This is a genomic window from Hymenobacter sediminis, assembly GCF_003231285.1.
GTDB classification, from domain to species: domain Bacteria; phylum Bacteroidota; class Bacteroidia; order Cytophagales; family Hymenobacteraceae; genus Hymenobacter; species Hymenobacter sediminis.
The window spans coordinates 57,672-115,342 of record NZ_QKNS01000002.1 but is presented as its reverse complement, the minus strand read 5'-3'; the positions used below and the strand labels follow the sequence as shown (position 1 = coordinate 115,342).

Genomic DNA, 57,671 nt, shown 5'->3' with positions numbered 1-57,671 from the left:
TGCTACTACCTCCATCCGCTTCACGGTACAGGGGGCCGAACTCATCGGCGACAACCCGGTGCCAGCGGAAGCCGGTATTGCCGCCGTGCTAGTGCGGGCGGGCACGAAGCCAGGCAAAGTACAGATAACCGCCGAAGCCGCTGGGATGCCAAACAGTACGCTCACCCTGACGGCCCGCTAACCACCAAGCTGCTTTTTAACCGCTTCAGGAAGCAGAGTTTCGTCTAGCTGATTTTTGTTTCTGCTTCTTCCTACCCTACTGCCATTCCTGTATAAAGAAGCTTCTGTGCTTTATAGGTCTTCTGGTCACGGCATTTATTGGCCTGTAGTACGGGCGCAAACACCAGTTTTTGCCAAAGGCGCAGATGTGAACTGAATGACAGAAACGGAAGCTGCGGGCGGGCTAGAGCATCTGCCAGCTCTATGCCTCATATTCTGGGAGGCCGAGCGCAATACAACAGTGCCAGCCTCAGCCGATTAGGTTAGTTGGAAGTGCCGGACATCACCGTCATGAATAGGCAGGCAGCAATCGGGCTGCTCTAACAGTTGGCAACATCTGGGCTCTTAATAATATGGAGTTGATTCGACCACAGTGACAGCTACCTCAACAGTTGCTCTGGCGGCTGCTACGGCTCAGGTATTTTTAAAACCGTACACGGATCAACTTACGCTGGAATACTCCCTGGAGCAGCCAGCCACGGAAGAGGCAGGACTGTGCATCCTCACGGGGCGATATATGCACATTCTCAGTCTTCCTAGCCCATCCGACCCCAGCAAGCGCCGCCTAGTATCCCCCTGATTCGCTTGCGCCGCGACTAGTAATCATCTACGCATAAAGTGGTGAAGCTGTAAACATACTCTTGGCGCCTATTTACTGGCCTAGTCAAGAGTACACCCTGCATACCCAGCCCGCCAGCGCCTACCTCGTTAGGATAATTATAGGCTAATAGACCATTACTACTTACAATATGATAACAGAGTAAGATTGCTTAAGTACAGATATTTCCTTTTCCAAATTCCAATAAAGTAGGAAGCTAATCAGCCTACTTCTTTGAAGTTAAAAGGCGGGGAATAAAGAATAATAGTCCAAAAAAGTGACTGGTCACCCACACCCTTTCTTCTTTCTACAACTCTTACACGAAGCATGCGTCCTAGTCAACCTTTACCATAGATTCCACCACCTGTACAAGGACCAAAAAGGCAAGATTAGGTTGATTAAATATTTGTATTTTTTCAACATAATTCAATCCGTCCATCCTACTAAAAAGGCTATAATTCTCGCAGCTATACATCTCTGGATTCTCTGTGCAGCCACCCTAGCATTAGACTTCGCTCGGTTGTCACCTACCATGCGTTAGGATAACTTATCCTATTCTTAGCCTATTTATCACGATGCCCATTAATTAGAAATATTCGGATTTTTAATTGATACTATATTGACATATCCTGCATATCAGCTCGTTGCCTCATCGAGTTTGAAAGCTATTTGGCCCCTATGAGTTCATCAGCTTTTACAAGGCTACATGCTACACAAATTGATATTTTGCGAATAAAATCATCATTCACCAACTAAGCTCTTATCGAAATACAAGATTTATAGTAATCTATTTCAGTTTTGAGTCTCTCCAACATCATGCAAATACAGCATTATAACTTTTCGTCATTTTGTGAGCTTTAGGTCTGTACTGACGAGCTTTTTAGCGCCTTGTTGACCACCAATCGTCGAGAAAAAAAATGTGGTTTCGCAAAGGCTCTACGAATCAAATCAGAATTGCAAAATCACAAGGTAGTCGGCGTAACTTTTCCCAAGTACAGAATCGGGTCATACACCTAATTATTGTGATTCTCAGACTAGCTAAATCAGCATTGTTTTTCTGGATCAAGGCCGTTTAACTTGCATAGAGACTTAACAGTTTGGTGACATTGTATGCCGGACGGTGAAGCTAAAAATGAAGTTTTCACTGCCTTATCCGTCTGGTTTTACCTGGCGGGGTCGCCAAGAATTCCCACTCCGGTTAGCCCGGAAAAATCCATTTCAACCCCTAACAATTTTTCAATGAAATACCCCTATCTGGCGAAACTGGCGCTGCCCCTGCTCGTTGCAGGCGTTGGTGTTAGCAGCGCACACGCGCAGGGCATCGGGACAGTGAGCGGCCGCGTACTGGATGAGACAGGTGAAGGTATGCCTGGTGTTACAGTCCTGATTGAGGGCACTACCCTGGGTGGATCCACCAACTCCGATGGTACCTTCTCAATCCAGAACGTGCCATCCGGACCTCACACTTTGGTGCTGTCGTTTGTAGGCTACACTACCAAACGTCAGTCCATCAATGTAACGGCCGGGCAGAACACGGCAGTTGCTGGTCTGAGCATGTCGGAGAATACAACGCTGCTAAATGAGGCCGTAGTAATTGGCTATGGCACCCAGCGCCGTCAGGACCTGACAGGAGCCGTAGAGCAGATTTCAGAAAAGCAGTTTGTAAAAGGCCAAGTTACAAACCCAGAGCAACTGGTACAGGGTAAGGTTGCAGGCGTACAAATCACTACAGGCGGTGGTGCACCCGGCGCGAACTCCCAAATCCTCATCCGTGGTGGTTCGTCGCTTACTGCTTCCAACAGCCCCCTGATTATTATTGATGGTGTGCCTGTTGACAATACTGGCCTAGCTGGAGCTAGCAACCCGTTATCGCTGATCAATCCTAATGACATTGAAAGCATTACGGTGCTGAAAGATGCCTCTTCGACAGCTATTTATGGGGTGCGCGCTTCAAACGGTGTTATCTTGGTAACTACTAAAAAGGGGGTTCAGGGTGATACGTTCCATGTAAATGTATCGACGCAACAATCCTTAGCTACAGTAGCCAAGTATGCCGATGTTCTTAATGCCGATGAGTTTCGTTCGTTAGTCCAGTCCAAGGGTACGGCTAGCCAGCTAGCTACTCTGGGCACAGCCAATACTGACTGGCAAAAGGAGATTTATCGCAAGGCTTATACTACTGACAATAACGTAAGCATCAGTGGCGCTGCTGGCCCGGTTCCTTACCGCATTTCCGGCGGCTACCTTTCGCAGGAAGGCTTGCTAAAAAATAACGACCTGAAGCGCTTCAGCGGGGCCCTCAGCCTGACACCTGTACTGCTAAATGGCAACCTGCGCGTTACTATGAATGTGAAGGGGTCTTGGATTGACAACAACTTCTCCAACCAAAACGCAGTTGGTGCAGCTGTTAGCTTCGATCCTACCCAACCTGTGCAGGTAAACGGTACGGAGGGCAACCCTTTTGGGCTCTCTGGCACCCAACTTGGTGCGTATGGTGGCTACACCGAGTTTAATAATAAAGACGACCAAGGGGTAATCAGCCTTAACACGCTCTCCCCGCGCAACCCGGTAGGTCTAATAAATCAGCGGCGCGACCGGAGCACGGTGAAACGGAGCATCGGCAATATCCAGCTTGACTACAAGCTGCCCTTCATAACAGGTTTGAGTGCTAACCTGAATCTGGGCTATGATATTCAGCGTGGCGATGGCACTATTTTCGTACCTGCCACGGCTGCTTCGGATTTCAACCGCCAGGGTATCAACAATAACTACTCGCAGGATCTCAACAATACTCTGCTGGAAGCGTACGCCAAGTACGAGCGTACGCTCGGACCGGGCCGGGCGGAATTACTAGCGGGTTACTCCTACCAGAAGTTCCAAAATCGTACCTACGTATTCGATAACTTCCGGGCTGATCGGAGCATATTCGAACCAGTTTCGCTCAGCTATTCGGGCGAAAATACCTACCTGAACACCAACATCCTGTTGGGTTTCTATGGCCGTTTGAATTACAACATCGCCGATAAGTACCTCTTTACAGGCACATTCCGGGCCGATGGCACATCGCGTTTCAGCCCTGACCATTTTGGCTTCTTCCCGTCAGCTGCATTTGCATGGCGCATCAAAGGCGAGGACTTCCTAAAGAACTCTGACGCTATTTCAGAGTTGAAGCTGCGCTTGGGCTACGGTCAGACTGGTCAGCAGGACCTGGGCGACAATTACTACCCCTTCTTGGCTAACCTAAGCTATAGCTCGCTTACGGCCCAGTACCAGTTCGGCGACCAGTTCTACCGCACGCTTCGCTCTGACCAGTACAACCCAAACATCACTTGGGAAACTACCACTACCTATAACGCAGGTATTGACTATGGTTTCTTCGGAGGGCGTTTTTACGGTTCGGTTGATGTGTACAAGCGCGATACCCGTGACCTGCTCAACTCCATTACAGTCTCAGCTCTGGCTGGCCTCTCAAACCGGGGCACCTTTAACGTAGGTTCCCTCACGAACAAAGGTGTTGAGGTAATTGCCAACGTGGATGCTGTAAAAGGTGACCAGTTCAATATTACTGTGAACGGTAACCTGACTTATAACCAAAACCGTCTGACCAAGCTTACCACTTCCAGCGCAGCTAATGACGTAGGACAGCTGACCGGTAACAATATCGCCGGAGGTGTAGGTAACCAAGTACAGATTAATACTGTGGGCTACTCGGCTCAGTCGTTCTATGTGAACCAGCAGGTGTACGACTCGAACGGCAAGCCAATTGAAGGAGTATACGTTGACCGTAATGGAGACGGTGTAATTAACAGCTCGGACCGCTACCGCTATAAGTCGGCTCGTCCGAACTACATTATTGGCGGAGGTGCTAACATTTCCTATCGCGGGGCCAACCTGGCTTTCACTCTGCGCTCTAACCTGGGGAACTACGTGTACAACAACCGTCGCTCAGAGTCCTTCTACGATATCAGCACTAACGGCTTTGTAGTGAACCGTAACCGAGAGGTTCTAAATTCAGGTTTCAGCAATGCCCAGTACTTCTCTGACTACTTTATAGAGAATGGCTCTTTCCTAAGAATGGAGAACGTAACGCTCGGTTATAACTTCGGCGAGATGGTCCGCAAGGGTACGAACTTAAGCTTATCCTTTGCGGTTCAGAACTTGTTCCTAATCACTAAATACAAGGGCATTGACCCAGAAGTAATTGGTGGTATTGACAATACCATTTATCCCCGTCCCCGCACCTTTACTGTTGGGCTTAACCTCGGCATTTAATCATTCCCACCCCTAGTAGTATGTATAACAAATTCACTCGCACTCTGGGAATGCTGGCACTTGCTGGCGGGTTACTCTCCCTTCCCACCTCGTGTGTAAATGACCTTGATCAGATTCCCGACTACTCTGCTAACGCTGAGGTAGTATACCGTGACCCAGCCAAAATCCAGCAGGTACTAGCTCGCCTGTATGCAACATTCGCTGTGAGCGGCCAGACCGGTCCCGCTGGCAACCCTGATATTCAAGGAATTGACGAAGGTTTTTCTAACTATCTGCGCCAGTACTGGCAACTACAGGAGATTACCACTGATGAAGCCGTTTTGGGTTGGAACGACGGTAACCTTCCTAACGTGAATACTCTCCAATGGAACGCCGATAACGAATTCGTGCGGGCTACTTACGACCGTATCTATTACGAAATAGCACTTTGCAACGAGTTTATCCGGCAAACTTCGGACGCTCGCCTTTCTGAGCGCGGTATCACCGGCGATCAGGCCAGCACAGTGCGCACTTACCGGGCCGAAGCTCGGTTACTCCGTGCGTTGTGCTACTGGCATGCTATTGACCTGTTCGGTGGTGGTCCGTTTGCTACGGAAGAGGCTGCTATTGGAACCAACCCTGTGTATAAAAACCGCACGGAATTATTTAGCTATGTAGAGTCGGAACTGAAGGCGCTGGAATCAGAAGGAAATTTGCTGGCTCCCCGGGCATCATACGCTCGTGCTGATCAAGGTGTATTATGGACGCTGCTTACTAAGCTGTATCTAAATGCCGAGGTATACAATAAAAAGGATACTGATGCAAACGGTGCCAAATACGTAACCAGCGCCGTTACCTATGCCAATAAAGTACTGAAGGCCGGGTACGCATTAAGCCCAAGCTATACCAACCTGTTCTTGGCTGACAATGACAAGACAGCTGCTCGTGATGAGATTATCTTCCCTATTGCCTTCGACGGAACCCGCACGAAGGGATTCGGTGGTATGACCTTCCTGGTTCATGCAGCGGTAGGTCGGGCTGTATCGCCGGCTAGCGCTGGTATTAACGGGGGTTGGGCTGGTACTCGTGCTAAGCAGAACCTACCGGCTTTATTTACTTCCACGGCTAATACCAACGATAGCCGTAAAGATCTTTTCTTCACCCGGGCACAAAACCCGAATGTTGATACACTCGCCGTATTTAGCAGCGGTACTCTGGTAACCAAATTCCGCAATGTCACTTCTACTGGTGTAGCTGGATCTGATACGGAGGGTAATTTCCCTGACACCGACTTCCCCATGTTTCGTTTAGCGGACGTGAAATTGATGTACGCCGAAGCACTGCTGCGTGGGGGCACTGGTGGTACAGAAGGTACAGCTCTTGAACAAATTAATGCTGTACGAGCCCGTTCTGGCGCTGCCCCTCTTAGTACTCTAGCGCTAACCGATATCCTAGATGAGCGGGGTCGTGAGCTGTTTTGGGAGGGTCACCGTCGTACTGATTTGATCCGCTTTGGTCGCTACACTGCTAATTATAACTGGCCTTTTAAAGGCGGCATACGGGCCGGCCGCGACGTAGAAGCTACGCGCACAATCTTCCCCATTCCTACTACTGACATCGTGGCCAACCCGAATTTGGTTGGTCATCAGAACCCTGGTTATTAAGTAAAATTTTCCATCCCCATCCTGACAACTGTTAGGATGGGGATGGAAATCTTCTTCTCCACTAATTCCCATCTTCACATGAATAACCTGTTTACCAAATTAGCAGGCCTCGGATTGGTTGCTACAGTCCTGCTATCCTCGTGCGAGAAGGACGAGGATAAAGTAGTCGTATCACCGGGTACATCATCTGCTCTTACAGCTAGCTCTTCTTCTGCGGTATTAACTCAGGCAGATGCTGCTAAGACTGCAATGACATACTCATGGAGCCCCACCTCCTATGGCTATCAGGCTGCTGTAACATACACGTTGCAATTTGATAAAAAGGGGGGCGACTTTAGCGCTCCAGTTGAAGTAGTAGCTGGCAATGCTACCAGCAAGGCGCTTACTGGCGCGGAGTTAAATAACGTGCTGCTGCAATTAAAATTGACGCCAGGTGTTGCCAGCGAAATAAGTGTCCGGCTGAAGTCAAGTATTGGACCAGCGGCTAACATGGCCTATTCTGCTGCCAGTGCACTTATGGTTACCCCGTACTCTGACTTTGTAGTTTATCCGCAGATCTTTGTGCCGGGTGACTATCAAGGTTGGGCACCGGATAAGGCCCCTTACCTGGCCTCTGCTAGCAGTAACCAGAAATACGAAGGATATATCAACCTACCAGCGGCTACTGCTACATTTAAGTTCACGCCGGCCCGCAACTGGGATAATGATTACGGCGACGATGGATCGAACACGGGTAAACTAGCAGCTAAAGGCAAGGATATTACAATTACTGGTGCTGGCTATTATCGTTTCAATGTAGATATAGCTTCTATGAAGTATACCTACACCAAAACAGCGTGGGCTGTAATAGGCTCGGCGACGCCTGGTGGCTGGAACACCGAAACCCCTATGACCTATGATGCAACTAAAGGCACCTGGTCAGTGACCCTGCCTTTGGTTGCAGGTGACTTTAAATTCCGCGCCAATAACGCTTATGATATTGATATGGGTGACAATGAGCCTGATGGCAAGCCTGATTACAAAGGCAAAGATATCAAAGGCCCAGGCGCAGGCACTTATACAATTGTTCTCGACCTAAGCAAAGGTGAAGGCAATTATTCATACAGTGTAAATAAATAACTCTTCCCTGCCCATTTAAATACGAAGCCCTATCTGAAGTTCAGATAGGGCTTCGTATTTAAATGGGCAGGGAAGAGTTATCTTTTAGCTCTTTTTTAGAAATGCTTAATTGGCATAAGTATTTTTTTCTGCCAAAATCTTTTCCGTGTTTCGCTGACACTATCCACAAATTTGGGACTGGGCCGCTCAAATCAGCTCTTTCAGCCCTAACTTTTCTTCACCTTTCCAACCGGATATGATTCTTATTGCCGACGGCGGCTCGACCAAGAGCAGTTGGTGCCAGCTTGATGAGGCTGGTAACCGCGTGTACTTCAACACTGAAGGGTACAACCCCGATTTTATCAACACCGAAGGCGTAGTCGCTTCGCTTGAGAAGAATCTGCCCGATACCCTACCCCGCCAGCAGGTTACAGAGGTGCATTACTACGGCGCTGGCGTTTCTTCCGCGAAGAAAGCTGAAATACTGGCCAAAGCCATGCGCCAGGTGTTTCCTCAGGCCCGGGTGGTAGTAGACCACGATTTGCTGGCCTCAGCCCGGGCACTGCTGGGCCGCAAGCCTGGCTTCGCGGCCATCCTGGGTACCGGTACTAACTCTTGCCTTTATGACGGCGAAAAAATCACTTATAACGTCGATTCACTCGGCTATTTCCTAGGTGATGAAGGTAGCGGCTCATTCATTGGTAAGCGCCTGCTGCGCGACTACCTGCGTGACCTCCTACCCGATGGTTTGCAGGAAATCTTCCAGCAAGAGTTCAAGCTAACCCGTGATGACATTCTGGACCGGCTCTACAACCAGCCGCTGCCCAACCGCTTTCTGGCCAGCTTCGCCAAGTTCACCTACGACCACAATAACATCAGCTACTGCCGCGAGATTGTGCTCCAGGGCTTTGAGTCGTTCTTCGCCAACATTGTGCGGCACTACCCCAACTACCAGGACTACACCTTCAACTGCATTGGTTCGGTAGGTTACAACTTCCGCGACGCTCTGAGCCAAGTAGCCCGCGACAATGGCATGGAGGTCGGTAAAATCATCCGTTCCCCTATTGATGATCTGGTAGCCTTCCACGAGGAGGAACTGAAAAAATAGCCTACCCCTCATCAGGCCACAAACCCTGGCCAGCCCACAAAAAAGCCTTCCTGTATGCAGGAAGGCTTTTTTTGTAGCCAATGATAAGATGAGGCCGAAGTAGTTACTTCTGCACTACCAGCCGCACAGCTTGCTGCTGCTCACCGGTGGTTAGCTGCACTAGGTACACACCGTTCGCTAGGTTGCCAAGGGGTAGGTCCAGTTGGTGAGCACCGGCTCCCTGGCGAGTAGCTGGCACAGTTTGCACGGTAGCACCCAGCAGGTTGGTAATGGTTACCTGCACGGTGCTGGTTTGCGGCAGCGAGTAGCGCAACTGGGCTACCTGGGTGGCCGGGTTGGGCTGGGCCACCAGTTGCAGTACGGCTGCGTCGCGCAGGCGCTTGGTGGACAGCACGGCACCAGCGGGCACGGCAATCTTGCGCGAGGTGTATACGGCGTACTGACCGGGAGCCAGGGTAAGCGGCGCCGCTGGGTCGGTTACGGTTAGAGTTTCGCCGGTGAGGTAGTTGTACCAAGTGCCAGCGGCCTGGAAATTGGGCACCACGGTAGCCGACTGCACATCGAAGTTGCCCACGATGGTTACGTTCAGGCGTGGATCGGTGAGGTGCATGGTCTTCACGGGGCCGTTGAGGCTTTGGGTGAAGCTGGCTGGGTCCTCGAAGGCGGGTTCCTGGGTTTTCAGGGCAATCAGGCTGCGATACACGTCGTAGAGGCGGCGGCGCGGGCTCTGCTTGCTGTAGTACTGCGGGTCGTAGTCCCAGAGGGCAGGCTTGTTGCTTAGCTTGCAGTCGTCTTTAGGATACGGCTGAGGTATAGTGCCATCGGGGCAGGAGAAAATAGACTTGTCGTAGCCTAGCTCCCCAAACTGCCAGATCATTTTCGGGCCGGGCACGGGTAGAAAGAACGCGGCAGCCATTTCCTGACGGGCCAGGGCAGTAGACAGGTTTTTCACGCTGTAGGAACCTGCAGCATTGCCGAAGGCCAGGTTTTTGTACATCAGGCGCTCCTCGTCGTGGCTTTCCATATAGGTCACCAGGTTGGGCTGGCTCCAGCCGCGGCCGCCCTGGCTGGTGCTGCCGTAGTAGCCGTAGCTGAAGTTCGACTTGCCGCCTTCGTTGTAGCCCATGGTGGCCTCATTGTAGTTGTCGGTCATCTTGCCCCACAGCATCAGGCCCATGTCCGACAGGGCTTTTTCCTCGTCGTTAGAGCCCAGGTGTTCCAGAATGGCGTAGGAAGTTGGGTCCACGCTCACCTGGAAATCGTGGTAGTCTTTCCAGATATCCACCCGCGACTGATCGTAGGCCGACCAGGGACCGGCGTCGGTGGTTATCTTCTGGGTAAAGCCTTTGCTCAGATCGAAGCGGTAGCCGTCGATGTTGTATTCTTTCAGCCAGTGCTCCATCACGCGCTTGCTAAAATAGCGGGTGTAGGGGCTTTCGTGGTTGAAATCGTAGCCTACGTTGAAGGGGTGGGTGGCGTCGCGGTTAAACCAGGGGCTGTTGGCGGCGGGCTTGCCGTCGTTGAAGTACAGCTGTACCATGGGGCTCTGGCCGAACGACTGGTTGAGCACCATGTCAACTACCACCGCAATGCCGCGCTTGTGGCACTCATCGATAAAGCGCTTCAGGTCGTTTTTGGTGCCGTAGTATTTATCCGGAGCAAAGTAGAACGACACATTGTACCCCCAGCTTTCGTTGCCTTCAAACTCGGTGGGGGGTAGCAGCTCAATCACATTTACGCCCAAGCGCTGAAGATAAGCCAAGGTATCGGTGAGGTGCTTGTAGTCGTGCTTACCGATAAAGTCGCGGGGTAGCAGCTCATATACCACCATATCGGCGCGCTTGGGCCGCTGGAAGTTGGTGGTCTGCCAAGTATACGCTGGGGCATTGCCTTGCAGCACCGAAACGATGCCCGTGGTTTTGCCGACGGGGTAAGGCTTCAGGTTGGGGTAGGTTTCGGCCGAAATGTACTTGTCGTTGTCGGGGTCGAGCACTTTCTCGGTGAAGGGGTCGGCCACGCGCTGGGTTTCGTTTACCAGAAACTGGTAGGCGTACTCCTGGTTAGGGTCCAGACCGTCAATCTGCACCCACCACCGATCGTCGGCAGCGCGGTTGGCCGTGGTCGTATCCGTGCGCTTGAGCTGGTAAGCAGGTCCGGGCTGCCAGTTGTTGAAGTCGCCGATAACGTACACCGATTTTTTCAGCGGAGCCGTCAGGGTCAGCACCGCCGAGGTACCGCCGTTGAGGTAGGTAATGCCGTCCTTTTTGGTACTAGCGGGCAGCGGAGCAACAGTCAAGGGCACGCGCGCTAACACCACCAGCGTACTAGAAACCGTAGCGGAGCCGCTGGTGGCGGTAAGCACCAGTTCGTTGCGGCCAGCTTGGGTGATGGGCACATTAGCCGTGAGGGTTTTGGCATTAACCTCCCGTGCTACCTGAGTGCCGTTGACTGTAAGCGTGAGGGTAGCCGCTGCCGAAGCCTCGCCTTTCACGCTAAGGGTAGTACCGCTGTTCACAAATACCGGGTTACCACCCGTGGCTGACGGGCTGGTAAATACCACCGACAGCGCGGCCTGGGCCACGTCCACCAGAATATCGGCGTTGTTGTCGCCCTTGCCCTGGGGGTTGCCGTTGGCTCCGCGAAACACCATAGCCAGCTTCTGAATTACCTCCGCATCCGTGAGGCCAGGATAGTAGGTGCGCGGCGTGAAGGTGATGCTGTACTTGTTGTTGCCCAGCGCGGTCATTTTCTCGGCGGGCGTGGGTACGTTGAAATTCGTGCCTTTTACGTGCTTCCAGTCGGAGTTGGAAGTGCTTTGGTTGGTGATGACACCGGTCCAGATATACACGTCGCCGGTGTAGTTGGCTAATGCTTTATTGCCCTGGCTGGCATCGAAGATAAGGGTAACTGGCTCCGTGTCGCGGAAGAAGGTCGGCTGGGTCGTGACGACCTGCGCCTGCAAAACCGGCATTCCAGCCAGCAGAGCCACCAGACTTAGTAAAAGTCGAAGTGTTTTCATGAAAAATGGGGTTGGGAATTTGGGAAAAGAAAGGACGGTACCAATGCCCTGTTGACACAAACTAAACTATAGCGTCATCCAACAGCGCAAAGGGGCATTAAAGGTAGAGGAATATCTGAAACCCCGCCAAGTCAATAGCGCCTTTTGTTGTAGCTTTGGCGTCCTTGTCCTTTGGCTGTTTTTTCCACGCTGCTATGCTCTTTCCATTCTTCTGCCTGCCGTCTGCCCAAGGGTTTCGGCGCTGGGTGGGGGTAGCAGCCTGCAGCTTACTGCTAAGCGCACCAGCCGAGGCTCAGGTCTCCCTGGCCGCCCCCGATTCGGGATGGGTTGATGCCCCGACCGGGGGTAAGGAATTTAAACAAAGCAGCCCGGTGCAATCCCGTCCTGACACCAGCCGCCTGAGCCAACGCTTACCAGTATTGGCCGGCGGCCTGGCTGTTTCGTATTCTGCCACTCTCTATCTGCTCAGCAAAAGCTGGTACACCGGCGAGCGGACCCGCCTGCATTGGTTTAATGACCTGCCGGAGTGGAAGCAGATGGACAAAGCCGGACACTTCTGGGGCGCTTTTCACGAAAGCCGCGGGGCCGTGGATATGCTGCGTTGGGCCGGCGTGCCCGACCGTAAAGCCCTCTGGTATGGTGGCTTCGTGGGATTCCTGCTGCAAAGCCCCATCGAGCTCCTGGACGGCCGCGACCCACAGTACGGCGCTTCCGCCACCGATTTGGCCGCCAATTTCCTAGGTTCCGTAGGCTTAGTTGGGCAGCAGCTGGCCTGGAACGAGGTACGCATCATGCCTAAATACTCCTTCCATAAAACTCGCTACGCCGGCCTGCGCCCCAATGTGCTAGGCAAAAGCCTCGGCGAGCAATATCTGAAGGACTATAATGGGCAGACCTACTGGCTGTGCGTGGATATAGGAGCCTGGCTGCCGGCCGCTTCCCGCTGGCCGCGCTGGCTGCAGCCGGCCGTGGGCTACGGAGCTCAGCAGATGGTGTACAACGACCAGGATGCCAATGCCGCCCTAGGCCTCTCCCCCTACCGCCAGTACTACCTCTCTCTTGATGTGGATCTGCGCCACATTCCTACCCGCTCTAAGCTGCTAAAGCGCGTGTTCTACGTAGCCAGCATTTTCCATTTGCCGGCTCCTGCGCTGGAGTGGAACAGCCGCCGGGGGTTGGTGGCACACGGGCTATACTACTAACCCCAATGGAAGGCCGGGGTAGTAAACCGGCAGGTGCCCAGTACTCGTAAAGCGCAATCGGTGCGGGCTCGTTTTGCCGGTTACCTTTGTTACTACTATTCCACCCGCATTTTCTTTCTGATCATATGAACGTAGGAGATAGAGTGCGCCTGCTTACCGGGCGCGAAGAAGGCATTATCACCCGCTTGCTCAGCGATGAGCTAGTAGAGGTAGCCATTGATAACGATTTCACCATTCCGGTGCTGCGCCGCGAGGTAGTGGTAGTAGCCGCCGAAGAAACCAAAGCCTTCGGGCAAAGTGCGGCTTCTGTAGCTGCCGAAAAGAAAGCCGCCACCTCGGGCGCCAACCGTGCGGCCAAGGCCGCTGGCGTAGCGGCTCCGGCCCCTACCCCCACCAAAACCGAAGGCCCGACCCCGGTAGCTGCAGCCAAAACCGCCCCAGCTACCGTCCAGAAAGGCATCTACCTGGCTCTCACGCATCAGTCGCCGGAATTGCTGGCCGTGCAGTTGGTAAACCACACCGACCGGGAAGTGCTTTATACCTTTGGGGAAGAGCGCAATGGGCAATATCGGGGTTTGTCGGCGGAGAAGCTGGTGGCTAAATCGGCCAGTAAGCCGCTCGGGCACTGGCACCTCAAGGATTTCGATCAGTGGCCCGCCGCCGTAGTTCAGCTCCTACCCTACCAGCTGAACGGAACCACTGCTTATGAGCTGCTCACGAAGCGTCTGCAATTTAAAGCCGCCAGCTTCTACACCAGCCGTCAGCCCAACGTGCCGGTGCTCCAGCGCGAGGCCTACTTGTTCCAACTCGATGAAAAGCCCGCCGCGCCGGTGGCCATTGCGCCCGAGAAGATGGCCGAAACCCTGAAAGCCCAACTCAGCGGCAATGCCCCGGCCAAACCCGCTGCCGTAGCGCCCGCTCCGGAGCCAGCCAAAGCCATTGTAGCACCACCTCATGAGGTAGATCTGCACTTGGAAGCCCTCATGCCCGAAGGCGGCACCGAAGGCATGAGCAATACGGCCATCCTCAAGCTTCAGCTCGAAACGTTTGAGGATACGTTGAGCCGCGCCTTGGCTACCAACATGCACGAAATCGTGTTTATCCACGGCTCCGGCAATGGCACGCTCCGCAAGGAGCTGCACAAACTCTTGAGCCGCAACCGCGACATCAAGTTTTTTGAGGACTCGCAGAAAGAGAAGTTCGGCTATGGCGCTACCTTGGTGCGGCTGAAGTAAATCTGCAATAGATAGAAGCTCGAAATCTGCTTTACTTTGGAGGTACATGGCTGGGTTCTACCCACTATGTGCCTCCTTTTTTATTGCTATATGCCCGAGTCCTCTATCCTTGAACCACCGCGCCGAAGTAAAACCGACCGTTTTTTCTTGGCTTTTCCTATTGTAGTAGCGGTAGTAAGTCTTCTTAGCTTAAGCAACTGCCTCAGCGAAACCAGTGGCCTATTCACTATTCCCAGCCTCTTAACTTCGCTGACAGGTTTAGCGGGCGCGGCCCTTTATTTTCGCAATCGGCAACAACATCGGCCGGTGCAACTTGCCTACACGCTTTTTGCAGTCTGGGCTATTGCGCAGGCTCCTTACCTGGTCTATTCTGTGCCGGCTACGGGCAATGTTACGGGATGGGACGCCACCCAATGCGTTAGGCTACTGCTTGGCTTTGAGTTTACTCTTAAAGGCGGTTCCTCCTTGGAACTCCGCTACAACGCCCTAAATCTGCTATGGACGTGGTGGCTTTACCGGCTACGGCATTTGGCGTAAGAGGCGCCTACCCCTGCTTGTTCTTCGAGGGCCCTACCCCGCTCCGAAGAATCAAGCTTCACTTATTAAATGCTTAGCCTCTGCTACGTATGTACGACCTCATTGGTGATATCCACGGCCACGCCCAGGAACTTCGGCAACTGCTCCAGAAGCTGGGCTACACAAAGCGGGATGGCTGCTACCGCCACCCGAGCCGACAAGTCATTTTTTTGGGCGACTTTGTGGACCGTGGCCCGCACATTCGGGAAACGCTGCAGCTCGTGCGGGCCATGGTAGAAGGCGGCGCGGCGCTGGCCGTGATGGGCAACCACGAGTACAACGCCATTTGCTTTCATGACGAGCACCCGCGCGGCGGCCACCTGCGGCCCCACATCCCGCGCAATATTTTCCAGCACCTGCGCACCCTGGAGGAGTTTTCGAGCCGTGAAGGCTGGGCAGAATGGCAGGATTACATTGCCTGGTTTAAAACGCTGCCCCTGTTTCTGGAGCTGCCCGGTCTGCGGGTGGTGCACGCCTGCTGGGATCCGCGCCACATTGCGTTTCTGCGCCAGGCTCTGCCCGATGGCCGCCTGACCCCAGCGTTTCTGGTGCGCAGCGCCGAGCGGGACACTCCCGAATATGTAGCCGTGGAAGAAACCCTGAAGGGCAAAGAGGTAAACTTGCCTGCTGGGGTGCAATTTCATGACAAGGACGGCAACCCGCGCACCAAAATGCGCACCCGCTGGTGGACCGACCCGCGCACCTGTACCTACCTCGACTATTACCTCGAACCCATTGAGGCGCTGAACGCCCTACCCGTTGAGGTAGATACACTGGCTGATGTGTGGCACTACCAGGAGCCGGTGCCGGTATTCTTCGGCCACTATTGGCTGCGCGGCACGCCTCAGCTACTCAGCCCCTACGCCGTGTGCCTCGATTACAGCGTGGCCAAAGGTGGCGAGCTGGTAGCCTACCGCTGGCATGGCGAGCAGGAGCTGCACGCTGATAACCTAGTTAGCGCCTAACGCAGCAACGCAGCACATTCCCTACCCCTCTTTATTGCCCAAACCATCCGGTTATCGGCTTGGGGCTTGTATAAACCCCAGCTGAATGGCAGGCTCTGGCCGGAACCGATACCAACTGTTTAAACTGCTCAGGCAACCGTCGGAGGGGATGTGGTTACTTTGCGGCAGATCTATTTCTTCCGCATGAAACTCCCTGCGCTTCTCGCCGCTACCCTCCTTTCCCTTCCTGCCTCTGCCCAGCAGTTGCCCGTTCCTCGCAACCTGCAGGCTACCTACGCCAAAGGCACCCGCGCCGAAAGTGGCCTACCGGGTCCCAATTATTGGCAAAACTCAGCCGATTACAAGCTCAAGGTCAATTTTGACCCCACCACCCGGCGCGTATCGGGCACCGTAGAAATTGCCTATCACAACCAAAGTCCGGATTCACTACAGCAGATTTGGTTTAAGCTCTACCCCAACCTTTACCAGAAAGGCGCCGCACGGGCTTCCAGCATGAGCCCCGAGGATATAGGCGAGGGTATGAAGCTGGAGCAGATGACCATTAACGGCGAAAAATCAACTTTTAAAGCCCAACCGCAGGGCACTGATTTTCGCGCCTCTTTGCGCCGCGCCATTGCACCCAAGCAAACGGCGCAGGTTTCTATTTCCTACTCCTACATTCTCAACAAAGGCTCTCACATGCGCACCGGTGAAGTGGAGCCCAACGCGGATTTCGTGGCCTACTTCTTCCCGCGCATCGCGGTGTACGATGATATTGATGGCTGGAACCGCAACCCCTACCTCGGCTCCCAGGAGTTCTACAACGACTTCGCCAACTTCTCCGTGGACATTACCGTGCCCCGCAACTTTGTGGTGTGGGCCACCGGCGACCTGACCAACGCCGAGAAAGTACTAGCCAAGAAATACGCTCAACGGCTCCAGGACGCGGAGAAAAAGGACGGTATCACCAGCATCATCACCGAAGCCGACCTGAAAACCAAGGAAATTACGGCCCCTGGCGCACAGAATACCTGGCACTTTGAGGCCAAGAACGTAACCGACTTCGTGTTTGCCACCACCGACCACTATGTGTGGCAGTCGAGCAGCCTAGTGGTGGACCCAGCCACCAAGCGCCGCACCCGCGTGGATGCCGTGTACAACCCCAAGCACAAGGATTACGAGGAGGTAATTCACTTCGCCCGCAAGACAGTGGAGGCCATGTCGTACACTTTCCCGAAGTGGCCCTTCCCCTACTCCCACGAAACCATCTTCGATGGCCTTGACCAGATGGAGTACCCGATGATGGTGAACGACAACCCCACGGAAACCCGTGAGGATGCCATTACCCTCACCGACCACGAGATATTCCACACGATGTTCCCGTTCTATATGGGCATCAACGAAACCAAGTACGGCTGGATGGACGAAGGCTGGGCTACCATCGGCGAGTGGATTATCTCCGGCATCATTGACCCCAAGCTAAACGACGACTACGGTGTTGCGCCCTACGCTGCCGCCGCCGCTACCGAAGTTGATCTGCCCATCGTTACGCTCAGCACCCAGCAAACGGGCACTGCCTTTTTCCTTAACTCCTACCCCAAGCCGGGCCTGGGCTACCTCTATGTGAAGGATATGCTAGGTGATGAGCTGTTCACGAAAGCCCTGCACACCTACATCCGCAACTGGAACGGCAAACACCCCATGCCCTACGACTTCTTCAACTCGATGAATGCCGGGGCGGGCCGCAACCTCAATTGGTTTTGGCAGCGCTGGTTTTTCGATGGGGGCTACCCCGACCTGGCCATCCAAACCGTCACGAAAACCGGCACTGGCTACGACGTAGTAGTAGAATCCAAAGGCACCAAACCCGTGCCCGTAGACCTGACCATCACCTTCCAGGACAACTCTACGCAGAAAATTCACCGCACCATTGCCGTCTGGGAGCAAGGCGCCCGCACCGTCACGGTGCCTGTGGCCTCCACCAAAGCCGTGAAGCAAGTGAAGCTAGGCGCTACCCTCGTACCGGACAGCTACCCAAAGGATAATGTGTGGGAGGGAAAGTAAGAGAGTTGAAGATGAATAAGAATCCTCTTTTCCTAAGTGTTCTGCGTTCAGTTCAACGCGCACTCTTGTTTAATATTCGACCCTCATTTGTAGCCATTTCAGTGGACTTATCAGACTATAATGTTTTTCTTATGAGAGTACAGCTAGATATCGAACCTGATGAAGATGATAAAGATTTATGCTTTGCAGCCGCCGCAGAGGTATGTGGTGATTTTGTAGAAATCCGCAACAGCGAGGTAACGTTCATTACTTCCAATCTGATTTGTGCCGTGAAGGACCATTTTCCAGCGTTGGTCTATGCTAGAGCTGAGAACTAACCTATTTCCAAGGAAATAAAACAGTACATTCCCTACCTTTGCCCCAGTGATGGGTCGCCCCACCGCGGCGCCGCAAGGCGACGAGGAAAGTCCGGGCAACACAGAGCACCCTGCTTCCTAACGGGAAGGACTGGGCGGTGTAAAGCTTCTCAGGACAGCCAGTGCCACAGAAAACTACCGCCTACGTCGCCTTCGGGCGGCCGGTAAGGGTGAAAAGGTGCGGTAAGAGCGCACCAGCGGCTGGGCAACCACGTCGGCTGGGTAAACCTCAGGGGTTGAAAGACCAAATAAGCTGGCACGCTGGCCTTACGGGGCCGGCACCGGGCGGCTCGTCCGGCGCCAGCGGGTAGGTTGATGGAGCCTTTCCGCGAGGACTGGCCTAGATAAATGGTGGGGCCGCTTCTGCTTGCAGGGGCGGACAGAACCCGGCTTATAGACTCATCACCACACATCAAACGGCCGCTGCAGCTTCGGGTGCAGCGGCCGTTTTTGATTGCCCCTTCCTACCCCTTCCGACATCCGGAACCCCGGTCTTTTCGTTACTTTCGCTGTGTACACCCGTTTCTACTCATGCCCCGCATCCTAATTATTGACGACGAGAAAGCCATTCGGCACACGCTGAAGGAAATTCTCGAATACGAAAGTTACCAGGTAGATCAGGCCGAGGACGGCCCCATCGGCCTGGATATGCTCATCCGCGACAAGTACGACGTGGTGCTCTGCGACATTAAAATGCCCAAAATGGATGGCATTGAAGTGCTGGAGCGGGCCCGCATTGTGGCGCCCAACGCGGCCTTTATTATGGTGTCGGCCCACGGCAACGTGGAAATGGCCGTGGATGCTACCAAGAAGGGCGCCTTCGACTTCCTGCAAAAGCCACCAGACCTGAACCGGCTGCTGGTAACTGTGCGCAACGCCCTCGACCGCACTAAGCTCACGGCCGAAACCACCAAGCTGGCCACCGAAAACAAGACGCTTAAGAAAAAGCTGGCCAAAAACTCGGAAATGATTGGCGACTCGGCGGCCCTCACGGCTGTGCGCAAAGCCATTGAGAAGGTAGCCCCTACGGATGCCCGCGTGCTCATTACGGGCCCCAACGGCGCCGGCAAGGAAATAGTAGCCCGCCAGCTTCACGAGCTCAGCAACCGTAGCAGCGGCCCCTTAATTGAGGTAAACTGTGCCGCCATTCCCTCTGAGCTGATTGAGTCCGAGCTATTTGGGCACGAAAAGGGTTCGTTTACTTCGGCCGTTAAGCAGCGCATTGGCAAGTTTGAGCAGGCCGACGGCGGCACCTTGTTCCTAGACGAGATTGGCGACATGAGCCTTTCAGCCCAGGCCAAAGTGCTGCGCGCCCTGCAGGAAAACAAGATTACGCGCGTGGGCGGCGAGAAGGAAATTTCGGTGAACGTGCGGGTGCTGGCAGCTACCAACAAAGACCTGCTCCAGGAAATTGCTGACCGTAACTTCCGCGAGGACCTCTACCATCGTCTTTCCGTCATTCTGATTCAGGTACCGGCCCTCAACGACCGCCGCGACGATATTCCGGCCCTCATCGAGAAATTCCTGAAGGACATAGCCGCCGACTACGGTAACAAACCCAAGCGCATTGAGGATGCCGCCCTCTCCTACCTCCAGGGCCTTGACTGGCGCGGCAATATCCGGGAGCTGCGCAACGTAGTGGAGCGCCTCGTTATCATGAGCGACGACACAATTACCGAAGCTGACGCCCGCGCTTTTGCTGGAAAGTAAAAACCGGGAATAGTAACAAAGAAGCGGTGTCAGAATCAATTGATTCTGACACCGCTTCTTTGTTACTATTCCCGATTAGCTCTGACTTTGCGATAGTGCCGGAGCAACAGCGAATCAATAATATTATTTATTACTTTTTTCTTTTGGAATGTACCTTCCGTAAAAAGCACCTGTGCCTTTTGCATCAAGTCTGCCAACAATTATTGGGTTAGAGCTTTTCGACAATTCAATTCCTGGCCTCAACTGGTAATGCTCTCTTGCTCCTACTGGCAAGTACTTATCATTTACTTCTTCCTGATTGAGGTCAGCTATTTCTATTAATAGCTTTGCAAAAGATTTAAGACCTTCTGGATTTCCATGAATTAATATCTCATCCCACTTTATTACCACTCCGTCACTTTCGTCTTCACAACGAGAAACGAATATATCTAGAAGCCCCTCAATTTCATTGCCTTTTGTTTGCTTATACTTCATCATGCATCTTAACTATTGGGGTCTTTTATTGTAATTATAGGTATTATCTGTGCTCAAGAAAGTTCTACTTATTTTTATCCTGAGAAGTTAGCAAATGCTGCCTAAGGTTACTAAATCCACTGCAAGCAATTACACCATCTGGTTGCACCCGCGAATATCGGAGTTATCCAGGCGGCCGAGCACTTCGAAGGAACCATCGGGGTACATGCGGGCCAGGTCCTTAGTTTCGATGAAGGCGCAGGAGTCCACGTTGGCCAAGTCAATGACGTTAATAGCGCCGCTGGCCCTGGTAGCTGACACCGAGAAGGGGTCACTGGGGTCGCGTAAGAGCACTTGCAGCTGCGGCGGGGCATGGAAACGCCCGTCGCCGAAGCTATAAGCCTGACCCAGCAGCTCCGTCATACCGTACTCGGAATGAATGCCTACGGGCCCGAAAGCTTGCTGCAGTTCGGCGTGCAGTTCCTCCCGAATCATTTCGCGGCGGCGACCTTTCATGCCCCCGGTTTCCAGCACTGTGAGGCCAAGTAGAGCCGGGTCGCCGGCATACTCGGCGGCTAAGTCCAGCAGGGCATAACTCACCCCAATCAATAGCACCCGGCGGCTAGTATCCTGCTTGGCCTCGCGCAATGCCGAGAGCAGTGCGGCGTGGTCGTGGAGGAAGAAAGCTGGCTGCTGCTGGCCCGAAACCTGCGCGAAATAATCGACCATTGCTACCAATGATGACTGGCCTTGCTCCAAATACGAGGGTAGCAAGGCCAGCACCGTCCAGCCCGTGAGTGAGCCATAGTAGTGCTCAAAGATGCGGGCCGCATGTTGGCGATACAGCTGCGGGTCTCGGACGTAATGATGGCTGCGTTGCTGCTGGGTAGTGCCGCTGCTCAGAAATACTTCTTGCGGCTCCCAATCAGCCCCGTTGGTGCGCACCGCGTGGGTTTTGAAGAACTCAATGGGCAGGAAGGGTATTTGCTCTACCAAGCGCACCTCTGCTGGCTGGCAACCAAGCGCCGCCAAGTACTCGCGGTAGGGGGGGCAATGCTCGGCTTGGTGCTGAAATAAACGAAGAGCTGCTGCCCCAGCGGTGGCGGCGGTCAGGTGCGGAAGCTGGTGAAGGTAGTCGGCGCGGAAACTCATGCAGGGGACGCGGGGTTAGCGAAATACTAGAACAATGTGAGCGGCACTTCGTTCGTTTAGATGTTGTACCTTCCCGCTGGCGGGGGCCGCTTCCCCCAGTATCTGTTTCTGCCTCCTATGACCATACTTCGTACTCTCAGCTATGCGGCGTTGCTGGCCCTCATGGGGGTAGGTGCTGCCTCCTGCATCAACCCACCTGAATACTCTGACACGCCGGAAATCAGCTTCAAAAGCCTCACTTCCGTGCCCTTCGACTCTATTAAAGATGGTGATCCTGCAGGCTCTTTCAACCGGGTCGTGGTCACGATTTCCTTCAAGGACGGTGATGGTGATTTAGGCTTATCTGATGAGGATACGAATCCACCATATGCCCGACTCAACCCCGACGGCAGCCTGAATAAGTACAACAATAATTATTTCTTAACTCTTCAGGAAAAGAACTCCGATGGCACGTTTTCAGACTTTGTGCTTCCAGATCCTGGGCTGAATTATAACAGCCGCTACCCCCGCCTAGAACCTGATTCTCAAGGCGACCGGAAGCAACCACTAAAAGGAGACTTGTCATTTAAGCAGACCTTTGGCGTTGGTTCTCCACCGTTCGTGAGAGGACGTACCGTTCGGTTTCGGGTGTATATTGTGGACCGCGCTTTGCACGAAAGCAACGAAGTCTTTACTGACCCAATTACTGTTCAGTAGCTTTTTTCTAAGCGCATAAAAAGCTCAGGCGCACCTACTCCGAAACGAGAGGTGCGCCTGAGCTTTTTGTTACCTAGTAAATAGCCGGAAAACGCTTGGGGTCCGCCTCCTGCATAATTTCATACACGGCATCGAACACGTCCTCGGCGTTCGGCTTGCTGAAATAGTCGCCGTCGGAGCCATAGGGAGGGCGGTGGGCCTGGGCCGAGAGGCAGCGCGGCTGGGAGTCGAGGAACCGGTAGGCCTGCTGCTCATCCAGCACCTGCTGCATCATATAGGCAGTAGCGCCACCAGGCACGTCCTCGTCGGCGAACAGAACACGGTTAGTGCGCTGCAATGAGTCGGCAATAATGTGGTCCACGTCGAAGGGCAGTAGGGTCTGCACGTCGATGATTTCTACATTGATGCCTACCTCCTCCAGCTGCTTGGCGGCATCCTGCACAATCCGGCACATGGAGCCATAGGTGACAATCGTCACGTCTTCCCCTTTCTTCAGGGTTTCGGGCCGACCGAGGGGTAGGGTAAACTCGCCCACATTGCTGGGGATGCGCTCTTTCAGGCGGTAGCCGTTTAAGCACTCAATCACGATGGCCGGCTCATCGGAGCGTAGCAGCGTGTTGTAGAAGCCAGCGGCCTGGATCATGTTGCGCGGTACACACAGGTGCATCCCGCGTATAGAGCCCAGAATCATCTGGATAGGCGAACCCGAATGCCAGATGCCTTCCAGGCGGTGGCCGCGGGTACGCACAATCAGCGGAGCTTTCTGCCCACCTTTGGTGCGGTACTGTAGCGGCGCTACGTCGTCGCTGAGAATCTGGATGGCGTAGAGTAAGTAGTCGAGGTACTGAATTTCAGTGATGGGCCGCAGGCCACGCATAGCTGCGCCAATACCCTGCCCTACAATGGTGCACTCCCGGATACCCGTGTCCGTTACACGCAGTTCGCCAAATTTCTCCTGCAAACCGGCAAAGGCCTGGTTCACGTCGCCAATGCGCCCTACGTCCTCGCCAATGGCGAAGATGCGCGGGTCACGCTGGAAGTTGGCATCGAAGCAGGCCTGCAGCACCTCGCGGGCATCTACTTGAGGAGCGTTAGCGTCGAACTGGGCTTTCACTTCTTCAATGTTGCCAACGGACTCTTCGCTTTGGCTGAAGAGGTAGGAGTTGTAGCGGTCGGCATTTTCGGCCAAGGCCTGTTCCAGCCAGTTCTGCAGGTCGCGGCGGGATGCACTACGCTGGCTCCGCACTTGGCGCAGGGCGCGGCGCACGGTGCGCACCAAATCAGCACGGATGGGAGCTGAGTTATGCTCCAGGGTCTCTACCAGTTCATGCAGGCTATTTTCGCGCCCGGTTTCGGCTACCAGCTTGTTGAGCAGTTGCACTACTTCGTCGCGTTCCTGCTTAATGGGGTTAAAGAAGCTGTTCCAGGCGGCAGCACGGGCTACCTTCACGGTTTCCTTGGCCTCGTTCTCAATCTGGTCGAGTTCTTCAGGGGAGGCGTGGCCTTCCTGCAGCAGCCACTCGCGCATTTTACGGAGGCAGTCGTGCTCTTCTTCCCACGAGAGGCGGTCCTTGCTCTTATAACGCTCATGCGAACCGCTGGTGCTGTGCCCCTGTGGCTGAGTAACTTCCTGTACGTGAATGAGCACGGGAACGTGCTGGGTGCGGCACACCTCAGCGGCGCGCTGATAGGTGTCAATCAGGCCGGCGTAGTCCCAGCCTTTCACCCGGAAAATCTCGAAGCCTTCTTGGCCCTCTCCTTCGCGCTGAAAGCCTTTCAGAATTTCGCTGATATTTTGCTTGGTTGTCTGATACTCAGCGGGAACCGAAATACCGTAGTGGTCATCCCAAACGCTGACGAGCATAGGAATCTGGAGTACACCGGCGGCATTGATGGCTTCAAAGAACATGCCCTCCGAGGTGCTGGCGTTGCCGATGGTGCCGAATGCCACCTCGTTGCCGTTCACTGAAAACTGCGAAAACTGGTGCAGCTCGGGGTTTTGGCGGTAGAGCTTGGAAGCATAGGCCAGGCCCACAAGGCGGGGCATTTGGCCGCCGGTGGGCGAAATATCGGCCGAGGAGTTTTTGCTCTGAGCCAGGTTTTTAAAGTTGCCGTCCTCATCGAGGTGGCGGGTACCGAAGTGACCATTCATGGCGCGGCCGGCCGTGGAGGGCTCAGCTTCTACGTCGGGGTGGGCATAGAGCTGAGCGAAGTACTGCTGCAGGGTCAGCTCACCGATAGCAAACATAAACGTCTGGTCGCGGTAGTAGCCGGAGCGCCAGTCGCCGGCCCGGAAAGCGCGGGCCATGGCTAATTGGGGTACTTCTTTGCCGTCGCCGAAGATGCCGAACTTGGCTTTACCCATGAATACTTCCTTGCGGCCGGCCAAGGAGGCTTGGCGGCTTTCCCAGCCCAGGCGGTAGTCGCGGAGCAGGTCTTCTTTGCTGAGGGAGGCGACGCTAGTTTGCACGTCGGCGGCGGTTTCGGCAGTGGACATAGAAAGAATAGAGAGGCGGGTGGAGTCAGGGGCCGGGCGCTAGTGGTGGTGGGAAGCTGCCGCCCGGAAAGCAGGCCCCCAAAAGTACGGATTTACCGTTGATGCGGGGGTAGGCCTTTTTGTGGCTATCTTTGGTATAGAGTTATGAGTTGACCCTGCCGGCTTATCATTCCTGACTTACAACGCATCTTCCTTACCCCCTGCACTCTTATCTAACTGCCATGAAACACGTATTCTTCTTTCTGATTGCCCTGCTGGCAGCCACGGCGGCGCAAGCTCAAGGCGTGCTCAAGTTCGAGCAGGAGCTACATGATTTTGGCAACGTGCCGGAGGGTACCATGGCTACCCACGAGTTCCGCTTCCGAAACGTAGGCAACCAACCCATCATTATTGCCAACGTGCAAGCCAGTTGCGGCTGCACTACCCCCGACTGGACCAAAACCCCAGTGCTGCCCGGCAAAACCGGCATCGTAAAGGCTGTGTACAGCAGCGCCGGCCGTCCTGGCATCTTCAACAAAACCGTGACGGTGACTAGCAATGCCTCCACCCCCAGCACGGTACTCACCATCAAAGGCAACGTGTTGAACAAAGAGCAGGTGAAAGCCACCCTGACCCCGGCGCAAATCGCCCAGTCGGCTCGCCTCACGGTTGACCGCACCACCCACGATTTCGGCAAAATGGAGGCCGGCCAGTCGCCGGTGGCGCGCTTCACGGTAAAGAACACAGGCAAGCAGGAGTTGGTACTAGGTGCCATTACCTCGCAGTGCTATTGTGTGGGCTACAAAAACGTACCCTCACCCATTAAGCCCGGCCAGAGCGCCGTGGTGGAGTTGGTGTACAACCAGCGCAAGCTGGGCACGCAGGCTGAAACCATAACCATTACCAGCAACGACGTAACCGGCGACACCAAGCTAACCCTGAAGGCCCAAGTAGTGCAGGATCTGAATGCGGGCAGCATGGTAAAGGAAAGCGGCGCTTCGGTACCATTTAAGTAGAGTAGCAACTACACACAGCCGAACTGTCATCCTGAGTGGCAGCAAAGAGCCTTACTACGCGAAACAGTAGTCGTAACAACGACCTGTGCTGGCGTAATAAGCTTCTTTGCTGCCACTCAGGATGACAGTTCTTTTTAGGGCTGCTACCTCACCAAATTCCGACTTATCTTTGCCCCGCCTTTTCCCGGCAACCTCCCATCCACCCACTTTCACTCTTTGCTTCGAGCCATGATTATCGGCGTACCGAAAGAAATTAAGAACAACGAAAACCGCGTGGGCCTGACCCCTGCTGGCGTAGCTGAATTCCGCAAACATGGCCACGAGGTGTTCGTGCAGGCTACTGCCGGCAACGGCAGCGGCTTCTCCGACGCCGAGTACGAACAAGCCGGTGCTACCATTCTGCCTTCTATTGAAGAAGTGTACGCCAAGGCTGAAATGATTGTGAAGGTGAAGGAGCCAATTGCCTTGGAATACCCCCTCATCAAGGAAAACCAACTGCTGTTCACCTACTTCCACTTTGCTTCGAGTGAGGAGCTGACCCACGCCATGATTGAGCGCAAGGCTACCTGCCTGGCTTATGAAACCGTAGAGCTGCCCTCGCGCGCCCTCCCCCTGCTCATCCCGATGAGCGAGGTAGCAGGCCGCATGGCTCCGCAAGAAGGCGCTAAATACCTGGAGAAGCCTTTGAAAGGCCGGGGCATTCTGTTGGGTGGTGTACCCGGCGTGAAACCTGCTGAGGTGCTGGTACTGGGTGGTGGTATTGTTGGAACCCAAGCGGCTAAAATTGCTGCTGGTCTGGGCGCCCGTGTAACCATCATGGATATCAGCCTGACCCGCCTGCGCGAGTTGGACGACATCATGCCCAAGAACGTGGTAACCCAGTACTCCAACGAGTACAACATCCGCGAAGCCATCAAAACGGCCGACCTGATTGTGGGCGCCGTGCTGATTCCGGGCGCGAAGGCTCCGCACCTCATCACCCGCGAGATGCTCAAGACCATGAAGCCCGGCACCGTGCTCGTGGACGTGGCCGTGGACCAGGGTGGCTGCATCGAAACCTGCAAGCCTACCACCCACGAAGACCCCACCTTCATCATCGACGACATTGTGCACTATTGCGTGGCTAACATGCCGGGCGCAGTGCCTTACACCTCTACCCTGGCCCTCACCAACGCTACCCTGCCCTACGCCGTGAAACTGGCGAACCTGGGCTGGCAGGAGGCTTGCCGCCGCGACGAGGCCCTGCGCCTCGGCCTGAACGTAGTGAATGGCAAAGTGGTATACAAAGGGGTGGCCGAAGCTTGGGGCCTGCCCCTGGAATCGGTAGAATCGGTGATGGAAGTAGCCGTTGCTTAAGCGGTAATCCATCTGAAGTACATAGAAAAGCCTTTCCGGCCGGGTGGTCGGAAAGGCTTTTTCTGTAGCGCGAAGCTCCAGCTTTGCGCCTTGTTGAACAGCTGACAGCCGTTTCGTTCAACGACCAACGCACCCTGACACGCGAAGCTGGAGCTTGGCATTATTTCTTATGAGAGGCATTCTATATACCGGCGGCGAGCTGACCGACCTAGTGAGTTTTGCCCGCCTTCCTTCCTACCTGCAAAGCTTCCTGCGAGAGCAGAACGGGGTAGTAGCTTACTTTGGCGGGCTGCATATCCGGGGCTGCGTGGCGGAACCTACCTGGCACTCGCTGGCCGAAGCCTGGCAGGGCGAGCAGGCGTTCTGGCGCACCTACGACACGGTACAGGAAACCGACATTCCGTTTGCGCAGGACTGCGTGGGCAACCAGTTTTTGCTGCGCGGCGACGCGGTGCTGTTCCTGGACACCGAAACCGGAGAGTTAGCTGATTTGGAAGTGGACTTCAAGCACTTCCTGTTCGGGGCTGAGAAATTTCCGCTTGATGCGCTGGGCATGGAGCCGTTGCGCATCTTTCAGCAGGGCGGGGGCGTCCTGAAGCCGGGGCACCTCCTGAGCCTGCACCCACCCGTGTGCATTGCTACTAACAGCAAAAACCGGCCTACCGCTAAACCCGTGCCCGCCGCTGCGCGTCTGGCTTGGCTGGCTGACTTCTATCAGCAGATTAAAAACCTCCCCGACGGGCAACAAGTGCGCCTCAAGCCGCTGTAGCACATTGCGTTCCACTGCCCTCCTATGCTCCGTTGAAGGGCCTTCACGACTTCATAGGGGATAGTAGGAGCCCCTGAGAAGGCCATTTGCCAGAACACAGGGATAATGTGTATTTGTGCTCTGCTGCATCATGCCCCTGTGGCATTGCTCTTCACTTAGTGCTTTCTATGCCTTCACTGTTTTTGCGCCTGCTAGTGCGGCGGTTTGCGCTGCTGCTGGGAATATACATGGTACTGCGCCTGGGCTTTTACTGGGCCAACTACGCCGTGTTCCAGGAAGCAACGGCTGGGCAGGTGGCGTGGGCATTTGTGTATGGGTTGCGGTTTGATATAGCGGGGCTGCTGCTCCTGAACCTGCCGTTTGTGCTGATGTCGTTGGTGCCAAACGTAGATGTTTCGTGGCAGCGGCTGGTACGAGGCGTGTATCTGACCCTGAATGCTAGCGGCATTGCGCTCAACCTCATTGACACGCAATACTTTAAATTCATTGGCCGCCGCACCAGCAACGAGCTGTTTACTATCACCGGCGACATTCAGCGGCAGGCCGGGCAGCTGGTAGGGCATTATTGGTTTCTGCTCATTCCGTTTGCTGTACTGTTTGGGCTGCTGTGGTATGCCTACCCCATGCCGCGGCCCGAAGCCTCCGTACCTGCTCCGATGAGGACCGACCCGCGGCAGTGGCTGCGGCCGGGGCTGACCTTTGTACTGATAGCGGGCCTAACGGTGCTCGGTATCCGGGGCGGGTTTCAGCTCAAGCCCTTGCGCACCGGCCACGCCTTTGTGCAGGCGCCGCCCATTCTGGGCCACGTCACGCTCAACAGTACGTTCACCTTTCTTAAAAGCCTTGGGTACCAGCCCCCGGAGCGGCGCAGCTACTTTGCTTCCGCGGAGGCCCTGCACGCGGCGCTGGCCGTGCATCAGCCGGCGGCCCGTCCTGCCGCCCCGCATGACAATGTAGTGGTATTGCTGGTAGAAAGCTTTGCCTCCGAGTACAACGGCGTAGAAAACGGTGGGCGAGGCTACACCCCTTTCTTTGATTCGCTGGCGACCCAGGGCCTGCTGTTCCGGCACCACTACGCCAACGGCCGCCGCTCCATTGAGGCACTACCAGCCGTGCTGGCCGGCTTGCCCTCCCTGATGGAAAGCCCGTTTATCACCTCTAACTTCCAAACCAATGAGCTGCACGGCCTGGGCGAGATGCTGAGCCGGGAAGGCTACGCTACCTCCGTGTTTCACGGAGCCCAGAATGGTACCATGGGGTTCAATACTTTTGCTGGCATTACGGGTATGCAGCAGTATTACGGCCTACAGGAGTACCCCAAGGGCATCAAGAGCCCCGATTACGACGGACACTGGGGCATTTTCGATGAGCCCTATCTCCAGTATTTTGCCCAGCAGCTAAGCCAGCAGAAGCAGCCGTTTTTCTCTACGGTGTTCACGCTTACCTCACACGAGCCTTTTCCGGTGCCGGCGCAGTACAAAAGCCGGTTCGCACCCGGTCGGCTGCCCATACACGCCTCCATCCGGTACACCGATTTTGCCTTGCGCCGGTTTTTCCAGACTGCCGCCAAACAGCCCTGGTACCGTAATACGCTGTTCATTCTGCTGGCCGACCACACCTCCCAGACCCTCCGGCCCGACTATCAGAATACCTTGGGTAGCTACAAAACCCCCTTGCTGCTCTTTCACCCCGGCCGGGCGCTACCGGCAGCTAATCCGCAGCGCATCACCCAGCAGGCCGATGTGCCCGCTACCATTCTCGACTACTTGGGGCTACCAACCAAGCAGTTGCTTCCCTTCGGCTACTCGGTGTTTGATACAGCTACTACCGGTCGGGCCCTGTTCCTGAGCGGCGGCAGCTACTTCCTTGTTCATTCAGATTTCGTGACGGAGCTAACGATTGACAACCACGTTAAGCTCTACCCCTACCGTAATCACCGGCTCCCTCCTACCCCTCTCACCAACCCCAACCCCGAGAAGCTGCGCCAGTATGGCAATGAGTTGAAAGCCTGTGTACAGTTTTTCCTGAATGGCTTGGCTGATAACAGCTTATACAAGTAGTAAATGAGTGAGTTGGCCGTTCGGTTAATTCTAACGGGTAGACCCGCAGGGGCGACATATCAGTAGCTGCCTACCCCCCTTCTATCGCTCAAAGCTCTAGCGGGGTGGCGCACTTCACTCATTCACCGTACCTCGGCACTTCCGTCAGCCGCTCGTTGGTGCGCTGCTCGAAGTTTACACGCCAGCAGAAGTGGCTGAGACCGTTGGAGAGCAGCAGCAGCGGAGCCCCGATTGTCTGATTATAGGTAGCCGCCTGCAGGGCCACGGCGGCGGTAATGGGTACCGAGGGAGCTTTGCATTCCACCAGCAAGAGCGGTTTGCCGTGGGCATCCAGGGCCACTAAATCAGTGCGTTTTTGGCGCTGGTTGTAGCGGTGGCCGCGCTCTAGGCTCAGCAAACCCTTCGGGTAGCCGCGGTGGTTGATGAGGTAGTGTACTACGTGCTGGCGCACCCATTCTTCGGGCGTGAGCACCACGTTGCGGCGGCGCAGAACATCCCAGATTAGCAAATTTTCGCTGGATTGTGTAACTTTGTACTCGAAAGGCGGCAGGTTCAACTCTTGCATCACCTCCAAAGGTACGGCCCTGGGTATTTACTCCCGCTTTTCGCCCCGTACCGTCGCACCCAGGTTTCTGGGTCCCGACGGTTTTTTTGTACCCTATTTTTCCGGCTGCCCGTAGCTGGTGGCGGCAGCCTGCCGCGGCCGATGCTCGCATAGCCTTTCCACAAGCAACACATATTTGACATACCTTATGAAGACCAAAGCCGACATTGTTGAGAACTGGTTACCCCGCTACACCGGCGTTCCACTGGATGAATTTGGCCAGTACATCCTGCTGACCAACTTTATCAACTACGTGCACATGTTTGCCGAGCAGTTCGGCGTGGAAGTGCGCGGACTGGACAAACCCATGCAGACGGCCACCGCCAACGGCATTACCATCATCAACTTTGGCATGGGTTCCCCCATGGCAGCTACCGTTATGGACTTGCTGTCGGCCATTAAGCCTAAAGCGGCGCTGTTCCTGGGCAAGTGCGGCGGCTTGAAAAACAAGACCAAGCTTGGCGACCTGATTCTGCCCATCGCGGCTATCCGCGGTGAGGGTACTTCCGACGACTACCTGCCCGCCGAAATTCCGGCCCTACCCTCCTTCCGCCTGCAGCGCGCCGTGTCTTCCATGATCAAGAAGCACGAGAAGGACTACTGGACCGGCACCGTGTACACCACCAACCGCCGCGTGTGGGAGCACGACGAGAACTTCAAGGAGTATCTGCGCCAGATCCGGGCCATGGCCGTGGATATGGAAACGGCTACCATCTTCACGGTAGGCTTCGTGAACGAAATTCCTCACGGCGCCCTGCTGCTGGTATCGGATAACCCGATGACACCCGAAGGCGTGAAAACCTCCGAGAGCGACAAGAAAGTAACCGCCGACTTCGTGACCTCACACCTGCAGATTGGTATTGAGTCGTTGCTCGAGCTGAAGAACTCCGGCGAATCGGTGAAGCACATGCGCTTCGAATAGATTTTCCTACCCCCATGAAAAGCCTCAACCCTGCTCAAGGGGTTGAGGCTTTTTCGTGCGCAGGGGTCGGCGTTCGTCGCACGCCCGAATCCAACATTCAATTTTCCACCTCAACTTGCAGCCCGCGGCAGGTAAATCCCGACTCTGCCTCACCACAACCATAGCCATCTATATGACCCCACATTTCCGCCCGTTGCTGGCGCTGCCTCTGCTGCTCGGAGGCTTCAGCGCCTGCCAGACTACCTCCCGCCAAGCCGCCGACCTGCTGGTGTACAACGCCACCGTGTACACCGTCGATTCTGCCTTTAGCAAAGTCCAGGCCTTTGCCGTGAAGGATGGCAAGTTTGTGGGGGTAGGCACGGCGGACGAGCTGCGCGGCAAGTTTCAGGCGGAGCAAGAGGTAGACGCCCAGGGCCAGTTCATCTACCCCGGCTTCTACGATGCGCACTGCCACTTCTACCGCTACGCCCTGGGCCTACGCGACGCTGATCTGGTAGGCACCGGCTCCTGGCAAGAGGTAGTGCAGAAGCTCCAGCAGCAACGGCAGCAGTATCCCCAAGCGGCTTGGCTCACGGGCCGCGGCTGGGACCAGAACGACTGGCCAGGCAAGCAATTCCCGACGAAGGACACTCTGGACGTACTGTTTCCGAATACGCCAGTTTTCATCACGCGGGTAGATGGGCACGCGGCCCTCGTGAACCAGAAAGCCCTGGACCTGGCTGGCGTTACGGCCCGCACGCCCATCAGCGGAGGCACCATCACGAAGGATGCTGGCGGCAAGCTCACCGGGTTGCTGGTAGACAATGCCGTGCGCTTAGTGTCGGGCAAGATTCCGGAGCCAACTGCTGCTGAAGCCGAAGCCGCCTTGCTGGACGCCCAGAAACGCTGCGTGGCCGTGGGCCTCACCAGCATGGCTGATGCCGGCCTGGAAAAAGCCAACGTAGACCGCATTGACGGCCTGCAGCAGCAAGGCAAGCTGAAGGTACGCCTCTATGCCATGCTCGCGCCCACCAAGCAGAATAAGGACTTTTACCTCAAAAATGGCCCCGTGTTCAAGGACAGGCTCACGGTATGTTCCTTCAAGGTGTATGCCGACGGAGCCCTGGGCTCCCGCGGAGCCTGCCTGATCCATCCGTACTCCGATCAGCCGAAGGAAACGGGCTTTCTGCTTTCCTCGGTAGCTGATTTCCGCAACCTAGCCAAAGAGCTAGCGGCCAGCAAATTTCAGATGAACACCCACGCCATCGGCGACTCTAGTAACCGCCTCTTACTGGATATTTACGGCGAGGCTTTGAAAGGCCAGAAAGACCGGCGCTGGCGCATCGAGCACGCCCAAGTGGTCAGCAAGGCCGATGTAGCTAAGTTCGGGCAGTACGGCATTGTGCCCTCGGTGCAGCCCACCCACGCTACTTCTGATATGTACTGGGCCGGGGAGCGACTGGGTGCCGAGCGGCTCAAAACCGCCTACGCCTTCAACGACTTACGCAAGCAGTACGGGCAGGTAGCGCTGGGCTCCGATTTCCCGGTGGAAGACATCAACCCGTTGTTCGGCTTCCACAGCGCCGTAGCCCGGCAGGACGCCAAAAACTACCCCGCCCAAGGCTTTCAGATGGAAAATGCTCTGAGCCGCGAAGATGCCCTGCGCGGCATGACCACCTGGGCCGCCCACGCCGCCTTTGAGGACAAGCAGAAGGGTAGCATCCGCCCCGGCATGGCCGCCGATTTCGTTATCCTCGATACCGATCTGTTGCAGGCACCCAAAGAAAAGCTGCGCGGTGCTAAGGTGCAGCAAACCTGGATTGCCGGCGAACGGGTGTTCGGCGGGAAGTAGTACTACACCAACAAACGCTACAACGCAGTGAAGGGCCTCTACGGAGTGTAATTACACTCCGTAGAGGCCCTTCGCCCTCGCTTGATGCGCGACATGTTCAGGATGACAGATGTTTTTTATCCATCAGCAAATTCCTACCCCCGCACCGGGCCTTCATCGGCGGAGCCACCGTAGATGGCAGGCACCGGGATGTCGAGCAGGCGCAGGTACACCGAGAGTTGGCCGCGGTGGTGAATGAGGTGATTAAGCACCATAGTACGGGCTACGGCAGCACGCGGCAGGCTCATGAGCACCTGCTCGCCCCGGCGCAACGACCATTGTCCGTGGAAAGTAGCGTCATCGACCTGCTCCAGGGCCTTGTGGATGTTCTCGCTATTCACATCGAAGCGGCGCAGCACCGCGTCGGTATCCGCGCCCTGGGGCATCTGTACGGTGGTTACCTCGGTGTGCGGCCCCGTCAGGGACAGTTCCAGGAAGCCGATCAGGTTCGCCATGTGCGAAGCCAGCGCCCCAATGGTCATGGACTTGGGGTGGGGCTGCCAGCCGAACTGCTCCGTAGGGACGCGCTCCAGCAAGCGGCGAGTCAGCTTGAGTTCAGTACGCAGTTCCTGGCTGAGGGAGGCTTGCAGGGTGGGTTGGGTGTCGGTCATGAGTTGGAGAAGGGAAATTTGAAAACGGTGCCAAAGTAACTGTTTCAGGCAAGGTTGGTTGGCAGCCAAACGCAAGAAAGCCGCTTCAGCTACCTGAAGCGGCTTTCTTATGTTAGAATACATCAAGTTATCTAGCGGAGGCAGGCATACCTACGTTCGGGGTGGCGGGCGGTGGGCCTAGCGTGGTAGCTTCTGAAGCATCTGTGTCTCGCAGCTTCTTACCACGCAGTTGCAGCAGGAAAATCAACCCCAGAATGAAGAACACAATCAACGCCAGAATGCTATAGCGCATGTTACCGCCCATTAGCTGCGAAATTCCTCCGAACACGACCAGCCCGATAACAATGCCGACTTTCTCGGTTACGTCGAAGAAGCTGAAATAAGCGGCCGAGTTATGCGTATTTTCTGGGATAATCTTGGAGTAGGTGGAACGCGATAAACTTTGAACCGCACCCATGGTCAGACCAATAATAGCGGCCAGAGCATAGAAGCTCCACCCGGCCTGCACGAAATAGCCAGCAATGCAAATCAGCATCCAGATGAACACAGCCCAACTTAGAGCCCGCGTGTTACCAATACGCTCTGAAAGCTTGGAGAAGAGGTAAGCGCCAAGAATACCCACAATTTGAAGCAGCAGGATAGTGATGATAAGCGATTTGCTATCCAGATGCAGTTCCTCGTCACCAAAGAGAGTAGCTACGTACATCACCGTTTGCACTCCCATGTTGTAAGTGAAATAGGCTAGTAGGAAGCGCTTCAGATTGGGCTGGTGCTTGGTTTCTTCCCACACTTTGCCCAGCTCGCGAAAGCCGTTTAGCAGCCAGCCCGATTCCGAAGTGGCATTAGCGGGGCGGCCACGGTCAGCGGGCAGAGTTAAAAATGGAATTTGAGCAAAGCCCGCCCACCAGATGCCGGTGAGCAGAAAGCTGAATTGGGTAGCCTTCTGGGGGGTGAGACCAAACATAGGTGTGCCTGAAAGTGTGGGTCCTTGGATCAGCATCAAACAGAGCACCAGCAACAACACCGACCCGATGTATCCCATGGAAAAGCCCCTGGCTGAAAGAGAGTCAAACTTTTCTTCGGAAGAAATATCAGGCAGATAGGAGTTGTAGAACACAATGGAGCCTGAAAAGCCTACCGTAGCCATGATAAACACAAACACACTAATGGTAAACGTGTTGGGCTCAAAGAAGTACAGACAAGCGCAGGAAATGGCCCCGATGTAGCAGAAAATCTGCAAGAACAGCTTCTTACGCCCCGAGAAATCGGCCAGGGCAGTGAGAAGTGGGCTGATTAGAGCAATGATGAGAAAGGCAGCCGATACGGAATAGTTCTGCAGTGAAGTGCCGGGTACATGCAGACCGAGGAAGTCAACTGGAGTTTTTCCGCTGTCTGTGTTGGTGACTTCCTTTACCATCGAGCCCCAGTAAATGGGAAAGATGGAGCTGGTGATGACGAGCGGGTACACGGAGTTGGCCCAGTCATAAAAGGTCCAGCCGCGGGTGATGCGCTTGTCGTCCTTGGGAATGGTATCGAAGGAGGGGTCCGCCGCGGCGGCCGGGGTAGTGCTCATACAGGCGAGGGGAAAAGTGTGCTCCGGCCAAGATAACGGGAATTCCTGGTTGCGGTTGTCAGCTCCGCACTACCATTTTGTTTCCTGCGGCCGGCCCTACTCTCCAGCTAGCAGAGCGGCGTACTGTGCCTCGGTATCTACATCAATAGCGCCTTCGGGAAACGGCACAGTGGCTACCAGTTCCGGATAGCGCTTCAGGAGTTGCCCAGCACCAGCCTCGTTCTGGAGTTCACGGAGCAAGGGAACTGCCGCTTTGCTGAAAAATACGGGCACACCTTGCACGCCCGCATAGGCGCAGGCTACAATAGGGCGACCAGTGGCGGTTTGTGTTGCAACAAGCTTCTGCAACAGCCCAGGAGTTACGTGGGGCTGGTCGCAGAGCGTCAGCGTTATTCCTTTGTCCAAGGCCTCTAGCTTCTCTATAGCTGCCAAGCCGCATTTTACCGATGCTCCCATCCCCTGCTCCCACACCAGGCATTGGGCCGCCGTTACCGGCAAACCGGCCAGTTCTGGCAGCAGGGCCTCGTGCTGAGCGCCAGTTACCACCACCACTGCCGCACCGGCTGCCGCTGCCACGGCCGTTTCGGCGGCGCGGCGCAGTAGCGTCTGGCCGTGGTAGCGTAGCAGCTGTTTGGGCCGCCCCAAACGCGTGGACGCACCGGCAGCAAGCAGAATAATGGCGGGCATGCGGAGGTTTAAAGGAAGAGCAAGGGGTAGGATTTGGCTGAGCCGAATGATGCTGCAGGCTACAAGCCGCACACTGCATCTACCCGGCCCTCTGCTACCAGCGGCCCATCGGCGCGCAGGGGCGGGTGGATGGGGTGCGGCGAGTCGCGCAGGAAGCCGGCGGGGCGCTTGGTAAGCACTGCCTGGATTTCAGCTACGATGGACAAGGCAATTTCCTCGGGTGTTTCGGCTCCCAGGTTCAGGCCGATGGGGCTGTGGATGCGGCCCTGCAACTGCTCGGCGGCATTGGGTGTCTGCTGGCGGAGGTCGTCGAGGAGGCGCTCGTATTTCTTGCGCGGCCCCAGCAGCCCAATGTACGTGGTGCTCGGGTCGGGCAGCAGATGGCGCAGCACGGCCAGATCGTAGTAGTAGTTGTGGGTCATCAGCAGAGCGAAGCTGCCGTCATAAGGCTCGGTTTCCACTTGGGCCAGGGGTAGCACCCGCACCACGTCGGCTTCCGGAAACCGGCTAAGCTGGGCCTGGGCCGGGCGGCCATCTACTACCTGTACCCGCCAGCCCAGGCTAGAGGCCAAACGCACCAAGGGCTGCACATCATTGCCGGCCCCATATACCGTCAGGCGAACTGGGGGGCGCAGGATTTCCAGGCTTACACGTACAGTACCGGCCTCCACGGGGTAGTGGCGGGTAGCGGGCTGCCCGGCAGCCAGAGCGGTCTGCGCATCGGCCAGAATCTGGGGGTAGAGCACCGCCTGTTCCGGCAGAGTGCCTTGAGCGGTATGGTCGTGGGTGAGCAGGAGGCGCTGCCCTACCCCTACTTCGGAGCCTGAACCGGCTACTCCAAACACCGTGGCTACCACAGCGGGCTTCTCTACCCCCTCGGCCCAGCGGCGCAGCAGCTCCACAGGGTTATCGGGGTCTTGGAAGTTCAGGGGTTCCAGCAGAATCTGCACAACACCCTGGCAGCCCAGGGCGGCCCCGAACTGCAGGTCGTCGTCAGGGTCGGTGGAGTCGTAGGTCACTACCGTGGGGCGGCCCTGCTGTATGGTACGGCGGGCCCGTTGGCGGGCATCTCCTTCCAGGCAGCCCCCGCTGATGGCTCCAGTTAGTTGCCCCTCATCGGTCACCAGCATACGGGCACCGGGCCGGCGGTAGGCCGAGCCGGCTACATCCACCACCGAGGCCAAGGCACAAGCCCGCCCGGCGGCGCGGTGTTCATCATAGGCGCGCAACAGGCGCTGAAGTTCAGTCATAATCTAGGCTATCAGCTGAGCGCTGATGAAGAAGCAATACGCAGAAGCCGGGCAGCAGGCTGCACGTTGAGCCCTTCCTCTGCAAAAGAGCGAAGGCAGATCAATGTTTTTATCAGCACCGAAAACGTGTCATCCTGAGTGGAAGCAAAGTGCTTTTACAGCTTTGGTGGGGGTAGCCATTACTCTCGGCAAAGGCCCTTTGAACCCGCTCAGGACGATACCTGCCGTTGCGCTCAAAGCCTCCCTTTACTTTCCGTTTTACCTCACAACTTAGGCTTGCACCTTTTTCGTTTCCAGAACTTTATCCGGCGTGATGGGCAGGCTGCGAATGCGCTTACCGGTGGCATGGAATACGGCATTGGCCACAGCCGCCGACACCCCTACCATCGAAATTTCGCCAATGCCTTTCACGCCCATGGCATTGATGTAGGGGTCGTGCTCCTCAATGAACTCCACTGTCATGTCCGGTATGTCGGCGCAGACGGGTACGTGGTAGTCGGCGAGGTTGGAGTTGGTGTAGCGCGAGAAGTTCGGGTCGCGGAAGGTGCCTTCCATCAGGGCATTGCCAATACCGAAAATACTACCCCCGATAATCTGGGAGCGGGCGGTTTTGGCGTTGAGGATGCGGCCGGCGGCGTGCACGCTCACCCAGCGCGAAACGCGCACGGTACCCAGGTCGGGGTCTACTTTCACCTCGCAGAAGTGCACGCCGAAGGAGTGCATGGAGTGGCCAGCCATGTCGTCCTGGTGGCCCGAGTCGGCGGGGCCGGCGGCCAGGCCCGATTCGTAGCCGGCGCCGTACTTACCGTTGCCAGTGCCCTCAATGTCGGTGGTTTCGTTGCGCTTCATCAGGGTCGCAAAGTCTTCACCCTTGGCTTTGTTGGCCTTAAGTACCATGCGGCCGTTTTCTACCACCACATCAGCCGCCTTGGCCCGGTACAGGGGCGACTTTTTATCCTGAGTAGCCAGCTTGATAAGCTTTTGCCACACGTCCTGGGCCGCCATATAGATGGACGACGATACTGTGCCCGCCGCCACCGACCCACCCGAGTTGGGCGCGGTAGGCAGCTTGGTGTCGCCCAATTCAAAGCGGATTTTGTCAGGAGTAAGCCACAGCGCGTCGGCGGCTACCTGGGTCATGACGGTGTAGGTGCCAGTGCCCAGGTCGGTGGCACCAGTTTGCACCACGGCGTGCCCATCGGCGTAGAGGCGCACGCGGGCGGTGCCCTGGTTGTTGTGCACGGGGTAGGAAGCCGTAGCCATGCCCCAGCCTACCAGCAGGCGGCCGTCGCGGGTGGCGCCGGCTTGGGGGTTGCGCTTCCTCCAGCCGAACAGCTCGGCCCCGCGGGCGTAGCACTGCTTCAGGCTTTTGCTGCTCCACGGTTTGCCGTTGCTGGGGTCTTTTTCGGCGTAGTTGCGCAGCCGGATTTCCAAAGGGTCAATGCCCAGCTGGTAGGCTAGATCATCCATGGAGCACTCGATGGCGAACGAGCCAGGCGCCTCGCCGGGGGCGCGCATAAACGTGGAGGTCATCACGTCGGCACGGGCCAGCTGGTACGTCGATTCAAACGCGGGGCAGTTGTAGAGCAGATTGATTATCCGGCTGTTAGGCTCCGCGTAGTTGTCCCAGGGTGAGGTGGTGGAGGTTTTCTCGTGGATGAGAGCCAGCAGCTTGCCGTCCTTGGTTGCGCCTACTTTCAGGGTCTGGGTTTGGTCTTCGCGGTGGCCCATGCTGGTGAACATCTGCGGGCGCGTGAGGGCCAGCTTCACGGGCCGACCTACTGCCTTAGCTGCCTGCACCGTCAGGACGGTGTGGGGCCAGGTAGAGCCCTTGCAGCCAAAGCCGCCGCCGAGGTACTTTGTGACGACGCGCACCTGCTCAGTAGGAAGGCCCAGCATGGCACTTAGGGCCTTCTGCGTGCGCGTCACCCCCTGCGTCGATTCGTACACGGTTACGCGGTCCGGGGCTTCCCAGTGGGCCGTGGTAGAGCCCGGCTCCATGGGGTTGTGGTGGTTGATGGCGTGCTCATAGGTGTGGGTAAGCTGCACCGGCGCCGCCGCGAAGGCAGCCTTGGGGTTGCCGCGCACCGTATGGCCCTCGGTTTTGCCATCCTGCACCTTCTGCGGATCGAACAGCTCGGCGCGCGGGTCGGCGTAGGAAGCCAGGGGCTTTTCAGCGGCAATATTCACGCGTACCAGGGCGGCCGCGTGCTGGGCTCGTTCCAGGGTGTTGGCCAGCACAATAGCTACCGGCTGCCCGGCGTAATGCACCTGGTCGGTGGTGAGGGGTAGGAAACCCATAGGGGCGCCAATGGCCTTTTTCCCCTCGGGGCTGTTGGGCGTTTTGGCCAGTTGGGGCAGGTTCTGGTGGGTAAGAATGGCTACCACCCCCGGCTCCTTCAGAGCCGCGCTGGTATCAATACTCTGAATGCGGCCTTTAGCTACCTCGCTGGTTTTCAGCACCGCGTGCACTAAGCCAGGCAGGCTGTTGAACTCGGCCGAGTAGCGAGCCTGCCCCGTCACTTTGGCCCGGCCATCGACCCGGTCCAGCGGCTGCCCCACGGAGCCGGCCTTGGGGTTGGTTTCAAAGAATGCGGGTTCGGTATCCATGAGGAAGTCTAAACATAAAGCGAAGAAAACAACCGCCTGCTCCGGCCTCGCGGACGCGGGGTTCAGCAGGAAGTTGGGGGTAGGCTACCACTGCGTTTGGAAGCATGCGCCTACCTATTCAAAAGGCACCCTACCCTGCTACTTTCTGCAAGGCCTGCACCAGCGTGTTCTGGGCCAGCTCTACCTTGAAGCGGTTGTGCTCCCGAGGCTGGGCGCCGCGCAAGGCTGCCACCGCCGCCGCCCGGAAGGTGGCTTCGGTGGCGGGGGCACCGGTCAGAATTTGCTCGGCTTCGCGGGAGCGCCAGGGCTGGGCTCCTACCCCACCCAGGGCCACGCGCGCTGAGCGGATAGATCCGCCTTGCACATCCAGGCCCACGGCGGCGGAGGTCAGGGCGTAAGCGTAGCTGCTCCGCTCGCGCACTTTCAGGTAGGTAGAGCGCTGGGTGTAGGCTCCCGCGGGCACCAGAATAGACACGATTAGCTCGCCGGGCTCCAGCACGGTTTCAATGTGCGGGGTTTTGCCGGGCAGCAAGTAAAACTCCGTAATGGGCACGCGGCGCTGCTTGCCTTTGGCGTTTTCCAGGGTCAGTACGGCATCAAAGGCGGCCAGGGCCACCGACAAGTCGCCGGGGTAGCTGGTGGCAATGCAGGCCTCGCTCACGCCCAGTATGGCCAGGTTGTGGTTGTCGCCCTGCTGGGCGGGGCAGCCGGAGCCGGGCACGCGCTTGTTGCAGGGAAATGCGGCGTCGCGGAAGTAGCCGCAGCGGGTGCGCTGCAGAATGTTACCCCCAATGCTGGCCATGTTGCGCAGTTGGGGCGAGGCGGCCAGTAGCAGCGACTCGGAAATGGCCGGAAACTGCTGCTTCACCAGCGCGTTTTCGCCTACGTCGCTCATGCGCTCCAGGGCCCCGATGCGCAGCCCGTCCTTGGTTTGCTCAAGGCCTTTGAAGGGTAGCATGTTGATGTCAACCAGCAGCGGATGCTCCTCCAGATTGGCCTTCATCAAGTCCAGCAGGGTAGTACCGCCAGCAATGTAGGCGGCCTGGGGCTTGTCTTTACGGATGCCAGTGGCTTCCTTGGCCGAACCGGCCTGGGTGTAGCTGAAGTTGTTCATCTAGACTTTTCCTCCTTTTTGCTGCACCTCGCGCACGGCGGCTACAATGTTGGGGTAGGCCCCGCAGCGGCACAGGTTGCCGCTCATGTACTCCCTGATTTCGGCATCGGAGCCGGCGTGGCCCTCACGCACGCACGCCACCGCCGACATAATCTGGCCCGGCGTGCAGTAGCCGCACTGGAAGCCGTCGTGCTTGATAAAGGCTTCCTGCATGGGGTGTAGCTCCTCCCCTTTTGCTAAGCCTTCAATGGTGGTTATTTCCTTGCCTTGGTTCATGACGGCCAGGGTCAGGCAGCTCGTGATGCGGCGGCCATCGACGTGCACCGTGCAGGCCCCGCACTGGCCATGGTCGCAACCCTTTTTGGTGCCGGTCAGGTCGAGGTACTCGCGCAGGGCATCAAGCAGGCTTACCCGGGGCTCAGCCTGAAACGTACGCACGGCGCCGTTTACTTTCAGCTGCATGGTCGTGACGCCTTCCACCGTTTTGGAGTAGGCCGCCAGGCGCTCAGCCTGGCTGACGAAGGGCGGCGCCAGGGCCAGCCCCAGAATGCCGCCGGCCTGTTTCATGAAGGAACGGCGCGTGCCGTCCTCGGGCCGAGGCTCCGGCTTTTCGCCCTCGTTATCGGGAGAAGGAAATGTCGACATAGAAGTAGAAAGTTGAAAAGCCCGCACCACGTACCGAACCCTGTTTCAAACACAACTACAACTACGTACTGTCGGGGCAGGTTAGCCTAAAACGCTCATAAAATCTTGTCATTGCGTTTATCACCCACCTCGTCTGTCTGCATATCAGCACGTTACTTGGGCATAAGCCGTAACCAAAAAGCCACGACCGATTTGCTCGGCCGTGGCTTTCTACCACGCAGAAACCTCACCTAGCTTCGGGCTAGTACATGTGCTGGCCGCCGTTTATGCTCAGATTAGAGCCCGTAATAAACCCTGATTTATCAGATACTAGATAAGAAACGGCTTCGGCTACCTCCTCAATGTAGCCCATCCGGCCCACCGGAATTTGTGCTACAATCTGCTCCCGAATGTTTTCCGGTACGGCCATAACCATTTCCGTTTCAATGTAGCCGGGCGAAATGGTATTCACGGTGATGCCGTACTTGGCTACTTCCAGGGCCAGGGACTTGGTAAACCCGTGAATGCCAGCTTTAGCAGCCGAGTAATTCGTTTGCCCAAACTGCCCTTTCTGCCCATTGATGGAGGATATGTTGATGATGCGGCCGTAGCGCCGCTCCATCATGCCGTTGATAACGTGGCGGGTGCAGTTGAAGACGCCGTTGAGGTTAGTGTTCATCACGTCGTCCCAATCGTCTTTTTCCATCTTGGTGAAGCGCACGTCGCGGGCAATGCCGGCATTGTTGATCAGAACTTCGATAGGACCTATTTCACTTTCCACGGCCTGCACCATACGGCCCACCGAGTCAAAATCCGCTACATCGCCCTGGCGCATATCTACCTCGCAGCCAACGTCCCGCAGGGTGTTTTGCATGGCTTGGGCCTTTTCCCAGCAGCGAAAATTTCCGACTACCCGGAACCCTTCCTCGCATAGTTTCTTGCACAGCGCCGTGCCGATGCCTCCCGTACTTCCCGTAATCAAGGCAACTCTTCCAGTGGGATTTTTCATGAGATGGGCTCATTAGATTGCGTTATGCGGCTTTCTTTTCTTTTAAAAACTCCAGCACTTCCGTGTTAAAGGCCTCGGGGCACTGGTACTGCACAAAGTGGCCGCACCGGGGAACCACTACCAGGTGTCCATGCGGTATCTTGGCCGATTCCCGTACTACTATCTGGTAGTACTCTTGGCCTCGCAGGTATTGGTAGGGACTCAGCTTGTCGTCTTTGCCCACCAGCAGCAGGCAAGGCTGCCGGATTTCCGTCAGGGAGTGGTTTAGGGATTCTAGCAGCATGCCTTCGATGGAGCGCTGCATGGCCCGGCCAAACACGGCGGCATCTTCCTTGAAAAAGGCCAGCCGCTTGGCCAGGTCGCCGGCCAGCTCAGCATTATTGCAGAAGCCAATCAGGAAGTTGAGCCGGTTTTTGGTGAAGGCATTGCCTGTTGCTACCACGCCAGCCGACATATTGATCAGCAGCTGCTTTTCTACCGATGTATAGGGCTCTACACCCGCTGGCGATACCAAAATCAGCTTTTGAATCAGGTTCGGCTCTCGTAAGCCCGCCATAATTGCGGTTTGCCCCCCCATGGAATGCCCAACCAACGTCACGGGCCCTACCCCCAAGGCATTGATAAAGCTCAGCACCACGTCAGTGTAGAACGATATGGTATAAGGGTAGTCACCCTTGGAGGAGTAGCCGTGCCCGGGCAAATCGAGGGCCAGGCAGCGGAACTGCTTTTTCAGCACCTCCAGGTTCTTGCGCCAGGTAGGAATGCCGCCGCCCATACCGTGAACCAGCACCAGTACCTCGGCATCTTGCGGGCCTACATCAATGTAAGCAATGTCCAGCTCCTGCCCGGGTAACCGCACTTTCTTTACGGGGTATGGGTAGGGAATCTGTTCTCCAGGGTCGTTTTCGGTAAGCGGCATGCGGGCCGCCGGTTCGCTGGCGGGGTGCCAGAACGATTTCCACGCATGAATGAAATCAAACATCAAGTATCCCTTTCGTGTAGCCAGTGCGCGATGCCCGGCGCTAATTCTTTCTGGGACCGAGAGCCCACAAACACCCCGATGTGTCCGCCCGCAAACCGGGTCAGGCTTTTGTCGAGGCTGCCGACTAGGTCATTGAGGGGTATAGAGGCCTCTGGGGGCACCAAGTGGTCTTCCTGCGCATAAATGTTGAGCAGGGGCATGGTAATATTGGCCAGCCGTACGGGCCGACCACTCAGTTCCAAGGTGCCCTTAACGAGCCTATTCTGCTGGTATAACTCCTTGACAAACTGCCGAAAACACTCCCCCGCCTGGCTAGGACTGTCGGCAATCCACTGCTCCATGCGCAGAAAGTTGAGCAGTTGCTCGGGCTTGTCCACGGCATTGAGAATGGACACGTATTTGGTGGTTTTGAGCAGGGGCTTGAGCAGAGCAAAGCCTGCATTCAGCAGCTCGCCGGGCACGTTGCCGTGGGCGTCTACCAGGGCATCCACGTCCAGGTGCTTAGCCCATTTTGAAAGTAGGTCGCGGGGGGTAGCAAAGTCGATGGGCGTCACCAGCGTCACCAAGTTCTTGACCTTCTGCGGGTGCAGGGCCGAGTAAATGACGCTGAAGGTGCCGCCCTGGCAAATACCCATTAGCGTAATGGCCGGCTGCCCCGTCCGGGCCCGAATAACATCCACGGCGTCGTCGAGGTAGCCGTTGATGTACTCGTCCATGGTGAAGTACCGGTCCTCCGGCGTGGGGTAGCCCCAATCGACGAGGTACAAGTCCAGCCCGGCAGCCTGCAGGTTGCGGATGAAGCTGCGGTCAGCCTGAATATCTATCATGTCGTGCCGGTTCACCAGCGCGTACACAATCAGGATGGGCGTGCGGGCAGTGGCGGGCGTTTCGCGCACGTACTGTAGCAACTGCACCTTGTCCTTTTTCCAGACGGCTTGCTTAGGCGCTACCCCTACTGCTACCTCATCTAGCTGCTTGAGGGCATCGAAGCCTTGGGCTAGCTTGGAGGTGGTAGCGGCAAACTCTTCCAGTACCCGTTGCGGAGACAGGAAATTCATTTATTTATTCTCCTTTCTGCCAGGCTTGCCTTCTTCCGCGTTGGGTGTTTTTATTTCAAGCTGATTTTGTGGAGCCTGATTTTCTGGCTTATTTTTCTGTAGCTCATCAACCAATTTTTCCAGCGTATTTATCCTACCCCGAAGCTCATGATTAACCTTATATACTTCATCTAACTGGGAGCGCAACACTACCGGGTAAGGCTGCAGAAAAACTTCCATTTGCTTTTCATAGGCCTTATTCATTTCAGAATTTAATTTAATTAACTCACCCTGCAGCGCCGCATACTCATCCGTATTAAACAAGGCTACAAACTCGGCTTCATTAATAGCCGACCACTCGTTATAAAACTGATTAAAGTCAGTTGGCACGTTGCCTTCTTTGGCCTTATCGGCCATGGTTTGCATCACCTTCTCCCAGGCCGAAACGCTGTGCTTGTACAGCATGGTTTGCAGTTGGTTCATCTTGGCCATGTAGTTGCCCCACTGCTCCATCATCTCCACCACCGACTGCATAGAGGGAATCTGGCCCGTATCGGTGGAGCCCCAGAAGGGCGCCATGCTTCGCTGAGCGGTTTGGGCCATTTGCATGTACCACTGCGTCAGCGACTGAGGATTGAGCTGGGTTAAAGAGCCAAAGAAGGGTAGCCCATTGCTGAACATCGGCCCGAAATTCTTGCTAGCCTCCGTAGCCGAGCTCATCCACAGCTTCATCATCTGGGTCGACTGGTCCATGAAGGTGCGCACCGGCGTAACGGCATCAAACCCAAAGAGCTTGTCTACAAAGGTTTTGAACCCTTGCTGATCAATGAGTTTCCAAAAGTCCTGGCTCTGAAAGCTGTTGTTTTGCATAGCCTGCAATACGGGCTGCCAGAGCTGAAACAGGCGGGTATACACATCGGTGCTTTTCAACATGTTGAAAAAAGCATCCTGCATGCCCGAGTGCGCAAAAGGGCTGGAGCCGCTGCCCCCCATGAACGGCAGCTGCATATTCTGCATCATCGACTGGAAAGAACTCATCCAGTTCTGCTGCATTTTGCCGGCCTCATCCCACATGTTCCTTTGCTCGCCGTTAAGCTTTTCCGTCGCCTCGCGCCAGTCATTCACAAGCTTAGCCGTGCTGTTATACCAAGTGTCGAAAAACGTTGCCGTCTGTTCCATATGTTGAGGTAAGTGGTTTTATTTTTTAGTATTCATAAAATAAGTTTATCACCATTATTAATTATAGTATATAGTAGTGCAATCTATTTTTATAATACTTGAGCTTATGAACCTATTTTCAAATAACTATTCCATAACAAACCGGCTAAGTTTTACGCATTGCAGGAAAGATGTTTACACCTACCTTACAGAAATAAATCCTCATTTTAGTTTTGTATAAACACGTAGCAGGTAAATGCATTAATAAATATTTAATAAGTATACCTCAGCAGTGCGCTGCTAATAATTTAATTTATACACAGAGGCATACACGAGCTTTCCGGGCCTGACGCTAGATTTATAGCTCAGCATAAACTAAAAAAGGATAGCTCCGGCAAAGGCATATTATACCTGTGCCGGAGCTATCCGCTCCCTTATTTCAGCCAGCCTAAGGCACTACCCCCTACCCTTCTCTGTCAGTAGACTAGGCTATGCTACACTACAAATTTATAAGGGCTGTCGTAGCCAGGTTAGCAGTTCCACACCGTTGGTACACAGACTTAGGATATGAACCAGCCTACCACTAAAGCCAGCGCATACGGCCTTCTGCTGGACCGGCTACCCTGATGGGTGGAGTACCCTATGATGAACACAAAAAACAACCCTGCCCGGCGCGGGGCCGAACAGGGTTGAGGTAGATGCTAGCGGCGGCCGACGCTGCCTTTGCCCGCGGCGGGCCCAGCCGCCGGACTTTCCGGTGGGCCGAGGTAGCTAGCCGGCAACGTGCCCCGACTAATGACTAGTTTTTCCAGCACCACGCCGGGGTCCACGCGCCAGAACTTCACGGTGTGGGTGCCCGCGGCGGCTACGTTGTGCTGGGAGGTTTTGATGATGATACTCTCGGCCACGGCCCGTTCCCAGGGGCGGTTGCCATTGTCGGCCACCATGCCGGTGTGCAGGTTAACGAGCTGGGGCGCTTCGTCATCAATGGAAATGGCATACTGCAAGCCCGGCCCTCCGGTAAAATTCAGGGTAGGCGCCAGGTAGGCGTGCACCGTGATGGGGCCAGCCTGCTGCAGGGTAATCTGGTACTCTAGGCGCGGCGACTCGCCGCCGGGCGCGGTTTGGGGGGCCGCCGTAACGGGGAAGGTGGTCATGGCGCCCAGGGTGCGGCCCAGGTCGGGCAGGTGTTGCCAGGTAACGGGGCCAGCGTTTACGGCTTTGGTGTAGTGCTCGGCCTCCATGCTCACGTAGCCATCCGTTTCCACAAAACCCACCCCGGATACTGCGGCAGGCTTGGGTGGGGCGGCGGGGGTAGGCGCAGGGGCGGCGGCCGCAGTGGAAGTAGCCAGAGTTTTCACCTCGGGCATTTTTTGCTCGTTGGGCTGCTGCCAGTAGGTGTAGCCGATGTGGGTCTGGTCCATCATGTGGTTCCACTTGCCCCCGGCCAGGGCGTGGTAGCGCTTCGTGATTTCTGCATCCTTGGCGTAGAGGGCCCGGGCTTTTTCGGCCAGCTCGTTGGTGTTGGCCAGGCCTTTCTGGGCGGCATCGTGGTTCAGGGCCACGGTGTAGTACAACTCGTTGAGGTTGGCGCAGGCCTGCACCGGGTGCAGCACCAGTTGGTAGTAGGCGTCGCGGGAGGCGGCCGGAATCTTCTGGTTGATGACTTCGGCGCGAGCTAGCAGTTGGTTGTAGTCGGCTACCACGGTAGCCCACTCGCCGGTAGCTAGGCTGTAGGTTTTCTGGTCGAGCAGCTCGGGCTTGCGACGGGCGTTATACTTGGCGTACTTGGCCAGAATGTCGGCAATGTCGGCGGCGTATTTCTCCCCAAATTGCTCCGCGGCCCAGCGCTGGGTGTAGGCGGCTACGTCGGTAGCCTTAATCTGGTCGGGGTTCCAGGCGTAATTCAGGAAGAAGCTGATGGGCAGTTCCATGGGCTTCAGGTCACCCACGTTCACAATCCAGATTTGGTTGGCGCCGTACTCGTGGGCCAGGTGCATTTGCTCCCAGATGCGGGGTAGCGGATTCGTGTTCAGCCACTTGTAGTTGCGCGGACCGCCCACGTAGTCGAAGTGGTAGTAGATGCCGTAGCCGCCGCTACGGGGCTTTTCGCCGGGCTTAGGCAGCTTGCGGACGTTGCCCCAGTTGTCGTCGCAGAGGAGTAGCGTCACGTCGTCGGGTACGCGCATGCCCCGGTCGTAGTAGTCCTGCACTTCCTTGTAGAGGGCCCAGAGTTGAGGCGTTTGATCGGCGGGCTTGCCGGTGGCTTCGGCCAGAATCTTGCGCTGGTCAGCTACAATGCGCTCCAGCAGGGAAATGTTGCTTTCCTCACTCATGGGCTCGTCGCCGTCGCCGCGCATGCCAATGGTGACGATGCTTTCCTTGGTACCCATGTTCACGATGCCCTGCCGCCAGAAGTCGGCCAGGGTTTTCTGGTTGGTCTGGTAGTTCCAGGGGCCCGAGCCGAAGCGCTTCCACTCCTGCTGGGAGCGCACCATGGGCTCGTGGTGGGAAGTACCCATCACCACGCCATACTCGTCGGCCAGCACGGGGCTTTGCTTATCGTCGTCGTTGAAGGCGTTGCCCCACATGGCGGGCCATAGGTAATTGCCCTTCAGGCGCAGAATCAGCTCAAACACGTGCACGTACATCTTCGAGTTGATGCCGCCGAACTTCTCCTTGGCCCAGCCGCTTAGGGCCGGCGCTTCGTCGTTGAGGAAGATGCCCCGGTACTTCACCTTCGGCTCGCCCTGGGTGTGGCGCCCCGCCGCTACGTACAGCGACTTCTGCTCCTTCACCGGTACATCGGCCCACCAATACCACGGCGACACCCCCATCTGCTGCGACACGTCATAGATGCCATAGATGGTGCCGCGCTTGTCGCTGCCGGCAATAACCAGGGCCCGGTCTACGCCTGCCATCGGCTTGTCAACCGTCTGCACCACAAACGTTTCCCACTTGCCCGTCAGGGCCGAGGCATCCAGCTTGCCGGCTTTCACTAGCCCATCAATCAGCGGACTTTTGCCCAGGGTGCCAATCAGCACTACTTCTTTGCCTTTGGGTGCCTGGTCAGTCGTTAGGGTAGGCTGCTGCTTGGTAACCCGCTGCACGTCAGCTTGCAAATCCCGGGCGGCGCGCAACACGCCGGGCCAATCCTGGGCGCTAGCGTAGAGCGGCGCTACCTTGCCGGAAGCGGCCAAGGCAAAGCTACCCTTGCTTTTTTTCGCGGAAATGTAGGTTTCGCCTAGGCCAGTCGGGGTGTCGGCCCAGCTTGGCGTGTAGGCCAGTAGGAGCAGCAGCAGGGCCAGCGGGAAGCGGGTTAACCTATTGAGGGATGGAGACATCGAATAACCTTGAAAATGAAATGAAACTGACCCGGCAACTGTGGCTACGGCAGCGAGTGTTAACATTCTGCCGCGTCAGTAGCCGGTAGCGCATCTGGTTCGGGCTTACTTGCTCGCCCGGAGCACTGCCTGCACCGCTGGCTTTGGCTGGTAGTTGCGGTCAAACAGCAAAGGGTAGCTCGTGCGGCCTCGGATCGGCCAGTCGTTCAGCCAGGAGTCGGCGTCGGTCACGCCCCAGAGCGTAACCCGGTCGATGACGTCGCGGTGCTTGTGAAACAGAGCAAACAGGTCGGCGTAGCGTTTGGTCAGCTTCTGCTGCACCGAATCAGGCAGGCCGGTGGTGTACACGTTGTATTTGGCATCGGCCCCGAACGTTTCGGCAATGTCGGCGCCCTGGCGGCGGCTGGGGTTCGGCAGCACATCGATGTCCAGCTCCGTGAAATTGACCTTGCATCCTAACTGCGAGAAGGCCACGATGCTGGCTTCCACATCCTCTAGGCTAGGCTTGGTGAGGCCGTAGTGGCCCTGCATCCCAATGGCGTCCACCTTGATGCCTTTCGCCTGCAGGCTCTTGACCAGCTTGATGACGCCCGCCCGCTTTTCGGGACGGTAGAGGCTGTAATCGTTGTAGTAGAGCTGTGCTTTGGGGTCAGCTTTATGGGCATACTCAAAGGCCTTGGCGGCAAAATCCTCCCCGAGGATTTCCAGCCACTTGGTTTTGCGCAGATCACCCTGCTGGTCGTCGATGGCTTCATTTACCACGTCCCAGCCAGCAATTTTGCCTTTGTAGCGCCCCACCACCGTGTTGATATGCTCCTCCAGCCGCTTCAGCAGCAGCTCCCGGCTGGCGGGTTTGCCCTCAGCATCCTCAAACACCCACTTAGGGGTTTGCTGGTGCCACATGAGCGTGTGGCCAATAGTGAACATCTTGTTTTGCTGCCCAAAGGCTACGTAGTCGTCGGCGGGCTTGAAGTTGTACGTGTCCGGTTTCGGGTGCACGGCCTCCCATTTGAGCAGGTTTTCGGGGCTAATGGTGTTGAACTGCTGCTTGACCAACGCCATCGACTTAGCGTCCTGGCCGCTTATCTGGCGGTAGTTGAGGGCAGCGCCCACGTAGAAATCCTTTTTGAAGGCATCCTTCAAGGGCTGGTCCGCTTTTGGGCCAAAGCCGAGGCCAAGACCGGCTAGCGCGAGGCACACGAGTGCTTTCTGAGGTTTCATAAATCGGTTCTGAATGATAGGGCAGCCGGGCGCACGCCGCCGCTGCCCCGACGAATACTTACTTTACTTCCAGCACCAGCACCGACTGCGGGGGCACTTCCACGCTCAGCTTGTCGCCGCGCTTGCGGGCGCCGTTGAAGGCGGCCAGCTTCACGTTGTTGGGCTTGTCGAAGGTGTTGTGGTCGGCCACGTTACCGGAGGTCAGGATGCGGCCCGACACTGTTTTCCAGCTGACGCCGGGTAGGGCGGTTTCCAGCTTCTGGCTTTTCTTCGTGTCGAGGTTTACCAGGGAAATGTGCACGGCCCCCGCCTTATCCCGCGAGGCGGAGGCGTTCAGGGCCGGCAGTTTCTCGCCGTTGAGCACGTAGTCGGGGCTGGCAAACTGCAGGGGCAGCAGTTGGGCATCCTGGTGCACCTGGTACAGATCGAAGACGTGGTAGGTGGGCGTGAGGAGCATCCGCTCCTTATCGGTCAGGACGAGGGCCTGCAGCACGTTCACGGCCTGGGCCAGGTTGGCGCCGCGCACCCGGTCGGCGTGGTTGTTGAAAATGTTGAGGGTAGTACCGGCCACCAGCGCGTCGCGGAGGGTGTTTTGCTGGTAGAGGTGGCCGGGGTTGGTGCCCGGTTCCACGTCGGTCCACACGCCCCACTCGTCCACCAGCAGCGCTACCTTCTTGTCCTTGTCGTACTTGTCCATGATGGCGGCGTGCTTGGTTACCACGGCGTCCATTTTCAGGCAGTTGCGCAGGGTGTTGAAGTACTGCTGCTCATCGAAACCGGTGGCCTTGCCCTTGCTACCCGTCCAGCTGCCGGTGGGCAGGGTGTACTGGTGCAACGTCAGGCCCCACATCTGGTTGAGCGGGATGTTCTTCATGCACGTTTCCGTCCAGTGGGCATCGTCGCCGTTGGCCCCGCTCACAATTTTCTTGAGGGGCGGCGAGGCGGGGTAGTTGTGGGCGAAGGTGGCGTAGCGCTTGTACACATCGGTGTAGTACTCGGCCGTCATGTTGCCGCCGCAGCCCCAGCTTTCGTTGCCAATGCCCCACCACGACACGCCATACGGCTCGGGGTGACCGTTTTTGCGGCGCTCCAGCACCAGTGGGGTGTCGTCGTTGGAGTTGAGGTACTCCATCCAGCCGGCCATTTCCTGCACCGTGCCGCTGCCTACGTTGGCCGCCAGGTAAGGCTCGGTATTCAGCAGCTTGCACAGCTCCAGAAACTCGTGGGTCCCGAAGGAGTTGTCCTCCAGGTTGTTGCCCCACCACATGTTCAGCATTTTGGGGCGCTGAGCTACGGGCCCTACCCCATCGCGCCAGTGGTAGGTATCGGCAAAGCAGCCGCCGGGCCAGCGCAGGTTGGGCACCTTAATTTTGCGTAGGGCCTCCACAATATCCATTCGGATGCGGCCCTGCTTGGGTACGTTCAGCTTTTCATCCACCCAAAAGCCGTCGTAAATGCACCGACCCAGGTGCTCGGCAAAGTGCCCGTAAATGTGCTTGCTGATGACGACTTTCGGGTCGCCGGGCTGCACGGTTACGGGGATGGTTTGGGCCGTGGTTGGAGCAGCCGTTAGCAGGACCAGGCCAGTAGCCAGGCCAAGGGTTTGGCGCAACAGGCGGGGTAGGAAGAAAGGTTGAGAGAAAGGTTGGGACATGGGCGGGAGGTAGGAAACCGTGGGAAAGATCAGGCACAAAAAAACGTCATGCTGAGCTTGCCGAAGCATCTCTACCGGCTTCGTTAGGATAAACCCCAGCGAAGCGGTAGTGATGCTTGGCTATGCCGACCTTCGGTTCGACAAGCTCAGCATGACGTTCTATATTTTCCGGTACCAAGCAACAAACGATCCTGGCCGACCTTTCCCCCTTGGGTTCCCACGCCCTTAGGAAGGCCGGCCAGTTTCGTTTGTAAAGTCGCTTAGATGTACTGGTTGATGATGTTTTCCAGCCACTCCTGCTTGCCGCTGCGCAGGGTGGGCTCGCCGTGCTCATGGGCAATGCGGCGCAGGTCTTCCAGGGTCAGCAGGCCTTTCTCGAAGGCAGCACCTTCACCCGAGTCAAATGAGGCATAGCGCTCGGTGCGGAACTTGCGGTAGGCCGACTTCTCCAGGATGTCGTTGGCTACTACCAGGGCGCGGGCGAAGGTGTCCATGCCACCGATGTGGGCCACGAAAATGTCCTCCAGGTCAGTGGAGTTGCGGCGGGTTTTGGCGTCGAAGTTGATGCCACCGGGCTTGATGCCGCCGTGCTCCAGAATGATGAGCATCGATTCGGTCAGCTCGTTCAGGTTGTTCGGGAACTGGTCGGTATCCCAGCCATTCTGGTAGTCGCCGCGGTTGGCGTCCATCGAGCCCAGCATGTTGGCGTCGGCGGCTACCTGCAGCTCATGCTGGAAGGTGTGGCCGGCCAGCGTGGCGTGGTTTACTTCCAGGTTCAGCATGAAGTCATCCTGCAGGCCGTACTCTTTCAGGAAGCCGATTACGGTAGCAGCATCGAAATCGTACTGGTGCTTGGTGGGCTCGGCAGGCTTGGGCTCAATGAAGAACTTGCCCTGGAAGCCCTGCTTGCGGGCGTAGTCGCGGGCCATGGTCAGGAAACGACCCATATGCTCCAGCTCGCGCTTCATGTTGGTGTTGAGCAGGGTCATGTAGCCTTCGCGGCCACCCCAGAACACGTAGTTTTCGCCGTTCAGAGCAATCGTCGCGTCCAGCGCGTTCAGCACCTGAGTGCCGGCGTGGGCTACCACTGCGAAATCGGGGTTGGTAGAAGCGCCGTTCATATAGCGCGGGTTCGAAAACACGTTGGCCGTGCCCCACAGCAGCTTAATGCCGGTTTCCTGCTGCTTCTGCTTGGCGTACTCTACAATGCGCTGCAGGTTGCTTTCGTACTCGCGCAAGGAGGAGCCTTCGTCTACCAGGTCGATGTCGTGGAAGCAGTAGTAAGGCGTGCCGAGCTTAGTAAAGAACTCGAAAGCAGCGTCCATCTTATCGTGGGCGCGGCCCAGAATGTCGCCCTGGGCATCCCAGGAAAACTGCTTGGTGCCGGGGCCAAATGGGTCGCCGCCGGTGCCGGTGAAGGTGTGCCAGTACGAAATGGCGAAGCGCAGGTGCTCCTTCATCGTCTTGCCGGCCACAATGCGGTTCTCATCGTACCATTTGAATGCCAGCGGATTGTCCGACTCACGGCCTTCAAACTTGATGGTGTCGATGCCCTTGAAGTACTCCGTCTTAGAAAGCGTGCTGAGCGACATGGTGGGAAGTAGTGGTAGGTGAAAGAATTTGTTGGGTGAGGGCCTCATGCCAGCGGGCATAAGCCGAGTGGTATTGCTCCTGCAGGGCAGGGGTAGGCTCCAGGGTCAGGATGCGCTCCAGGCCGCTAAATGCTTCGGTGGGGCTGGCGTAGAGGCCTACCCCGATGCCGGCACCACGAGCCGCGCCCTGAGCCGCATCGGTGTTGTAGAGCTCCAGCTCTACGTTGCCGCTGTTCACGAAGGCCTCGCGGAACACCGGGCTCAGGAACATGTTGGCGTTACCGGCGCGCACCTTGCGCACCTGCACCCCCGACTCGCGCATGATGTCCATGCCGTAGTTCAGGGCGAAAACGATGCCCTCCTGGGCGGCGCGCAGCACATGGCTTCGGCCGTGAATATTAAAGCTGAGGCCGCGCAGCTCGGCGGTGGTGGGGCGGTTTTCCAGCACCCGCTCGGCGCCGTTGCCGAAGGGCAGGAACTGCAGCCCCTCCGCCCCTACCGGGGCTTGGGAGGCCAGCTGGTTCATTTCGTCGTAGGGAAGCTCGCCCACTACCTTGCGCAGCCAGCTGTTCAGAATGCCGGTGCCGTTTACGCATAGCAGCATGCCGTTGCGGGGCTGGGCCGGGGTGCTGTTGACGTGCACGAAGGCATTTACGCGGGAGCGGGCATCTACCACCGGTTGGTCGCTGATGCCATACACTACCCCCGATGTACCGGCCGTAGCGGCAATTTCGCCGGGCTGCAGCACATTAAGGGAGAAGGCGTTGTTGGGTTGGTCGCCGGCGCGGTAGGCAATGGGCGTGCCGGCGTGCAGGCCCAGCTCCTGGGCAGCTTCGGGCGTCAGGCGGCCCTGCTCCGCGAAGGTATCGACTACCTCGGGCAGCAAGTCGCGGCTAATGCCGTAGAAATCCAGCAAGTCCTGGGCAATGGCCTGCTCCCGGAAGTTCCAGAACACCCCTTCCGATAAACCCGACACCGTGGTGCACAGGCGGCCGGTCATCTGGAAGGCAATAAAGTCGCCAGGCAGCTGAATTTTGTGAATCTGCTCGAAGATGGCGGGCTCGTTTTCCTTTACCCACTTGAGCTTGGAGGCCGTGAAGTTGCCGGGCGAGTTCAGCAGGTTCTGCAGGCAGTACTCCTCCCCCAGCCCCTCAAACGCCTGGTTGCCGTACTCCACGGCGCGGCTGTCGCACCAGATAATGGCGGGGCGCAGCACATGGCCGTTCTTGTCTACCAGTACCAGGCCGTGCATCTGATAGGTAATGCCAATGCCGGCTACCTGCGTGGCATCGAAGCCGTAGGTCTGCTTGAGCTCGTGGGTTGCATTCACTACCTCCTGCCACCACCGCTCCGGGCGCTGCTCGGCCCAGCTTGCCAGCGGCGCCAGTATTTCCATTTCCTTTTTAGGAGAGGTAACGCTGGCCAGGCAGCGGCCAGAATCGGCATCGAGCAGGGCTACTTTAATGGAGGAGCTGCCGATATCGTACCCGAGCAGGTAGTTCATGGGTGGGAGTTCAGGGGAGCTACCGGGGTAGCCCAGTGGGAAGCCAGTGCCAGCCGTTATGCCAAGACACAGATCAGAAACGCTTGGAAATATTCAATTTCAACTACTACCGCAACTACCTATACAAGCACGTCACGCGCAGCCGCTACAAGACCATTTTCAACGTTTAGTATTCGAATATACAGTAATGAATTTTCCGGAAGCCACTATCAAAACCCTTGTAACGCGCTTATTTTCAAATAAAAATATCGAAAACGTTTCCGAAAACGGTTTCGATAGGTTGCAGCTAATAATTTTATTTTCGCAGAATATCTTCGAATAGTAAAACGAATAAAGCGCGTAGCACACCAATGGTACTACGCGCTTCATTTGTGATAGTTCTATTTGGCCATAATTCGGCCATCGTCATCTTTCCCTACTACTGCAGAACCAGCTTGTAGGAAAGTAATTGCCCACTCTCCTCTACCTGCACTACGTACAAACCGGGTGCTACGGTCAGCTGCAGTTCCTGCGCGGGCTGAGCTTTAGCAGTAAGTTGTTGAACCATCCTTCCCTGAAGGTCTAGCACCCGCACCTGGCCAGTTTTGCTGAGGCCACTGAGGGTAATGCGGCCATCGGTGGCAGGGTTCGGGTACAGCCGTACCTTGGAGGCCTGGGCTGCTTTGCTGCTGAGCACGGTGGCCTGCACGTAAGTGCGCAGCCACACCAGGGCCGAGCGCTCAGTATTATCGGCGTTGGCGAGGTAGGCGCCCTGGGCCGTGCGCCAGTGGCCGGGGCGGTAGCCCCACAGCGTAATTCCTTTCACGGCCGGGTGCGTCCAGAGGGTGGGGAATACGCGCTGGTACTCGGCTAGTTGCACGGCATCGTCGAGCTGGCTTGAGGAGTTCACCCCATCAATATCAAGCTCCGTGATGTAGAGCGGCTTGCCAGCCGACGCCAGCACATCGAGGTTGGCCTGCAGGGTAGCAGCCGGAATGTTGCGGGTTTCGAAGGCGTGACCCTGAATCCCGACCCCATCTACCAGGTTGCGGGCCTTGAGCAGGTTGATGATGCCGAGGTAACGCTGGGCGTTGGCACTGGTGGTAATTACCCCATAATCATTGATTAAGAGCTGAGCCTTAGGAAAATACTGCCGGGCTAGTTCGAATGATTTGATTACCCAGTCCCAGCCGGTAGTGCCGGCGCCGCCCAGGGCTTCGTAGTAATTGCCGGCGCCGCTGCCGGGCGTGTTCGGGCCGTTGGGGCCGGTAGAGCCGTTCAAGGGGAGGTCGTTGGTGGCCTCGTTAACTACCTCAATCTGGTCGAGGTTGGGGTAGCGCTGGGCCACGGCCGCAAACCACTCATTGATTTCGGCCAGCTGCTCGGCGGCGGACAAGGTTTCAATCCAGACGGGCTGCTGCTGCCCCCAGATGAGGGTGTGCATCTTGAAGGGGTAGCCTTTCGTCTTGGCAAGGTTGTAGGCTGAGTCCAGCTCGGTCCAGTTCATTTGGTTGCGGGTGGCTTCCACGCTGCCCCACTTGCCGGCATTTTCCGGCGTCACCTGGTTGAAATAGGCATTGAAAAAGGGCTTCTGAGGCTGGCTATACACCCCGCCCAGAAACTTGGACTTGCCCGCGGCCAGGACCGGACCTTTCGGGATGAACGTAACTGGCGGGGTAGTGGAGCCCTGAGTTCCGGCATCAAGGTTAGCTACCGTGAAGTAAAGCCCGGTAGCCCCAAACACCAGCTTATCAATGTCGAGGCCGTCTTCCCGAGCCCCAATCTGGAAGGTTTGGGTGAGGGCGCCGGCTGCCACCGTGAAGTTGATGGGCGCCTCGCCCCCGTTGAACTTCGAGAGGTTAATCCACTTCCATACGTTGTTGGTAGCGCCGCCAGCCCCGTCCACGGCAATGTTGCCGCTGGTGTAGCCCACGGAGTTCAGCTGGTTTACGATAATCCAGTCGGCGTCGGCGTCCGGCTGCTTGGTACCGAAGCCGTTGGCGTAGTAGAAGCTGTCGTCGTTGGCCGCCGACGCGCCTACCCGCACGCGGGCATAAAGGTCGTAGGAGCCGGCAGCGGGGAACGTTACGGAGTAGGTAATGACGCGCGCCGCTGTACCGGGGCTCTGGGGGTTGATGGTGGCTGTGGACTTCACGGTCACGTACTGCACATCGGCCTGGGTGGCGTTGTTCCAATCGGCGCCCAGGGTGCCAGTTTCGGCTTGCTGCACCACGGGCGCGTTCTGCGCCCAGGCGGCCCCGCTGCCGAGAAACGCAAGTAGCGCCCCGGCAAATAGAGTAGAGG

At 56.5% G+C, this 57,671-nt stretch carries 40 protein-coding genes and 1 other RNA gene (2 of these 41 cut by a window edge); 19 read left to right on the top strand and 22 right to left on the bottom strand.

The window, feature by feature from the left end; translation table 11 throughout:
- The 5 genes from DNI29_RS07085 to DNI29_RS07065 all read left to right on the top strand — a co-directional run.
- Window positions 1-181, top strand: the end of a protein-coding gene (locus DNI29_RS07085) for a glycoside hydrolase family 2 protein (RefSeq protein ID WP_202910391.1). It extends 2,231 nt beyond the left edge of the window; 181 of the gene's 2,412 nt are visible here — the last part of the coding sequence; the start codon falls outside the window, past its left edge; the stop codon is at window positions 179-181.
- A gap of 1,875 nt (window positions 182-2,056) precedes the next feature.
- Window positions 2,057-5,089, top strand: a complete 3,033-nt coding sequence (locus DNI29_RS07080) for a SusC/RagA family TonB-linked outer membrane protein (RefSeq protein ID WP_110977402.1) — start codon at window positions 2,057-2,059, stop codon at window positions 5,087-5,089.
- A gap of 20 nt (window positions 5,090-5,109) precedes the next feature.
- Window positions 5,110-6,732: a RagB/SusD family nutrient uptake outer membrane protein gene (locus DNI29_RS07075; protein ID WP_110977401.1), complete on the top strand. Its 1,623-nt coding sequence runs from the start codon at window positions 5,110-5,112 to the stop codon at window positions 6,730-6,732.
- 78 nt (window positions 6,733-6,810) lie between these two features.
- On the top strand, window positions 6,811-7,851 hold the full coding sequence (locus DNI29_RS07070) for a SusE domain-containing protein (protein WP_162303536.1): 1,041 nt from the start codon (window positions 6,811-6,813) through the stop codon (window positions 7,849-7,851).
- A gap of 235 nt (window positions 7,852-8,086) precedes the next feature.
- Window positions 8,087-8,938, top strand: coding sequence for an N-acetylglucosamine kinase (locus tag DNI29_RS07065; RefSeq protein WP_110977399.1), 852 nt, complete (start codon window positions 8,087-8,089; stop codon window positions 8,936-8,938).
- 103 nt (window positions 8,939-9,041) lie between these two features.
- Here DNI29_RS07065 and DNI29_RS07060 read toward each other — a convergent pair whose 3' ends face one another.
- On the bottom strand, window positions 9,042-11,957 hold the full coding sequence (locus DNI29_RS07060; protein WP_110977398.1) for an alpha-amylase family glycosyl hydrolase: 2,916 nt from the start codon (window positions 11,955-11,957) through the stop codon (window positions 9,042-9,044).
- 194 nt (window positions 11,958-12,151) lie between these two features.
- Here DNI29_RS07060 and DNI29_RS07055 point away from each other — a divergent pair, with 194 nt between their 5' ends.
- The 7 genes from DNI29_RS07055 (at window position 12,152) to DNI29_RS07020 (ending at window position 20,044) form a co-directional block, all read left to right on the top strand.
- Window positions 12,152-13,159 carry a DUF2279 domain-containing protein gene (locus DNI29_RS07055; protein ID WP_110977397.1) on the top strand — a complete coding sequence of 336 codons (1,008 nt, stop codon included), beginning with the start codon at window positions 12,152-12,154 and terminating at the stop codon, window positions 13,157-13,159.
- 125 nt (window positions 13,160-13,284) lie between these two features.
- Window positions 13,285-14,394, top strand: coding sequence for a Smr/MutS family protein (locus tag DNI29_RS07050; RefSeq protein WP_110977396.1), 1,110 nt, complete (start codon window positions 13,285-13,287; stop codon window positions 14,392-14,394).
- Window positions 14,395-15,020: 626 nt separating this feature from the next.
- A complete protein-coding gene (locus DNI29_RS07040) occupies window positions 15,021-15,935 on the top strand; it encodes a metallophosphoesterase (protein WP_110977394.1) in 915 nt (304 codons plus the stop codon).
- Window positions 15,936-16,118: 183 nt separating this feature from the next.
- Window positions 16,119-17,978: a M1 family metallopeptidase gene (locus DNI29_RS07035; RefSeq protein ID WP_110977763.1), complete on the top strand. Its 1,860-nt coding sequence runs from the start codon at window positions 16,119-16,121 to the stop codon at window positions 17,976-17,978.
- Window positions 17,979-17,989: 11 nt separating this feature from the next.
- Complete coding sequence (locus tag DNI29_RS24080; protein ID WP_123823103.1) at window positions 17,990-18,295, top strand: MafI2 family immunity protein; 306 nt, start codon at window positions 17,990-17,992, stop codon at window positions 18,293-18,295.
- Window positions 18,296-18,341: 46 nt separating this feature from the next.
- Window positions 18,342-18,744, top strand: an RNA gene (gene rnpB / locus DNI29_RS07025) — RNase P RNA component class A.
- Window positions 18,745-18,865: 121 nt separating this feature from the next.
- A complete protein-coding gene (locus DNI29_RS07020; protein WP_110977392.1) occupies window positions 18,866-20,044 on the top strand; it encodes a sigma-54-dependent transcriptional regulator in 1,179 nt (392 codons plus the stop codon).
- Between the two features lie 123 nt (window positions 20,045-20,167).
- Here the strand turns inward: DNI29_RS07020 and DNI29_RS07015 are convergent, their stop codons facing one another.
- Window positions 20,168-20,521 carry an Imm32 family immunity protein gene (locus DNI29_RS07015; RefSeq protein WP_202910389.1) on the bottom strand — a complete coding sequence of 118 codons (354 nt, stop codon included), beginning with the start codon at window positions 20,519-20,521 and terminating at the stop codon, window positions 20,168-20,170.
- Between the two features lie 126 nt (window positions 20,522-20,647).
- A complete protein-coding gene (locus DNI29_RS07010; RefSeq protein WP_110977391.1) occupies window positions 20,648-21,649 on the bottom strand; it encodes a long-chain-fatty-acid--protein ligase in 1,002 nt (333 codons plus the stop codon).
- 117 nt (window positions 21,650-21,766) lie between these two features.
- Between DNI29_RS07010 and DNI29_RS07005 the strand changes: the two genes are divergently transcribed.
- Complete coding sequence (locus DNI29_RS07005; protein WP_123823101.1) at window positions 21,767-22,345, top strand: hypothetical protein; 579 nt, start codon at window positions 21,767-21,769, stop codon at window positions 22,343-22,345.
- 73 nt (window positions 22,346-22,418) lie between these two features.
- On the opposite strand, the gene DNI29_RS07000 is transcribed toward DNI29_RS07005, so the two are convergent.
- The gene (locus DNI29_RS07000) at window positions 22,419-24,842 is read right to left on the bottom strand and encodes a thiamine pyrophosphate-dependent enzyme (protein WP_110977389.1); all 2,424 of its coding nucleotides are present in this window, start codon (window positions 24,840-24,842) and stop codon (window positions 22,419-22,421) included.
- 221 nt (window positions 24,843-25,063) lie between these two features.
- Between DNI29_RS07000 and DNI29_RS06995 the strand changes: the two genes are divergently transcribed.
- The 4 genes from DNI29_RS06995 to DNI29_RS06980 all read left to right on the top strand — a co-directional run bounded on the left by DNI29_RS06995 (window position 25,064) and on the right by DNI29_RS06980 (window position 30,022).
- On the top strand, window positions 25,064-25,837 hold the full coding sequence (locus DNI29_RS06995) for a DUF1573 domain-containing protein (RefSeq protein WP_110977388.1): 774 nt from the start codon (window positions 25,064-25,066) through the stop codon (window positions 25,835-25,837).
- Between the two features lie 228 nt (window positions 25,838-26,065).
- Window positions 26,066-27,193, top strand: coding sequence for an alanine dehydrogenase (ald, locus tag DNI29_RS06990; protein WP_110977387.1), 1,128 nt, complete (start codon window positions 26,066-26,068; stop codon window positions 27,191-27,193).
- A gap of 169 nt (window positions 27,194-27,362) precedes the next feature.
- Window positions 27,363-27,962, top strand: coding sequence for an SMI1/KNR4 family protein (locus tag DNI29_RS06985; protein WP_110977386.1), 600 nt, complete (start codon window positions 27,363-27,365; stop codon window positions 27,960-27,962).
- Between the two features lie 167 nt (window positions 27,963-28,129).
- The gene (locus tag DNI29_RS06980; protein ID WP_110977385.1) at window positions 28,130-30,022 is read left to right on the top strand and encodes an LTA synthase family protein; all 1,893 of its coding nucleotides are present in this window, start codon (window positions 28,130-28,132) and stop codon (window positions 30,020-30,022) included.
- A gap of 118 nt (window positions 30,023-30,140) precedes the next feature.
- On the opposite strand, the gene DNI29_RS06975 is transcribed toward DNI29_RS06980, so the two are convergent.
- Window positions 30,141-30,587 carry a type I restriction enzyme HsdR N-terminal domain-containing protein gene (locus DNI29_RS06975; RefSeq protein WP_110977384.1) on the bottom strand — a complete coding sequence of 149 codons (447 nt, stop codon included), beginning with the start codon at window positions 30,585-30,587 and terminating at the stop codon, window positions 30,141-30,143.
- Between the two features lie 187 nt (window positions 30,588-30,774).
- Between DNI29_RS06975 and DNI29_RS06970 the strand changes: the two genes are divergently transcribed.
- Together DNI29_RS06970 and DNI29_RS06965 are read left to right on the top strand one after the other, a co-directional pair.
- Window positions 30,775-31,548, top strand: a complete 774-nt coding sequence (locus DNI29_RS06970) for an AMP nucleosidase (protein WP_110977383.1) — start codon at window positions 30,775-30,777, stop codon at window positions 31,546-31,548.
- Between the two features lie 172 nt (window positions 31,549-31,720).
- On the top strand, window positions 31,721-33,379 hold the full coding sequence (locus tag DNI29_RS06965) for an amidohydrolase (protein WP_110977382.1): 1,659 nt from the start codon (window positions 31,721-31,723) through the stop codon (window positions 33,377-33,379).
- Window positions 33,380-33,513: 134 nt separating this feature from the next.
- Here the strand turns inward: DNI29_RS06965 and DNI29_RS06960 are convergent, their stop codons facing one another.
- From DNI29_RS06960 to DNI29_RS06880, 17 genes are all read right to left on the bottom strand, one after another.
- A complete protein-coding gene (locus tag DNI29_RS06960; RefSeq protein ID WP_162303535.1) occupies window positions 33,514-34,029 on the bottom strand; it encodes a DinB family protein in 516 nt (171 codons plus the stop codon).
- 127 nt (window positions 34,030-34,156) lie between these two features.
- Entirely contained in the window at window positions 34,157-35,602 is a 1,446-nt protein-coding gene (locus DNI29_RS06955) for an MFS transporter (protein ID WP_110977380.1), read from the bottom strand.
- Between the two features lie 96 nt (window positions 35,603-35,698).
- On the bottom strand, window positions 35,699-36,289 hold the full coding sequence (locus tag DNI29_RS06950) for a nucleotidyltransferase family protein (RefSeq protein ID WP_110977379.1): 591 nt from the start codon (window positions 36,287-36,289) through the stop codon (window positions 35,699-35,701).
- Between the two features lie 59 nt (window positions 36,290-36,348).
- Window positions 36,349-37,539, bottom strand: coding sequence for an XdhC family protein (locus DNI29_RS06945; protein ID WP_110977378.1), 1,191 nt, complete (start codon window positions 37,537-37,539; stop codon window positions 36,349-36,351).
- Between the two features lie 270 nt (window positions 37,540-37,809).
- Window positions 37,810-40,149 carry a xanthine dehydrogenase family protein molybdopterin-binding subunit gene (locus DNI29_RS06940; RefSeq protein WP_110977377.1) on the bottom strand — a complete coding sequence of 780 codons (2,340 nt, stop codon included), beginning with the start codon at window positions 40,147-40,149 and terminating at the stop codon, window positions 37,810-37,812.
- Between the two features lie 130 nt (window positions 40,150-40,279).
- Window positions 40,280-41,263, bottom strand: a complete 984-nt coding sequence (locus DNI29_RS06935) for an FAD binding domain-containing protein (RefSeq protein WP_110977376.1) — start codon at window positions 41,261-41,263, stop codon at window positions 40,280-40,282.
- The gene (locus DNI29_RS06930; protein ID WP_110977375.1) at window positions 41,264-41,908 is read right to left on the bottom strand and encodes a (2Fe-2S)-binding protein; all 645 of its coding nucleotides are present in this window, start codon (window positions 41,906-41,908) and stop codon (window positions 41,264-41,266) included.
- A 241-nt stretch (window positions 41,909-42,149) separates the two neighbouring features.
- Window positions 42,150-42,896: an acetoacetyl-CoA reductase gene (gene phbB / locus DNI29_RS06925; RefSeq protein ID WP_110977374.1), complete on the bottom strand. Its 747-nt coding sequence runs from the start codon at window positions 42,894-42,896 to the stop codon at window positions 42,150-42,152.
- 22 nt (window positions 42,897-42,918) lie between these two features.
- On the bottom strand, window positions 42,919-43,878 hold the full coding sequence (locus DNI29_RS06920) for an alpha/beta fold hydrolase (RefSeq protein WP_110977373.1): 960 nt from the start codon (window positions 43,876-43,878) through the stop codon (window positions 42,919-42,921).
- Window positions 43,878-44,936 carry a class III poly(R)-hydroxyalkanoic acid synthase subunit PhaC gene (phaC, locus tag DNI29_RS06915; protein ID WP_110977372.1) on the bottom strand — a complete coding sequence of 353 codons (1,059 nt, stop codon included), beginning with the start codon at window positions 44,934-44,936 and terminating at the stop codon, window positions 43,878-43,880. Before phaC ends, DNI29_RS06920 begins: the two co-directional genes overlap by 1 nt.
- Complete coding sequence (locus DNI29_RS06910) at window positions 44,937-46,094, bottom strand: poly(R)-hydroxyalkanoic acid synthase subunit PhaE (RefSeq protein ID WP_110977371.1); 1,158 nt, start codon at window positions 46,092-46,094, stop codon at window positions 44,937-44,939.
- A 680-nt stretch (window positions 46,095-46,774) separates the two neighbouring features.
- Window positions 46,775-49,417 carry a glycosyl hydrolase 115 family protein gene (locus tag DNI29_RS06905; RefSeq protein WP_110977370.1) on the bottom strand — a complete coding sequence of 881 codons (2,643 nt, stop codon included), beginning with the start codon at window positions 49,415-49,417 and terminating at the stop codon, window positions 46,775-46,777.
- Between the two features lie 105 nt (window positions 49,418-49,522).
- Entirely contained in the window at window positions 49,523-50,638 is a 1,116-nt protein-coding gene (locus tag DNI29_RS06900; RefSeq protein WP_110977369.1) for an endo-1,4-beta-xylanase, read from the bottom strand.
- Between the two features lie 58 nt (window positions 50,639-50,696).
- A complete protein-coding gene (locus tag DNI29_RS06895; RefSeq protein ID WP_110977368.1) occupies window positions 50,697-52,292 on the bottom strand; it encodes an alpha-N-arabinofuranosidase in 1,596 nt (531 codons plus the stop codon).
- A 260-nt stretch (window positions 52,293-52,552) separates the two neighbouring features.
- Entirely contained in the window at window positions 52,553-53,884 is a 1,332-nt protein-coding gene (gene xylA / locus DNI29_RS06890) for a xylose isomerase (RefSeq protein ID WP_110977367.1), read from the bottom strand.
- Window positions 53,862-55,388, bottom strand: a complete 1,527-nt coding sequence (locus DNI29_RS06885) for a xylulokinase (protein WP_110977366.1) — start codon at window positions 55,386-55,388, stop codon at window positions 53,862-53,864. The genes xylA and DNI29_RS06885 overlap by 23 nt, the downstream gene beginning before the upstream one ends.
- A 418-nt stretch (window positions 55,389-55,806) precedes the next feature.
- On the bottom strand, window positions 55,807-57,671 hold the 3' portion of the coding sequence (locus tag DNI29_RS06880; protein ID WP_162303534.1) for an endo-1,4-beta-xylanase. Its footprint extends 10 nt past the window's final position; the window shows 1,865 of its 1,875 coding nt (coding positions 11-1,875); its start codon lies beyond the right edge, outside the window; it ends in the stop codon at window positions 55,807-55,809.

Bases quoted from the DNA above. Each gene is read 5' to 3' on its own strand.
- DNI29_RS07010 (WP_110977391.1), bottom strand. From the start codon at position 21,649: ATGAGTTTCCGCGCCGACTACCTTCACCAGCTTCCGCACCTGACCGCC.
- DNI29_RS06955 (WP_110977380.1), bottom strand. From the start codon at position 35,602: ATGAGCACTACCCCGGCCGCCGCGGCGGACCCCTCCTTCGATACCATT.
- DNI29_RS07020 (WP_110977392.1), top strand. From the start codon at position 18,866: ATGCCCCGCATCCTAATTATTGACGACGAGAAAGCCATTCGGCACACG.
- DNI29_RS06970 (WP_110977383.1), top strand. From the start codon at position 30,775: ATGAAGACCAAAGCCGACATTGTTGAGAACTGGTTACCCCGCTACACC.
- DNI29_RS06920 (WP_110977373.1), bottom strand. From the start codon at position 43,878: ATGTTTGATTTCATTCATGCGTGGAAATCGTTCTGGCACCCCGCCAGC.
- DNI29_RS06960 (WP_162303535.1), bottom strand. From the start codon at position 34,029: ATGACCGACACCCAACCCACCCTGCAAGCCTCCCTCAGCCAGGAACTG.
- DNI29_RS06940 (WP_110977377.1), bottom strand. From the start codon at position 40,149: ATGGATACCGAACCCGCATTCTTTGAAACCAACCCCAAGGCCGGCTCC.
- DNI29_RS06980 (WP_110977385.1), top strand. From the start codon at position 28,130: ATGCCTTCACTGTTTTTGCGCCTGCTAGTGCGGCGGTTTGCGCTGCTG.
- DNI29_RS06985 (WP_110977386.1), top strand. From the start codon at position 27,363: ATGAGAGGCATTCTATATACCGGCGGCGAGCTGACCGACCTAGTGAGT.
- ald (WP_110977387.1), top strand. From the start codon at position 26,066: ATGATTATCGGCGTACCGAAAGAAATTAAGAACAACGAAAACCGCGTG.
- DNI29_RS06930 (WP_110977375.1), bottom strand. From the start codon at position 41,908: ATGTCGACATTTCCTTCTCCCGATAACGAGGGCGAAAAGCCGGAGCCT.
- DNI29_RS06885 (WP_110977366.1), bottom strand. From the start codon at position 55,388: ATGAACTACCTGCTCGGGTACGATATCGGCAGCTCCTCCATTAAAGTA.
- DNI29_RS24080 (WP_123823103.1), top strand. From the start codon at position 17,990: ATGAATAAGAATCCTCTTTTCCTAAGTGTTCTGCGTTCAGTTCAACGC.
- DNI29_RS06935 (WP_110977376.1), bottom strand. From the start codon at position 41,263: ATGAACAACTTCAGCTACACCCAGGCCGGTTCGGCCAAGGAAGCCACT.
- DNI29_RS07035 (WP_110977763.1), top strand. From the start codon at position 16,119: ATGAAACTCCCTGCGCTTCTCGCCGCTACCCTCCTTTCCCTTCCTGCC.
- DNI29_RS06900 (WP_110977369.1), bottom strand. From the start codon at position 50,638: ATGAAACCTCAGAAAGCACTCGTGTGCCTCGCGCTAGCCGGTCTTGGC.
- DNI29_RS07050 (WP_110977396.1), top strand. From the start codon at position 13,285: ATGAACGTAGGAGATAGAGTGCGCCTGCTTACCGGGCGCGAAGAAGGC.
- DNI29_RS06905 (WP_110977370.1), bottom strand. From the start codon at position 49,417: ATGTCTCCATCCCTCAATAGGTTAACCCGCTTCCCGCTGGCCCTGCTG.
- DNI29_RS07070 (WP_162303536.1), top strand. From the start codon at position 6,811: ATGAATAACCTGTTTACCAAATTAGCAGGCCTCGGATTGGTTGCTACA.
- DNI29_RS06945 (WP_110977378.1), bottom strand. From the start codon at position 37,539: ATGACTGAACTTCAGCGCCTGTTGCGCGCCTATGATGAACACCGCGCC.
- DNI29_RS07005 (WP_123823101.1), top strand. From the start codon at position 21,767: ATGACCATACTTCGTACTCTCAGCTATGCGGCGTTGCTGGCCCTCATG.
- DNI29_RS06895 (WP_110977368.1), bottom strand. From the start codon at position 52,292: ATGTCCCAACCTTTCTCTCAACCTTTCTTCCTACCCCGCCTGTTGCGC.
- DNI29_RS07015 (WP_202910389.1), bottom strand. From the start codon at position 20,521: ATGATGAAGTATAAGCAAACAAAAGGCAATGAAATTGAGGGGCTTCTA.
- DNI29_RS07060 (WP_110977398.1), bottom strand. From the start codon at position 11,957: ATGAAAACACTTCGACTTTTACTAAGTCTGGTGGCTCTGCTGGCTGGA.
- DNI29_RS06975 (WP_110977384.1), bottom strand. From the start codon at position 30,587: ATGCAAGAGTTGAACCTGCCGCCTTTCGAGTACAAAGTTACACAATCC.
- DNI29_RS06950 (WP_110977379.1), bottom strand. From the start codon at position 36,289: ATGCCCGCCATTATTCTGCTTGCTGCCGGTGCGTCCACGCGTTTGGGG.
- DNI29_RS07000 (WP_110977389.1), bottom strand. From the start codon at position 24,842: ATGTCCACTGCCGAAACCGCCGCCGACGTGCAAACTAGCGTCGCCTCC.
- phaC (WP_110977372.1), bottom strand. From the start codon at position 44,936: ATGAATTTCCTGTCTCCGCAACGGGTACTGGAAGAGTTTGCCGCTACC.
- DNI29_RS07075 (WP_110977401.1), top strand. From the start codon at position 5,110: ATGTATAACAAATTCACTCGCACTCTGGGAATGCTGGCACTTGCTGGC.
- DNI29_RS07055 (WP_110977397.1), top strand. From the start codon at position 12,152: ATGCTCTTTCCATTCTTCTGCCTGCCGTCTGCCCAAGGGTTTCGGCGC.
- xylA (WP_110977367.1), bottom strand. From the start codon at position 53,884: ATGTCGCTCAGCACGCTTTCTAAGACGGAGTACTTCAAGGGCATCGAC.
- DNI29_RS06965 (WP_110977382.1), top strand. From the start codon at position 31,721: ATGACCCCACATTTCCGCCCGTTGCTGGCGCTGCCTCTGCTGCTCGGA.
- DNI29_RS06910 (WP_110977371.1), bottom strand. From the start codon at position 46,094: ATGGAACAGACGGCAACGTTTTTCGACACTTGGTATAACAGCACGGCT.
- DNI29_RS07040 (WP_110977394.1), top strand. From the start codon at position 15,021: ATGTACGACCTCATTGGTGATATCCACGGCCACGCCCAGGAACTTCGG.
- DNI29_RS06995 (WP_110977388.1), top strand. From the start codon at position 25,064: ATGAAACACGTATTCTTCTTTCTGATTGCCCTGCTGGCAGCCACGGCG.
- DNI29_RS07080 (WP_110977402.1), top strand. From the start codon at position 2,057: ATGAAATACCCCTATCTGGCGAAACTGGCGCTGCCCCTGCTCGTTGCA.
- phbB (WP_110977374.1), bottom strand. From the start codon at position 42,896: ATGAAAAATCCCACTGGAAGAGTTGCCTTGATTACGGGAAGTACGGGA.
- DNI29_RS07065 (WP_110977399.1), top strand. From the start codon at position 8,087: ATGATTCTTATTGCCGACGGCGGCTCGACCAAGAGCAGTTGGTGCCAG.